The sequence below is a fragment of the Bacteroides acidifaciens genome, assembly GCF_024623065.1.
Taxonomy (GTDB): domain Bacteria; phylum Bacteroidota; class Bacteroidia; order Bacteroidales; family Bacteroidaceae; genus Bacteroides; species Bacteroides acidifaciens.
This window is the reverse complement of sequence record NZ_JANJZR010000020.1, coordinates 1-57,671: the sequence shown is the minus strand read 5'-3', so window position 1 is coordinate 57,671 and position 57,671 is coordinate 1. Positions and strand designations below refer to the sequence as shown.

At 44.3% G+C, this 57,671-nt stretch carries 37 protein-coding genes and 1 pseudogene; 15 read left to right on the top strand and 23 right to left on the bottom strand.

Translation table 11 applies throughout. From position 1 onward, the window contains the following. Positions 1–712: 712 nt before the first annotated feature. The 4 genes from NSB03_RS08325 to NSB03_RS08310 all read left to right on the top strand — a co-directional run bounded on the left by NSB03_RS08325 (position 713) and on the right by NSB03_RS08310 (position 6,919). On the top strand, positions 713–967 hold the full coding sequence (locus NSB03_RS08325; RefSeq protein WP_004300906.1) for a type B 50S ribosomal protein L31: 255 nt from the start codon (positions 713–715) through the stop codon (positions 965–967). A gap of 395 nt (positions 968–1,362) precedes the next feature. Then, entirely contained in the window at positions 1,363–2,427 is a 1,065-nt protein-coding gene (locus NSB03_RS08320; protein WP_024986737.1) for an efflux RND transporter periplasmic adaptor subunit, read from the top strand. Between the two features lie 86 nt (positions 2,428–2,513). Next, entirely contained in the window at positions 2,514–5,546 is a 3,033-nt protein-coding gene (locus NSB03_RS08315; RefSeq protein WP_257466325.1) for an efflux RND transporter permease subunit, read from the top strand. Between the two features lie 101 nt (positions 5,547–5,647). After that, on the top strand, positions 5,648–6,919 hold the full coding sequence (locus tag NSB03_RS08310) for a TolC family protein (protein WP_024986736.1): 1,272 nt from the start codon (positions 5,648–5,650) through the stop codon (positions 6,917–6,919). Between the two features lie 54 nt (positions 6,920–6,973). Here NSB03_RS08310 and NSB03_RS08305 read toward each other — a convergent pair whose 3' ends face one another. The 4 genes from NSB03_RS08305 to NSB03_RS08290 form a co-directional block, all read right to left on the bottom strand. Continuing rightward, complete coding sequence (locus NSB03_RS08305) at positions 6,974–8,209, bottom strand: sodium ion-translocating decarboxylase subunit beta (RefSeq protein WP_024986735.1); 1,236 nt, start codon at positions 8,207–8,209, stop codon at positions 6,974–6,976. Continuing rightward, on the bottom strand, positions 8,209–10,041 hold the full coding sequence (locus tag NSB03_RS08300) for a biotin/lipoyl-containing protein (protein ID WP_065539157.1): 1,833 nt from the start codon (positions 10,039–10,041) through the stop codon (positions 8,209–8,211). The genes NSB03_RS08305 and NSB03_RS08300 overlap by 1 nt, the downstream gene beginning before the upstream one ends. A gap of 26 nt (positions 10,042–10,067) precedes the next feature. Continuing rightward, positions 10,068–10,328: an OadG family protein gene (locus NSB03_RS08295; protein WP_024986734.1), complete on the bottom strand. Its 261-nt coding sequence runs from the start codon at positions 10,326–10,328 to the stop codon at positions 10,068–10,070. A 128-nt stretch (positions 10,329–10,456) separates the two neighbouring features. Then, on the bottom strand, positions 10,457–11,281 hold the full coding sequence (locus NSB03_RS08290; protein ID WP_121766468.1) for a helix-turn-helix transcriptional regulator: 825 nt from the start codon (positions 11,279–11,281) through the stop codon (positions 10,457–10,459). A gap of 135 nt (positions 11,282–11,416) precedes the next feature. On the opposite strand from NSB03_RS08290, the pseudogene NSB03_RS20875 reads away from it, so the two are divergent. After that, positions 11,417–12,604: pseudogene (locus NSB03_RS20875) on the top strand (MATE family efflux transporter); the annotation flags it as partial. Here NSB03_RS20875 and NSB03_RS08275 read toward each other — a convergent pair. The 5 genes from NSB03_RS08275 to NSB03_RS08255 form a co-directional block, all read right to left on the bottom strand. After that, a complete protein-coding gene (locus NSB03_RS08275) occupies positions 12,589–12,750 on the bottom strand; it encodes a hypothetical protein (RefSeq protein ID WP_159102122.1) in 162 nt (53 codons plus the stop codon). The pseudogene NSB03_RS20875 and the gene NSB03_RS08275 sit on opposite strands and share 16 nt — an antisense overlap. Positions 12,751–12,820: 70 nt before the next feature. Further along, the gene (locus tag NSB03_RS08270; RefSeq protein ID WP_024986730.1) at positions 12,821–14,395 is read right to left on the bottom strand and encodes a peptide chain release factor 3; all 1,575 of its coding nucleotides are present in this window, start codon (positions 14,393–14,395) and stop codon (positions 12,821–12,823) included. 70 nt (positions 14,396–14,465) lie between these two features. Further along, a complete protein-coding gene (gene rfbD, locus NSB03_RS08265) occupies positions 14,466–15,326 on the bottom strand; it encodes a dTDP-4-dehydrorhamnose reductase (RefSeq protein ID WP_024986729.1) in 861 nt (286 codons plus the stop codon). Then, positions 15,327–15,872, bottom strand: coding sequence for a DUF4924 family protein (locus NSB03_RS08260; protein WP_024986728.1), 546 nt, complete (start codon positions 15,870–15,872; stop codon positions 15,327–15,329). Between the two features lie 11 nt (positions 15,873–15,883). Further along, positions 15,884–16,537 (bottom strand): LysE family translocator, encoded by a 654-nt coding sequence (locus tag NSB03_RS08255; RefSeq protein WP_024986727.1) that lies wholly within the window; start codon positions 16,535–16,537, stop codon positions 15,884–15,886. Between the two features lie 508 nt (positions 16,538–17,045). On the opposite strand from NSB03_RS08255, the gene purL reads away from it, so the two are divergent. The 3 genes from purL to NSB03_RS08240 all read left to right on the top strand — a co-directional run bounded on the left by purL (position 17,046) and on the right by NSB03_RS08240 (position 22,195). Continuing rightward, entirely contained in the window at positions 17,046–20,750 is a 3,705-nt protein-coding gene (purL, locus tag NSB03_RS08250; RefSeq protein WP_257466324.1) for a phosphoribosylformylglycinamidine synthase, read from the top strand. A 189-nt stretch (positions 20,751–20,939) separates the two neighbouring features. Then, entirely contained in the window at positions 20,940–21,482 is a 543-nt protein-coding gene (locus tag NSB03_RS08245) for a chromate transporter (protein ID WP_065539168.1), read from the top strand. 164 nt (positions 21,483–21,646) lie between these two features. Beyond that, on the top strand, positions 21,647–22,195 hold the full coding sequence (locus tag NSB03_RS08240) for a chromate transporter (RefSeq protein ID WP_024986726.1): 549 nt from the start codon (positions 21,647–21,649) through the stop codon (positions 22,193–22,195). Positions 22,196–22,422: 227 nt separating this feature from the next. Here the strand turns inward: NSB03_RS08240 and NSB03_RS08235 are convergent, their stop codons facing one another. Then, entirely contained in the window at positions 22,423–24,009 is a 1,587-nt protein-coding gene (locus NSB03_RS08235; protein WP_257466323.1) for a glycoside hydrolase family 10-like protein, read from the bottom strand. Between the two features lie 17 nt (positions 24,010–24,026). Between NSB03_RS08235 and uvrA the strand changes: the two genes are divergently transcribed. Continuing rightward, on the top strand, positions 24,027–26,798 hold the full coding sequence (uvrA, locus tag NSB03_RS08230; RefSeq protein ID WP_024986725.1) for an excinuclease ABC subunit UvrA: 2,772 nt from the start codon (positions 24,027–24,029) through the stop codon (positions 26,796–26,798). Between the two features lie 254 nt (positions 26,799–27,052). Here uvrA and NSB03_RS08225 read toward each other — a convergent pair whose 3' ends face one another. The 6 genes from NSB03_RS08225 to NSB03_RS08200 all read right to left on the bottom strand — a co-directional run bounded on the left by NSB03_RS08225 (position 27,053) and on the right by NSB03_RS08200 (position 33,267). Then, complete coding sequence (locus tag NSB03_RS08225; RefSeq protein ID WP_024986724.1) at positions 27,053–27,553, bottom strand: hypothetical protein; 501 nt, start codon at positions 27,551–27,553, stop codon at positions 27,053–27,055. A 1,089-nt stretch (positions 27,554–28,642) separates the two neighbouring features. Next, on the bottom strand, positions 28,643–29,203 hold the full coding sequence (locus tag NSB03_RS08220) for a DUF6705 family protein (protein WP_024986722.1): 561 nt from the start codon (positions 29,201–29,203) through the stop codon (positions 28,643–28,645). A gap of 13 nt (positions 29,204–29,216) precedes the next feature. Continuing rightward, the gene (locus NSB03_RS08215) at positions 29,217–30,818 is read right to left on the bottom strand and encodes an MPN domain-containing protein (RefSeq protein WP_135039304.1); all 1,602 of its coding nucleotides are present in this window, start codon (positions 30,816–30,818) and stop codon (positions 29,217–29,219) included. Between the two features lie 275 nt (positions 30,819–31,093). Further along, the gene (locus NSB03_RS08210) at positions 31,094–31,579 is read right to left on the bottom strand and encodes an outer membrane beta-barrel protein (protein WP_024986719.1); all 486 of its coding nucleotides are present in this window, start codon (positions 31,577–31,579) and stop codon (positions 31,094–31,096) included. Positions 31,580–31,583: 4 nt separating this feature from the next. Then, positions 31,584–31,814: a hypothetical protein gene (locus NSB03_RS08205; protein ID WP_024986718.1), complete on the bottom strand. Its 231-nt coding sequence runs from the start codon at positions 31,812–31,814 to the stop codon at positions 31,584–31,586. 22 nt (positions 31,815–31,836) lie between these two features. Next, positions 31,837–33,267, bottom strand: a complete 1,431-nt coding sequence (locus tag NSB03_RS08200; RefSeq protein WP_162223528.1) for a carbon starvation CstA family protein — start codon at positions 33,265–33,267, stop codon at positions 31,837–31,839. A gap of 109 nt (positions 33,268–33,376) precedes the next feature. Between NSB03_RS08200 and NSB03_RS08195 the strand changes: the two genes are divergently transcribed. Together NSB03_RS08195 and NSB03_RS08190 are read left to right on the top strand one after the other, a co-directional pair. Next, positions 33,377–34,834 (top strand): glycoside hydrolase family 10-like protein, encoded by a 1,458-nt coding sequence (locus NSB03_RS08195; protein WP_024986717.1) that lies wholly within the window; start codon positions 33,377–33,379, stop codon positions 34,832–34,834. A gap of 355 nt (positions 34,835–35,189) precedes the next feature. Beyond that, positions 35,190–36,746 (top strand): PD-(D/E)XK nuclease domain-containing ATP-binding protein, encoded by a 1,557-nt coding sequence (locus NSB03_RS08190; RefSeq protein ID WP_024986716.1) that lies wholly within the window; start codon positions 35,190–35,192, stop codon positions 36,744–36,746. A 10-nt stretch (positions 36,747–36,756) separates the two neighbouring features. On the opposite strand, the gene NSB03_RS08185 is transcribed toward NSB03_RS08190, so the two are convergent. Next, positions 36,757–37,959: a hypothetical protein gene (locus tag NSB03_RS08185; RefSeq protein ID WP_257466326.1), complete on the bottom strand. Its 1,203-nt coding sequence runs from the start codon at positions 37,957–37,959 to the stop codon at positions 36,757–36,759. Between the two features lie 162 nt (positions 37,960–38,121). Between NSB03_RS08185 and NSB03_RS08180 the strand changes: the two genes are divergently transcribed. The 4 genes from NSB03_RS08180 (at position 38,122) to NSB03_RS08165 (ending at position 44,577) form a co-directional block, all read left to right on the top strand. Next, positions 38,122–39,300, top strand: a complete 1,179-nt coding sequence (locus tag NSB03_RS08180) for an ATP-binding protein (protein WP_257466322.1) — start codon at positions 38,122–38,124, stop codon at positions 39,298–39,300. Positions 39,301–39,332: 32 nt separating this feature from the next. Continuing rightward, positions 39,333–42,884 (top strand): pyruvate:ferredoxin (flavodoxin) oxidoreductase, encoded by a 3,552-nt coding sequence (gene nifJ, locus NSB03_RS08175; RefSeq protein ID WP_024986715.1) that lies wholly within the window; start codon positions 39,333–39,335, stop codon positions 42,882–42,884. Between the two features lie 419 nt (positions 42,885–43,303). Then, entirely contained in the window at positions 43,304–43,825 is a 522-nt protein-coding gene (locus tag NSB03_RS08170) for a hypothetical protein (protein WP_257466321.1), read from the top strand. A 2-nt stretch (positions 43,826–43,827) separates the two neighbouring features. Further along, the gene (locus NSB03_RS08165) at positions 43,828–44,577 is read left to right on the top strand and encodes a hypothetical protein (RefSeq protein WP_128824271.1); all 750 of its coding nucleotides are present in this window, start codon (positions 43,828–43,830) and stop codon (positions 44,575–44,577) included. A 96-nt stretch (positions 44,578–44,673) separates the two neighbouring features. On the opposite strand, the gene NSB03_RS08160 is transcribed toward NSB03_RS08165, so the two are convergent. From NSB03_RS08160 to NSB03_RS08135, 6 genes are all read right to left on the bottom strand, one after another. Continuing rightward, a complete protein-coding gene (locus NSB03_RS08160; protein WP_024986712.1) occupies positions 44,674–47,469 on the bottom strand; it encodes a hybrid sensor histidine kinase/response regulator transcription factor in 2,796 nt (931 codons plus the stop codon). 614 nt (positions 47,470–48,083) lie between these two features. Continuing rightward, on the bottom strand, positions 48,084–48,971 hold the full coding sequence (locus tag NSB03_RS08155; RefSeq protein WP_024986711.1) for a carbohydrate kinase family protein: 888 nt from the start codon (positions 48,969–48,971) through the stop codon (positions 48,084–48,086). 35 nt (positions 48,972–49,006) lie between these two features. After that, positions 49,007–50,176: an MFS transporter gene (locus tag NSB03_RS08150; RefSeq protein ID WP_024986710.1), complete on the bottom strand. Its 1,170-nt coding sequence runs from the start codon at positions 50,174–50,176 to the stop codon at positions 49,007–49,009. 392 nt (positions 50,177–50,568) lie between these two features. After that, positions 50,569–52,401, bottom strand: a complete 1,833-nt coding sequence (locus tag NSB03_RS08145; protein ID WP_024986709.1) for a glycoside hydrolase family 32 protein — start codon at positions 52,399–52,401, stop codon at positions 50,569–50,571. A 126-nt stretch (positions 52,402–52,527) separates the two neighbouring features. Beyond that, complete coding sequence (locus NSB03_RS08140; RefSeq protein ID WP_024986708.1) at positions 52,528–54,270, bottom strand: RagB/SusD family nutrient uptake outer membrane protein; 1,743 nt, start codon at positions 54,268–54,270, stop codon at positions 52,528–52,530. Positions 54,271–54,291: 21 nt separating this feature from the next. Continuing rightward, complete coding sequence (locus NSB03_RS08135) at positions 54,292–57,414, bottom strand: SusC/RagA family TonB-linked outer membrane protein (RefSeq protein WP_024986707.1); 3,123 nt, start codon at positions 57,412–57,414, stop codon at positions 54,292–54,294. Positions 57,415–57,671: the final 257 nt, after the last annotated feature.

Below are 57,671 nucleotides of genomic sequence, written 5' to 3'. Positions count from 1 at the left end.
GTTGATGCCTTCTGATTTATGCTTCCTTATTTATAGTGTGCCGGAAGCCGGCATTGCATCAATAGAACCATGCATTCCTTTTGCTTGTTTCCATATACAGTATATTAGTCCCATATATTGTGGGAAAGTATTCCCTCATATTAAGGGAAAAGATTCCCAACTGCTTGGGAAAGTATTCCCACAATATATGGGACAATCGGAACCAATGGGTATCTTCAAGCAATAAGCCATTATTTTATCTAAATAGTAGGACTTTATTTTCTGATAAGAATAAGGTAAGTAGAAAGACAAAAGGAAGGACGAATGGCTTTTGGCTATGAGAAATACCCCGAAACACTATGAGAATAAGGTCTGTTTTGAGCTAAAACAGGAGAAAACTTATGAGAAATGCCATTTAAAAAAAGTATTTCTCATAATGTAATCATTTGATTATCTTTTGTTTATTGAAAAATCATGAGAATATGAGAAATGAAATAAAAAAATCTTTTTCAGTAAGGGGATGCTTTTGAAATTTATAAAGCTAACAACAGTCGACAATCAATGCTTTACGAATATGTCCAAATGAAAAAGCCGTGCATTAGAAATGCATAAATTTTAGAAAATCTTTTTCTATTTCACAGAAAAGCATTATCTTTGCGCTCTGAAAAATGACCATTACACTATTTCTTACCAAAATAGTAACAGAATATAAATTAAAAAAACAGATACTGAAATGAAAAAAGGTCTTCATCCAGAATCATACCGTCCGGTAGTATTTAAAGATATGTCAAATGGTGACATGTTTTTGTCTAGATCAACTGTAGCAACTAAAGAAACCATCGAATTCGAAGGTGAAACTTATCCGTTGCTGAAGATTGAAATCTCAAACACTTCTCACCCGTTCTATACAGGTAAATCTACATTAGTAGATACTGCTGGTCGTGTTGATAAGTTCATGAGCCGTTACGGTGACCGTAAGAAGAAATAATTCGATCTTTCGTAAAAGATGAAAAAGAGGAGATTCTCGCAGAGAATTTCCTCTTTTTCGTTTTCTATATTCCTTAGCGCCAAGCATCATCCAATAAGGAATCGACTATATGACGATGCCTGACACTCTTCACATTATCCTACCACAAGCTGTCCATGCTAACTTCCCCTTGCACTAGAACCCCCGTTTCCTGGATGGAAAGAGAGTTCCCACGTAGGGAAATCGACAATTTCACCACAGAGGACCCGTAAAGTTCCCGTTTTTTTTGTGTTCCATATAAAGGTTAACAGGCAGGATATGAAAAGACAGGAATATTGAACATAAATAAACAGGAGTTGTTTTAGTATATTATTCGCTATTTATCAACGCAAAACCTCTAAACATCAACGTGGTATATGAAAAAGGAATTTGGATTCGTCTTGGCAGCCGCAATCTTGCTGGCCGGCTGCGGACAGAAAAAAGAAACGACAACAACAACTGCACGTCCCGTAAAGACTACGATTGTCGAGTCAAGATCGATTATCAGAAAAGATTTCTCGGGAATCGTGGAAGCGGTGGAATATGTGAAGCTGGCTTTCCGGGTCAACGGGCAAATCATCCAGCTTCCTGTCATCGAAGGACAGAAAGTGAAAAAAGGACAACTCATCGCGGCTATCGACCCCAGAGACATCGCGTTGCAATATGCCGCTACGAAATCGGCATACGAAACGGCTTCGGCACAAGTGGAACGCAACAAACGGCTCCTCTCCCGGCAAGCGATCTCCGTACAGGAATATGAAATCAGCCTCGCCAACTTCCAGAAGGCGAAGTCTGAATACGAACTGTCTGCCAACAATATGCGCGACACCAAGCTGACAGCTCCTTTCGACGGTTCTATCGAAAAACGACTGGTGGAAAACTATCAGCGTGTCAACTCCGGTGAGGGTATCGTGCAGCTTGTCAATACGCACAATCTACGTATCAAATTCACCATTCCGGATGCATATCTTTATTTGTTGCGTGCCAAAGAGCCGCGTTTCCTGGTAGAGTTCGACACATTTAAAGGACACGTGTTTCAAGCGAAACTGGAAGAATATCTTGATATTTCTACAGATGGCACAGGAATTCCGGTCAGCATCACGATTGACGATCCGTCATTCGACCGCGACCTGTATGCTGTGAAACCCGGTTTCACGTGCAGCATCCGTTTCACGGCAGATGTAGGTCCGTTGGTGCAAGATAGCTGGACGATCGTACCGCTTAGTGCCGTATTCGGCGAAAGCGAAGGGAATAAAATGTATGTCTGGGTGGTAGAAGACAATAAAGTCCACAAACGGGAAGTAACCGTCAACGCCCCGACCGGAGAAGCACAGGCGCTCATCTCGGAAGGTTTGAAACCCGGTGAAGAAATCGTCATAGCAGGCGTATACCAACTAGTAGAAGGAGAATCTATCACAACTGTTGACAGGGAGGCTATCTGAAAAGTCGTTAGTAACTCCAACTCCCCTACGGGGACTCACAGCCTCTTTATCCACTTTCATTCATCAATTATCAACGATCATTTATTATGAGTTTAGCCAAATATTCATTAGATAATACGAAAATCATCTATTTCTTTCTTGCTGTATTGCTGATTGGGGGAATCACTTCCTTCGGCAAGCTGGGTAAGAAAGAGGATGCTCCTTTCGTCATAAAGTCAGCGGTTATTATGACCCGCTATCCGGGCGCCGAGCCGGCAGAAGTGGAGCGGTTGATTACCGAGCCTATCTCTCGCGAGATCCAAAGTATGAGCGGTGCGTACAAGATTAAATCAGAATCGATGTACGGGCTCTCGAAAATCACATTCGAGTTGCAACCTTCCTTGTCGGCAAGCTCCATTCCGCAAAAGTGGGATGAGTTGCGACGGAAGGTACTTAATATACAGCCACAATTGCCGAGCGGTGCTTCTGCACCGACGGTTTCCGATGATTTCGGCGACGTGTTCGGTATCTATTACGGTCTGACGGCGGACGACGGTTACACATACGAAGAGATGCGCAACTGGGCGGAACGGATCAAAACGCAGGTAGTGACGGCGGACGGAGTGATGAAAGTCGCCCTGTTCGGGACGCAGACGGAGGTGGTCAATATTTTTATTTCCACCAATAAACTCGTAGGTATGGGCATCGACCCGAAACAGCTTGCCAGTCTGTTGCAATCGCAGAACCAGATTATCAATACCGGAGAAATCCGCGCCGGCGAGCAACAACTCCGGGTGACTGCCAACGGCATGTATACCACCGTAGACGATATCCGCAACCAGGTGATTACCACCAAAGCCGGACAAGTGAAACTGGGCGATATCGCCGTCATCGAAAAAGGGTACATGGACCCTCCATCCAACATCATGCACGTGAACGGCAAACGTGCCATCGGCATCGGCGTCTCCACCGACCCGCAACGGGACGTGGTGCAGACGGGCAAGAATGTGAAAGCCAAACTGGACGAATTGTTGCCACTGATGCCTGTGGGACTGGAACTGCAAAGCCTGTATCTGGAGAACGAAATTGCCAACGAAGCCAACAACGGATTTATCATCAACCTGATCGAATCGATTCTGATTGTTATTGTAATCATCATGTTGGTGATGGGTTTGCGCGCAGGTATGCTGATCGGCTCGTCACTGATTTTCTCTATTGGCGGCACATTGCTTATCATGTCTTTCTTCGGTGTCGGGCTGAACCGTACTTCGTTGGCGGGATTTATCATTGCCATGGGGATGCTGGTGGATAACGCCATCGTGGTAACGGACAATGCACAGATTGCCATCGCCCGCGGAGTAGACCGACGGAAAGCGCTGATAGACGGAGCAACCGGTCCGCAATGGGGATTGCTTGGGGCTACGTTCATCGCTATCTGTTCGTTCCTCCCGCTCTACCTTGCTCCTTCTGCCGTGGCGGAAATCGTGAAACCGCTTTTTGTGGTGCTTGCCATCTCGCTGGGATTGAGCTGGATACTCGCGCTGACGCAGACCACTGTTTTCGGTAACTTCATCCTGAAAGCGAAAGCAAAAGATGGCACGAAAGACCCGTATGACAAACCGTTCTACCATAAATTCGCCTCCATCCTCCACACGCTGATTCGCAGGAAAACATTGACACTGGGTTCGATGGCAGTGCTCTTTGTTGCTTCGCTGGTTATTATGGGAATGATGCCGCAAAACTTCTTTCCTTCTCTCGATAAGCCTTATTTCCGGGCGGACGTGTTTTATCCCGACGGGTATAGCATCAATGATGTAGTGAAAGAGATGAAATCTGTAGAAGAGCATCTGGCAAAGCAGCCGGAAGTGAAGAAAGTGTCGATCACCTTCGGCAGCACGCCGCTAAGGTATTACCTGGCTTCTACTTCGGTGGGTCCGAAACCGAATTTTGCCAATGTATTGGTTGAGTTGACGGACAGTAAATATTCGAAAGAGTATGAGGAAGATTTCGACGCGTATATGAAGGCAAATTATCCGAATGCGATTACCCGTACCAGTCTGTTCAAACTGTCGCCTGCGGTGGATGCCGCTATCGAAATCGGGTTTATCGGTCCGAATGTGGACACGCTTGTGGCGCTCACCAACCAGGCTTTGGAAATTATGCACCGGAATCCGGATTTAATCAATATACGCAATTCGTGGGGAAATAAAGTTCCTGTATGGAAGCCTGTATATAGTCCCGAACGGGCGCAACCGTTAGGGGTATCGCGTCAGGGAATGGCACAAAGTATCCAGATCGGAACCACAGGCATGACGCTTGGAGAGTATCGACAGGGCGATCAGGTACTTCCTATCTTATTGAAGGATAACACGGTGGATTCGTTCCGCATCAATGACCTGCGCACGTTGCCCGTGTTCGGCACAGGCAATGAAACGACCAGTCTGGAACAGGTGGTATCGGAATTTGATTTCCAATATCGTTTCTCGAATGTGAAGGATTACAACCGGCAAATGGTGATGATGGCGCAATGCGATCCGCGTCGCGGAGTAAATACGATTGCTGCTTTCAATGAGGTTTGGCCGCTGATGCAGAAAGAGATTAAAGTGCCGGAGGGGTATACGATGAAGTATTTCGGGGAGCAGGAAAGTCAGGTGGAGTCTAACGAGGCGTTGGCCAAGAATTTACCGTTGACGTTCTTCCTGATGTTCGTCACCCTATTGTTCCTCTTCCGCACCTATCGCAAACCTATCGTGATTCTGTTGATGTTGCCGTTGATTTTTATCGGCATCGTGCTGGGGCTAGTGGTGTTGGGCAAATCGTTCGACTTCTTCTCCATCCTCGGACTGTTGGGGTTGATAGGAATGAATATCAAGAACGCAATTGTATTAGTGGATCAAATTGATACTGAGACGACTATGGGCAAAAAGCCGTTGGATGCAGTGGTCAGTGCCACCACCAGTCGTATTGTCCCCGTAGCAATGGCGTCCGGCACTACCATTTTGGGGATGTTGCCCCTGTTGTTCGACGCAATGTTCGGTGGTATGGCGGCAACGATTATGGGAGGTTTGTTAGTGGCTTCGGCACTGACATTGTTTGTGCTGCCTGTGGCTTATTGTGCCATTCTGAGAATCAAAGGATAAATGGCATTTTTCAGACACGGATTTCACGATGCGGATGCGCCCGGTCAGCAATTACATTGCATTCATTCTAAAACTCGAATTTATTATTTACAATTAGCGAAATGAAAACTCAACTTATCACTCTGTCTCTGCTGCTCCTCGGCCTCACAGCCGAGGCACAGCAACCATCTCTCAGCCGGGAAACTTACCGGAATAAAGTGGAAGCTTACAGTCAAATCCTGAAGCAACAGAAACTAAAGACGATGGCAAGTACGGAAGCACGGAAGATTGCTCACACGGGATTCTTGCCTAAAATTGATATCAATGCGGACGGAACCCTCAACATGAGCGACCTTAATGCCTGGAACGAACCGGTAGGCGAATACCGCAACCACACCTATCAAGGTGTATTTATCGTCTCGCAACCGTTGTACATGGGCGGGGCACTCAACGCGCAGCACAAGATTGCCCAAGCGGATGAAAGGCTAAATCAACTAAATGAAGAGCTCACTATCGACCAGATTCATTATCAGAGTGATGCGGTCTACTGGAATGCTTCCGCTTCACAGGCTATGTTGCAGGCGGCGGACAAGTATCAAAATATCGTGAAGCAACAGTATGACATCATTCAGGATCGTTTTAACGACGGTATGATTAGCCGAACGGACTTATTAATGATTTCCACCCGGCTGAAAGAAGCGGAATTGCAATACATCAAGGCGCGTCAGAATTATAGGCTGGCGCTGCAAAAGCTGAATATCCTGATGGGAGAAGAGCCGAACAATCCCGTAGACAGTCTGTACACAATTGACGCAGCTTCCGCTCCGGTGCAGATCCTTTCTCTGGAGAATGTACTGCAACGTCGTGCGGATTACGAAAGTACGGAGGTGAATATCATGAAAAGTCAGGCGCAACGCAAAGCGGCTCTTAGCCAGTTCAATCCGCAATTGAATATGTATTTCAGCGGCGGATGGGCTACAGCAACACCTAACCTCGGTTATGATGTTTCTTTCAATCCCATCGTCGGCATTAACCTGAATATACCGATCTTCCGTTGGGGAGCCAGGTTCAAAACCAACCGTCAGCAGAAAGCGTATATCAGCATACAGAAACTGCAACAAAGTTATGTGGCGGATAATATCAACGAGGAACTTTCTGCCGCCCTGACCAAACTGACGGAAACGGAATATCAAGTGAAAACCGCCAAAGAGACTATGAATCTGGCCAATGAGAATCTCGACTTGGTTTCTTTCTCTTATAATGAGGGAAAGGCAAATATGGTGGATGTACTCTCCGCACAATTGTCATGGACACAAGCGTACACCAATCTGATTAATGCGTATCTGTCGGAAAAGATGGCGGTAGCGGAATACAGAAAGGTGATTAGTGAATAAAAAAAAGAGGCTTTGAAAAGCCTCTTTTTTTTATAATATCAGTTACATTCAGCGTTACGCAAGGAAGGAGATCAACACACCCGCAGCTACGGCAGAACCGATTACTCCGGAGATGTTGCTTGCCATGCAATATTGCAATACGTGATTCTTCGGATCATACTTCAAAGCAATCTCATTGGCTACACGGCTCGCCATCGGAACGGCACTCAAACCAGTGGCGCCGATAAGCGGATTGATTTTCTTCTTCGAGAAGAGATTTACCAGTTTCACAAAGAAAATGCCACCGGTTATAGAAAGTGCAAATGCAAGGAATCCACCGATTACAATACCGATTGTTGTCCAATTGAGGAATGCTTCGGCTGTCATCGTTGCTCCTACGGACAGCCCGAGGAAGATGGTAGCAGCATTCATGATGCTATTGGAAGCAGCATCGAACAAACGGAATGTATTGGTTCCGATTTCTTTCACCAGGTTACCAAACATCAACATACCCACCAAAGGCACTGCACTTGGCACGAAGAGGGCAACAACGGTAGTTACCACAATCGGGAAGATAATCTTCAATACACGCAGATTCTTGATTTCAGTCTTCGAAGGATACATCTTTTCCTGTTCTTTCATGTTGATGCACAACTCTTTCTTCGTGCAGAACAGTTTCACTACCAGCGGAATAATCACCGGAACGAGCGCCATATACGAATAAGCGGCAATAGCAATCGGTCCCAGCAAATGCGGCGCCAATTTGATAGTGGTAAAGATGGCTGTCGGACCATCCGCCCCACCGATAATACCTAGAGACGCGGCTTCTTGTGGAGTGAATCCCATCAGGATAGCCACCAGCAATACGGTAAAGATACCCAACTGTGCGGCTGCACCGAATATAGAAAGATGCAAGTTACGCAACATCGGCCCGAAGTCCGTCAACGCACCAACCCCCATAAAGATGATCGGTGGCAGAAAACCTGTTTTAATCAACATATAGTAGATGAAGTTCATCAGCCCCAACTCGTGGGCAATGTCATGCAAAGGCATTTCCCAGATGTTCTTCAGCACTCCGTTTACCATCACCATACCATTTTCGTCCGCCTGAATCACGCCCATATCTCCTCCGGGGAAGTTGGCTAACAACACACCGAAAGCAATAGGAATAAGCAACAGCGGCTCGTACTGTTTCTTAATACCCAGATAGAGCAGAACGAACGCAATAGCATACATTATCAGGAACTGCGGTTCGGCAATGATATTGCTGAACGCAGTCATGTCATACAAATTCTCAAATATTTCGTTCATTATCCTATCTTCATTAATATGTCATCTTCTGATACAGCATCTCCCGGGTTGACACAAATAGCAGTCACCGTACCGCCAAACTCCGCACGAATAGCATTGTAGGTTTTCATCGCTTCTACATAGCAGATTACATCACCCTCTTTCACCGCATCGCCTACTTTCAAAGCGGTTTCCTGCGCATTCTTCACCAAGAAGAACTTGCCTTCCAGTGGTGAAAGCACCTCTTTGCCCTCTCCTGCCGGAGCAGCAGCACCCGCAGGCGCAACAGGCAGTTCGGCATCACCGTATGCCACCGTCACGCGATAAGCCTGTCCGTCCACTTGTACAGTCAGCGTCTTCGGTTTGGCATCTTCTGTCGGCGACTTATCTTTCTCGGCACGGCGTTTGGCCACGTCTGCCAAGAAATCTTCTTTCGCCTTGCCGCTCTTATAAGCCTCATATTGAGCCGGGTGCATCGCATATTCAAAGAGTTCTTCGTCGTCCTGTCCCACTTCCCATTTGTTCTCTTTCATCAGTTTGCGATATTTGTCGAGAGCATCGGGATAGTTATTCTGCGGATCACCTTCGAAGAACTTACGACCTTCACGTTCAGCCTTTTCAACGATTTCGGGAGCAAGTTTGCCCGGCAGACGTCCGGCTTTACCCAGAATCATATCCCAGATATCATCGGCAATCATTCCCCAACGTTCCTTGCCTTTCTCCATAGCCATCACGTTCATCATAGCGAGGTTCTTCACATACTGACTGAACGGAGTCACCAACGGAGGATAACCGACACGAGGCCATACGTATGCCACTTCGTCAAAGAGCTTAATGAGCAACTGGTCCTGCGTCATAAACGGCAAATTGCGTTTTGCCTTATATTTATTGATTGATTCCAGATTGGATTCGAGATCGGCCATCAAACTACCCATCATACCGCCGGGAAGTCCGGGAGCAATCAGCAAAGAGTTCATCAGACGGTTTTTCGGGCTGATATACAAGCCGAGGAAGTCGTCCATAAATTCCTGAATCATGCCACGTACTTTCATGTAGGCTTCCATATTGATTTCGGGCACTTGATATCCGGCGTCTTTCAGCATCGCCTGCACGCTAAGCAAGTCTGCGTGACCTGTTCCCCATGATAGTGGTTCCATACCTACGTCGATGTAGTCGCAACCGGCTTCGCATACTTCGAGGATGCTTGCCATATTGAATCCGGGACCTGCATGGCTGTGATACTGGATAGGGATTTCGGGATGCGCCGCCTTGATATTTGCTACGATCTTACCTAACGATACAGGGCGGCCGATTCCTGCCATGTCTTTGATACAGATTTCGTCTGCTCCCAGTTTGATAAGTTCCAGCGCCATATTGGTGTAGTACTCCACGGTATGAATAGGCGAATGAGTGATGCAAAGCGAGCATTGCGAAATCATGCCGGCTTCCTTTGCGTATGTGATGGAAGGAGCAATGTTACGCACGTCGTTCAATCCGCAGAACGTACGGGTAATGTCTGTTCCTTGCGCTTTCTTTACTTTGTAGAATAATTTGCGGACGTCTGCCGGAACGGGGCTCATACGGAGTCCGTTCAGTGCGCGGTCGAGCATGTGGGTTTGAATACCGGCTTCGTGGAACGGTTTCGTCCATTCGCGTACCGCTTTATTCGGGTTTTCACCAAACAATAAATTTACCTGTTCAAAACCTCCGCCGTTTGTTTCTACGCGGGCAAAACAGCCCATTTCAATGATGGCAGGAGCTACCTTTACGAGTTGGTCTACACGAGGTACGTATTTTCCGGCAGATTGCCACATATCTCGGAAAACCAAACTAAACTTTACTTCTCTTTTCATGTCTTTCAGTGATATGCTTTATAGATTTATAATTTTTCTACTTTAGTGATTTTTCCTTTACCGTGTGTCACCACATTTACAGCAGCTGTAATGGCGGCTAAGATGTTTCCCGGAATAGGAGCAGGACCTTGCGATGCTTCCCGCTTCACAGAAACCACTTCTTCAGGGGCATACTTGTTGACTAATGTAATCAGCAACTTACCTAAACAAATCACAATCAGCAGAATAACAAATACAGTAGCCATTCCGACCACCATCAGCAGGATCGCTGTTTCGATATTTTCCATATAAATAAATTATTAGTAATTGAAGCCGTTTATTCAAAAAGCGTCCGAATTTACCATTTTTTTATAAGAAAATTCATCAGAAAAGAGATAATAAAGATTAAATGATAGGTTTTACAAAACCGGATTTTTCATCTTCCGTTGCGAAACTCCAACGGTGAAACCCCGGTCATGCGCCGAAAGAAACGGCACATGTAAGAAACGTCCTTGAAGTTCAGCCGCTCTGCTATTTCGGTCACAGAGAGATGAGTGTCGGAAAGAAAAACCTTCATTTCGACAAGCAGTTGTTGGTCTATCAATGCCTTGGGCGACACCCCATAAGCCCGACGACATACTTTATTCAAATAGTCAGGAGTAATGTGCAAAGCATCTGCATAAAATTTTACGGCACGCTCACGCGCGGAATACTTTGTCAGCAACGACCAAAAACGGCAAGTTATAGCCCAAGCCTGGTCTTTACGCTCCGCCGGCATTTGGTCTGCACTGTCCGAAAGTTCAACATCGATAGCTACAAAGAGATTATAGACATTGTTGTTGAGCATGGTAGCGCGATTGAAACCTGCGATGTGACCCAATATCCATCGCGTCTGCCGCAACCAGTCCGACAGGAGTATCTGTTGCTCTGACGACAGACGTAATATGGGGACATTATGAAGATAATCCCACAAAAACATACTGGGCACTTTATAATAAGCTGTCTTGACAATCTCTTCCGACAAAGACACGTAATGTACGGAAAAGCATGCGGAAACGGAAGAAACAAACAAATATACATCAGAGGTAAGAATCAGCAAATCGCCTTTCCGGAAAACCATTTTCTGACGATTTGTCAACACAACCGCCCATCCGGCAGTGCAGTAGAAAAGCATACACCCTTCTGTCTGAATAACCCGCCCGAGGCTTTCGCACCAATTAGTCACACCTACCGATTCATTTGCATACATGAGAACTGCCATATATGCAAATGTAGGAAATTCTTTGTATGAATCAACAAAATGTATTGAAAAGTTCCATTACCAACCGGAAAATCACCACAAATCTTCTGTTAAAGCTCCTTACATTTGCAACCGATTTTTTAAAAGTATTCAAATATGAAAAAGAGAAACTTTGACAGAGACAAACTTAATTTTGCAGACGGAAAGATCGGTGTGCTGTTTCGCGCTTTGTTCTTCCCTACACTTATTGGGATGATATTCAATTCGGCTTTGACCATGATAGACGGCATTTTTGTGGGTAAAGGCGTAGGGGCAGACGGAATAGCGGCAGTCAACATTGTGGCACCACTCTTCATGATCTGCACAGGCATCGGTCTGATGTTCGGCATTGGCGCTTCGGTAGTGGCAAGCATTCGTTTATCGGAAAATAATATCAAAGCTGCCCGTATCATTATGACTCAAGCCCTTGCAGTGGGTGTACTGTTCGTCGGAATGATTTGCGCCGGATGTCTGCTATTCTCCCGGCAGTTTGTCTATGTATTGGGATGCAGTCCGCTGCTTGAAGGGAAAGCCATCAGCTATTTGATTTGGTTACTGCCCGGAATGATTTTTCTGTTCATCCAGTGTGTAGGTATGATGCTTATCCGGCTGGACGGTTCGCCGAAATATGCCATGACGATACAAATCGTGGCGGCCATTGTCAATATCGGGCTCGACTGGTATATGATATTCCCTATGGGTTGGGGAGTGATGGGAGCGGCACTTGCCACCTCCATAGCATGTGTGATAGCTGGCATGATGGCATTGATCTACTTCCTCCGCTTCTCCTCCCGGTTAAAGTTTTATCGGTTGAAGCTATCGGCTACTTCGTTACTACTCACTTTGCGCAATGCAGGATATATGATAAAAATAGGATTCGCTACTTTCTTGACCGAAGTGGCAATGGGAGTCATGATGATTACCGGCAACTATATGTTCATCTCCCTGCTCGGAGAAGAAGGGGTAGCAGCTTTTGCCATCGCCTGCTATCTCTTTCCGGTGGTGTTCTCCATCAGCAATGCCGTAGCACAGTCGGCACAGCCCATCATCAGTTACAATTATGGAGCACACCGCCCCGAACGAGTGAACAGTACGTTGCATCTTTCTCTCTTTACAGCCATCGCATGCGGTCTGTCAATCACCGCCTGTCTGTGCTTAGGAGCTACAGAGATTGCCCGCCTGTTTCTCCACCCGCAAGAGAACGCATACGGCTTGGCAGTGAAAGGACTACCGCTTTTCTCGCTTTGTGCCATGTTCTTTGCTGTCAATATTGTCTTTATCGGATATTATCAAAGCATTGAGAAAGCCAAAGCCTCCACTGCATATACCCTGCTGAGGGGTGTTTTGTTTCTTGTGCCATGTTTCCTGCTTCTGCCACGCACAATAGGTATCCCCGGACTATGGCTTGCCATTCCGGCTGCCGAACCGTGTGCTTGCACTGTTATTTGCATCCGTTATATTCGGAGCAACTCTACCCAAAAGAAAAAAGACGGTTTGAAACCGTCTTTTTCTTTTTATCTCTTAAAACTCGCTCGTAAAGTGGAAGCGGATATTCTTGAAATCCATCTGCGCCATTTGCAGCACATACCCGGAGTCGGCAAGGAACACATCACGTCCTTCCCTATCCTTCGCCATATACTGATATTTGCGTTTCTTGAAGGCTTCCAATTCAGCCGGGTCGTCACTCTCTACCCAACACGCTTTGTAAAGGCTGACCGGCTCCCAGCGACACGATGCATTGTACTCGTTCAGCAAACGGTATTGGATGACCTCAAACTGCAACTGCCCCACCGTACCGATAATCTTGCGGCCGTTGAACTGGTTGACAAACAGCTGTGCCACCCCTTCGTCCATCAACTGATCGATACCTTTTGCCAACTGTTTCTGCTTCATCGGGTCGGCATTCTCGATATACTTGAACATCTCCGGCGAGAAACTGGGCAAACCACGGAAATGAAGCATCTCGCCTTCGGTCAGCGTATCGCCGATTTTGAACGTGCCGTTATCAGGCAAACCGATAATATCTCCTGCGTATGCTTCGTCAATCGTTGTCTTGCGTTGTGCCATAAACTGCGTGGGCGAGGAGAAACGCATTGTCTTGCCGTGGCGCACGTGCATATACGGAGCGTTACGGACAAACTTACCGGAGCAAATCTTGCAAAACGCCACACACGAACGATGGTTCGGGTCGATATTGGCGGTAATCTTAAAGATAAACCCAGTGAATTTCGGTTCGTCAGGTTTCACTTCACGCTCTTCTGCCTGTACAGGACGAGGACTGGGAGCTATCTCTACAAAACAGTTCAGCAACTCTTGCACACCGAAGTTGTTCAACGCCGATCCGAAGAATACAGGCGCACAGTCCCCCGCCAAATAGGATTCCGAATCAAATTCCGGATAAACACCCTCAATCAGTTCCAAATCGCCACGCAACTTGTCTGCCAACGACTTGCCAATCTGTTGGTCCAGTTCTTCCGAATGAATATCGACTGCCACTTTCTCTGTTACCACCTGTTTGGATGGCTGATACAAGTCCAGTTTCTGTTCGTAGATATTGTATACTCCTTTAAAACGTGCTCCCTGCTCAATCGGCCATGACAACGGACGGACCTGAATCATCAGTTCCTCTTCAAGTTCGTCGAGCAAGTCGAACGGATCTTTTCCTTCACGGTCCATTTTGTTGACGAAGATAATTACCGGTGTCTTTCTCATACGGCACACCTCCATCAGTTTACGCGTCTGCGTTTCCACACCTTTCGCACCGTCTACCACGATGATAACACTGTCTACAGCTGTCAATGTGCGATATGTATCTTCGGCAAAGTCCTGGTGACCGGGAGTATCGAGAATGTTAATCTTATAGTCCCGATAGTCGAATTCCATCACGGAAGTCGTTACCGAAATACCGCGTTGTTTCTCAATCTCCATCCAGTCGGACGTAGCCGTTTTTTTAATTTTATTACTTTTTACCGCACCTGCCACCTGTATCTGACCTCCGAAAAGCAACAGCTTTTCCGTCAGCGATGTCTTACCAGCATCCGGATGCGCAATAATGGCGAACGTCCGCCGTCTCAAAATTTCTGTATTATCTGCCATAGTTTTTTAGTTAGAATGATGAATTATAAAACATGAATAAGCTATGCTGGAATAACATAGCCTACATCCATTATTCATCTTTCATAATTTTATCAATGCATTGTTTGAGGCTCTCCTCCCAATGAGGAATCTCTATATCGAACGTTGTTTTTATTTTTGTTTTATCAAGCACGGAATATGCCGGACGGTTTGCTTTCGCTGGATATTCGGCTGTATGCAAAGGTTTCACTTTGCAGGTGGTTATCCCTGCCAGGCGATGAATAGCTACTGTGAAATCATACCAGGAACAAACTCCCTCATTGCTGAAATGGTAAATACCGCGAACTATACCTTTATTTATAATAGTATAGATAGCACGTGCCAAGTCATTGGCATACGTCGGAGTCCCTATTTGGTCGAAAACAACTCCCAGGCTGTCACGCTCTTTTCCGAGACGAATCATCGTCTTTACGAAATTATTACCGAAAGTGGAATAGAGCCATGCAGTACGAATAACGGCTGTTTTCTCACAGCAATTCATTACCTCCTTTTCTCCTTCCAGTTTAGTGGTACCATATACTGAATCCGGGCTGGGATTGCACTCTTCCGTGTATGGAGAATGCGCAGTACCGTCAAATACATAGTCAGTAGATACTTGTATCATGGCAGCACCATTGGCTTGTGCCGCACTTGCCAATTGTTTCGGTGCTTCACAATTCAATTTGTATGCTAATTCTTGATTATCTTCTGCTTTATCTACAGCTGTATAAGCAGCACAATTCACAACAAGCTCAATCTGCTTCTCTGCCATATAAGCCCAAACAGCTTGCTTGTCGCAGATATCGAGTTCCTGCACATCTGTGAAATAATACGTATGTTGCGGATTCTCTTTTGCAAGCACCTGCATCTCATTGCCAAGCTGACCGTTGGCACCTGTTACTAAAATTCTCATTTATTCATCCAGTTTTAATTCACCTTTACGGTCTTTATCATAATAATTTGCCAACATCGAAAGGAAATTAGTGATAGCTTCCACTGCCTTGGCTGTTCCTTCGCTGATAGGCTTCTTTTGAAGGCGAAGCAGGAGTATTCCATACAACGCTTCAAAACAGGTTTCCAGTTCGGGTTCGTCTTTCTTACCGTTGTTATTCCGTAATTCTACAATAAACGGTAATGCTTTGAAATAAGCAGCACTGTAAAAAGGAAATTTAGGAGAAGAGGACAATGCATTATGCAATTCTGTCAGATTGATAATCACGTTCTTATTAATCTGCAGATGCCCTTTTTCCCGTACTCCTTCCTCACCCATCATCGTAATCAAATTGACGTACCATTCTCGCATGGCAGGCTGCTGTTCTTCCGGATAGCGTGCAATCACATTTGCCTCCATCTCTTCCGGTTCACAATGATTGGCGCGGATCAAGTCTTCCTCTTGCCACATATATATAAGGTATTCGGCAATATTTTTCTCTTTCAGTTGTTGTGCTATCTGATTCATTATGTTATCCCTTAATAAAGTGACTCTCCCAACAAAGTATAAACCAGCCCTACCATAGATACCAGCATTACAATACTTCCAATGATACGGTTCAGCATCCAAATACCACGCAGATTGAACTTGGTACGCACTTTATTCACAAAATAAGTGATGCCCAACCACCAAGTCAACGCCCCGGCAGCAATCGCAAAATATCCCGTTATCTCTTCAAAAAACAAAACGCCCTGCTGCACAAAGGCAAAACGGGCGAAAAGTCCGATAAACAGGAAGATTATCAACGGATTGGATAGAGTAACAAAAAAAGCGGTAATAAAATTATGGAAATAAGAACCTTTGTTGGACGAAGCCGGACGAATGGATTGCACCGGATTGCTACGGAAAGTATATATACCGAAAAGTAGCAACATGATGCTTCCCAACAGTTGCAAATAGAAAATGTTTTTATTGATATAATCGAAAACGAAACTCATCCCATAACCGGTGAGCAAAGCGTAGGCTATATCGCTCAACGAGGCTCCCAGTCCCGTTACAAAGCCATACCAACGCCCTTTGTTCAGTGTCCGCTGTATGCACAATACGCCCACCGGCCCCAAAGGTGCGGACACTACAACGCCAATAATAAAGCCTTTAACTAATATATCGAATATTGTCTCTATCTGAATCATTCTGCAAATATCGCACTTTTTTATGATATAAGGATAGGATATTAACGTTTTTTCCAACGAATCGCCCCTATTTCATGGAGTAAAGGACACTTAAAATGACACTTGGAAAACACAGGCAATACGAATGATTCCTTTTGTTTCATTTTCCATGCAGTCAGGAAGTAGTCACCTTATAACGTGATAATAGTCATCTTACAAGGTAATATTTGTCCGATTATAAGGTGATATTTATCATTATCCAAGGTGCCCACTTGTCAGGGAAACGGGAAACAATAAAGATACGAGATTAAATTGGTAAAAAGCAAGAGAAGGATAGAAACTAATCGTGCATTTATCGTACGGAAATAAACCAATCCATAAAAAGGGAAGACGGAAAAAAGATTTATTTCTGTTTTATTTCTCACCACCAATGAAATTACTTATCTTTGCACCACAGAAAAAGAGAAGAGTTTCTCCTGTAGGAACTTCAATCGTAAAATCGTAAATCGTAAAATCGTAAATATACAACATGATTCTTTTTTTCAGAACCCCTTCCAAGAGCGTGATTGCCGTAGAGAGCAACCATCAGCTCACCACTGACGAAAGTAATAAACTCTGCTGGCTTTTTGGCGAAGCCGTGATGGAAAGTGAAGAAAACCTGAAAGGCTGTTTCGTTGGTCCACGCCGCGAGATGATCACTCCTTGGAGTACAAACGCAGTAGAAATCACCCAAAACATGGGGCTCGAAGGCATCAGCCGCATCGAGGAGTACTTCCCTGTTAAGGACGAAAACGCTGACTACGACCCGATGCTCCAACGCATGTACAAAGGACTCGACCAAAACATATTCACGACCAACCGCCAGCCGGATCCGATTGTCTACATCGAAGATCTCGAAGCGTACAACGAAAAAGAAGGTCTGGCACTTTCTAAAGAAGAAATGGACTATCTGAAGAAAGTGGAAAATGACCTCGGTCGTAAACTGACTGACTCCGAAGTTTTCGGTTTCGCACAAATCAACTCCGAACACTGCCGCCACAAAATCTTCGGCGGAACATTCATCATCGACGGTGTAGAACAGGAGTCTTCCCTGTTCCAGATGATTAAAAAGACGACACAGGAAAATCCGAATAAAATCATCTCTGCTTATAAAGATAATGTAGCCTTCGCCGAAGGTCCGGTGGTGGAACAGTTTGCTCCGGCAGACCACTCCAAGCCCGATTACTTCCAGGTGAAAGACATCAAGAGCGTTATCTCACTGAAAGCAGAAACACATAATTTCCCTACTACGGTAGAACCGTTCAACGGTGCTTCTACCGGCACAGGCGGTGAAATCCGCGACCGTATGGGCGGTGGTAAAGGTTCATGGCCTATTGCAGGTACTGCTGTCTACATGACTTCTTACCCCCGCACGGATGAAGGACGCGAGTGGGAAGAAATACTTCCGGTACGCAAATGGTTGTACCAGACTCCGGAGCAGATACTTATCAAAGCATCCAACGGTGCTTCCGACTTCGGTAACAAGTTCGGTCAACCGCTGATCTGCGGTTCGGTACTGACTTTCGAACACACGGAAAACAAAGAAGTTTATGGTTACGATAAAGTAATCATGCTTGCCGGCGGTGTAGGTTACGGCACACAACGCGACTGCCTGAAAGGTGCACCGGAAGCAGGAAACAAAGTGGTAGTAATCGGTGGTGACAACTACCGTATCGGACTAGGTGGTGGTTCCGTATCTTCTGTAGATACCGGTCGTTACAGCAGCGGTATCGAACTGAACGCAGTTCAACGTGCTAATGCTGAAATGCAGAAACGTGCCAACAACGTAGTACGTGCTCTTTGCGAAGAAGAGGTGAACCCCGTTGTTTCTATCCACGACCACGGCTCTGCCGGACACGTCAACTGTCTGTCCGAGTTAGTGGAAGAATGTGGCGGTTTAATCGATATGAGCAAATTGCCTATCGGCGACAAGACCTTGTCGGCAAAAGAAATCATCGCCAACGAGAGTCAGGAACGTATGGGGCTATTGATTAAAGAAGAAGCCATCGAGCATGTACGTAAGATTGCCGAACGCGAACGCGCTCCAATGTATGTAGTTGGCGAAACAACCGGCGATCATCGTTTCGCCTTCCAACAGGCTGACGGGGTACGTCCGTTTGATCTTGCCGTAGAACAGATGTTCGGTTCTTCTCCCAAGACATATATGGTAGACAAAACCGTGGAACGTCATTACGAAATGCCGAAATATGAATTGTCGAAACTCCATGAATATCTGACGAATGTATTGCAGCTTGAAGCAGTAGCCTGCAAGGATTGGTTGACAAATAAGGTAGACCGCTCCGTGACAGGTAAAGTAGCACGCCAGCAATGCCAGGGCGAACTTCAGTTGCCGTTGAGCGACTGCGGTGTCGTAGCGCTCGACTACCGTGGAGAAAAAGGAATCGCTACTTCTATCGGACATGCTCCTCAAGCAGCATTGGCTGATCCGGCTGCCGGTTCCATCCTCGCCGTATCCGAAGCGCTGACCAATCTTGTTTGGGCTCCGATGGCGGAAGGCATGGACAGCATTTCTCTGTCTGCCAACTGGATGTGGCCTTGCCGCTCTCAAGAAGGTGAAGATGCCCGCCTTTACACAGCCGTTAAAGCATTGAGCGACTTCTGCTGCGCACTGCAAATCAATGTTCCTACCGGAAAAGACTCTCTGTCTATGACACAGAAGTATCCGAACGGTGAAAAAGTGATTTCTCCGGGAACTGTGATTGTTTCTGCCGGCGGTGAAGTTTCCGACGTGAAGAAAGTGGTATCTCCGGTATTGGTTAACAATGAAAAGACTACGCTTTATCATATTGACTTCAGCTTCGACGAACTGAAACTAGGTGGTTCGGCTTTCGCACAATCTTTGGGTAAAGTGGGTGACGAGGTACCTTGCGTACAGGACGCCGAATATTTCCGTGACGCTTTCCTTGCCGTACAGGAACTTGTAAACAAAGGATTGATTCTTGCAGGACACGATATATCTGCCGGTGGTCTGATCACTACATTGCTCGAAATGTGCTTCTCTAATGTAGAAGGCGGTTTGGAAATCAGCCTCGACAAGATGAAGGAAGAGGACATCGTCAAGATTCTGTTTGCAGAAAACCCGGGTATCGTTATCCAGATCAGCGACAAGCACAAGGATGAAGTGAAGAAGATTTTGGAAGACGCCGGCGTAGGCTACATAAAGCTGGGTAAACCGACTGACGAACGCCACATTTTGGTATCTAAAGACGGTGCAACTTACCAATTCGGCATTGATTATATGCGTGATGTATGGTATTCTTCTTCTTACCTGCTCGACCGCAAACAGTCTATGAACGGCTGCGCCAAGAAACGTTTTGAAAACTACAAGATGCAACCCGTAGAATTCGCTTTCATGCCGGAATTCAAAGGTAAGCTTTCTCAATACGGTATCACTCCGGACCGTCGCACTCCAAGTGGTATCCGTGCGGCTATCATCCGCGAAAAGGGAACGAACGGCGAGCGCGAAATGGCATACTCACTCTATCTGGCAGGCTTTGACGTAAAAGACGTTACGATGACCGACCTTATCAGCGGACGCGAGACACTGGAAGACGTAAACATGATTGTTTACTGCGGTGGTTTCTCCAACTCCGACGTATTGGGTTCTGCCAAAGGATGGGCAGGCGGATTCCTGTTCAACCCGAAAGCGAAAGAGGCACTCGACAAGTTCTATGCTCGTGAAGATACGCTCTCACTGGGTATTTGCAACGGTTGCCAGTTGATGATGGAACTTGGTCTTATCAATCCGGAACATAAGAAAAAAGGCAAGATGCTACACAATGACTCCCATAAATTCGAGTCAACTTTCGTCGGCCTGACTATCCCGACAAACCGCAGTGTGATGTTCGGTTCACTAAGCGGAAGCAAACTGGGTATCTGGGTAGCACACGGAGAAGGTAAATTCTCACTGCCGTACGATGAAGACAAATACAATGTAGTGGCGAAATACAGCTACGATGAGTACCCGGGCAACCCGAACGGCTCAGACTACTCCATTGCAGGACTTGCCAGTGCAGACGGACGTCATTTGGCGATGATGCCTCACTTGGAACGTGCCATCTTTCCATGGCAAAACGGTTGTTATCCGACAGACCGCAAGAACAGCGATCAGGTTACTCCATGGATAGAAGCGTTTGTCAACGCTCGCAAATGGGTGGAAGCTAAAATGAAATAAATCATTCCTATATTTACAGAGGCTGGTACATTTTAAAGTGCCGGCCTCTTATTTTACACAACATTTCGTTCTACCATTAACATGACAGATAACATTGACAACCCGGCTCTCACAGTAGATGTAATGTAAATCCCAGTCAATATGGCAAAGAGAAAAAACAGTTAGTCAGGAAGGAGGAGAAAAGAAAGAATGAACATTTATCTCGAAGCATTTGGAATCTTTTTTAAAATTGGCGCTTTCACCATTGGAGGAGGGTATGCAATGGTGCCACTGATTGAAAATGAAATTGTCACCAAACGGAAGTGGATTGCGCAGGACGATTTTATCGATCTGCTGGCTATCTCCCAATCCGCTCCGGGAATTTTGGCAGTCAATATTTCTATCTTTATAGGATATAAGCTGCGCGGCATCCGGGGAAGTATTGTCACGGCATTGGGAACAATCTTGCCCTCTTTCCTTATCATATTGGCTATTGCCCTGTTCTTTCATAGTTTCAAAGACAATCCGATAGTGGAACGCATCTTCAGAGGAATCCGACCGGCAGTAGTGGCACTTATCGCCGCACCGACCTTTACCATGGGGCGATCTGCCAAAATCAACCGCTACAATCTGTGGATTCCGGTTGTTTCAGCACTGCTTATCTGGTTGTTGGGCTTCTCTCCTATTTGGATTATCATCGCTGCGGGTGTAGGCGGTTTTCTTTGGGGAAAGGTTAAAAAAGTAGAGAGTTGAGAGCAGAGAGTTGAGGCGGCATAGATTACACGGATTAACGTTGTTGTTTTACAGATTCCTAATTCTAAACAGCCATGAAAGCCATGAAAGCCATGAAATCCGTGTAATCCATGCAATCCACGTGATCCGTGCCTAAAATTATTATATAATAAACTATTAATCATATGATTTACCTACAGTTATTCTATACATTTTTCAAGATCGGGCTCTTTGGCTTCGGCGGCGGTTATGCCATGCTTTCCATGATTCAAGGCGAAGTGGTGACCCGCTATGGATGGGTAAGTTCGCAGGAGTTCACGGATATTGTCGCAATCAGCCAGATGACACCAGGACCTATTGGTATTAATGCAGCTACTTATGTAGGGTTTACTTCGACAGGTAGCGTATGGGGTTCCATCATTGCGACTTTCGCTGTAGTTCTCCCCTCTTTTATCTTGATGCTGACTATCAGCAAATTCTTCCTGAAATACCAGAAACACCCCGTAGTGGAATCTATTTTCAGTGGATTACGCCCGGCAGTAGTCGGATTACTCGCCTCTGCTGCGTTGGTATTAATGAATGTAGAAAACTTCGGTTCGCCTATTGAAGATACCTATTCATTCGTTATCAGCGTCATTATATTCCTGATTGCTTTCATCGGAACAAGAAAATATAAAGCCAATCCGATTCTGATGATTATTGCCTGCGGCATTGCAGGGTTGCTGCTTTATTAATAGCAAGCGACTGAATAACGACAAACAAAAAAACAGTGAACAAAAAACGATATATCCAAAACGGTGAACAAAAAACGATATATCCAAAACAGTGAACAAAAAACGATATATCCAAAACGGTGAACAAAAAACGATATACCCAAAACGGTGAACAAAAAAAACGGTGAACAAACTGCGTTATCATTCTGCAGAGTGTCCACCGTTTTATCGTTGTTTATTCTATACCTTTACAGTTTCAACTTCTTACTTACGGATTTCGATTCATTATGAAGACGGTCCAAAGCAGTCACTACATAACGGTATTTTGTTTTTCCTGTTTCGTATGGGAGTTTGTAGAACGGATTGCGGGTGATAGCTACAATATGTGAAGGATCGTCAAGGTTCACTTTTTCTTTTCCGCTAAAGCGATAGACTACATATTGAACTGCCTTATCCATTTCTGTTTCTGCTTTCGGAGCAGTCCAGAAAAGGATATAGCCGTCTTCTGTCCATACCTTTTTCATCTTGCGCACTTTGCCCGGAGCCTTGTTATCCATAAAGTCAAAGACAGGAATCAATGCAGGATATTTATGATATTCACTCACTAAAGCATCGCGGTATCTTCCCTGATTTTCGACAACCGCTGCCGCATACCATTGGCAACTGCCTCCGATTGTTTGATAAGCACGCTGCAAAGCCATCTTTCGTGGAAGCTGGTTGATGGAAGGATTCTGCGGGTCGGCATGCTGGATAGTGTTCGGCACAGACTGACCGATAAACAACGGACGGTTTCCCGAATGGGTAGCCCACCATTTCACCAATGTCTCATAGTCGGCAGCCTTATGGCCGATTTGCCAGTAAATCTGCGGAATATTATAATCAATCCATCCCTCACGTGCCCAATGCAGGACATCGGCATACAAGTCATCGTAATTCTGCAAACCATTCGTATTACTTCCCAACGGGTCGCTCTTCTGATTACGATAGATACCAAACGGACTGATACCGAACTTCACCCATGGCTTGATGCCACGGATAGTCTCGTGAAGTTTCTTTATCAACACATTGACATTACTACGACGCCAGTCTGCCTTACTTGTAAAACCTCCACCATAACGGGCAAAGCTCGCATCATCCGGGAAGTCCAGTCCTTTCACCGGATAAGGATAGAAATAATCATCCATGTGGATAGCGTCCACATCATAGCGGGACACGATATCGGTCACGATCTTACAGATGTATTCCCGGCTTTCGGGAAGTGCCGGGTCGAAGTATAGCTGATCGCCATAAGTAATGAACCATTCCGGATGCTGGTGGTAAATATGTTCCGGAGCCAATTCATTTTTTAATGAAGTCTTCACACGGTAAGGATTGATCCAGGCATGAAATTCCATATTCCGTTTCTTACACTCTTCAATCATAAACTGCATCGGGTCCCACATAGGAGAAGGCGTCTGTCCTTGCGTACCGGTCAGGAAGCGGCTCCACGGTTCATATTGGGAAGCGTATAATGCATCCGCTTCGGGACGTACTTGAAAGATAATCGCATTAATGCCGGCTCCTTGAAGAGAATTCAACTGGCTAATCAATATTTGCTTCAGTCGCTCTGTGGGAATGCCACGAAACTGGCTATTGACAGCCTGTATCCATGCTCCACGGAATTCACGTTTGGGATATTTATTGCCTGATGGCACCTGTGCCCTTACTCCCACCGCAAGAAGAAGAGCCAAAAGTAAAAGATAGTTTTTCAGCTTCATAATATTCTTAAATCGTAATAATGTGACGCAAAGATAATACAAACTCCCGATAAATTCGCTAACTTTGCCGACTACCATAAAACAAGGAGTATTTTATGTCAGAAAACAACTATATTTCGATAAAAGGTGCACGAGTAAACAACCTGAAAAACATCGATGTAGATATACCACGCAACAAACTTGTTGTAATCACCGGATTGTCGGGTTCCGGCAAATCATCACTTGCTTTTGATACCCTTTATGCAGAGGGACAACGCCGCTACGTAGAAAGCTTGAGCAGCTATGCGCGTCAGTTTCTGGGGAGAATGAGCAAGCCGGAATGTGACTTTATCAAAGGGATTCCGCCCGCCATTGCCATCGAACAGAAAGTGAATAGCCGCAATCCGCGTTCTACGGTGGGCACCTCGACCGAGATTTACGAATATCTCCGCCTGCTGTACTCCCGGGTGGGAAAAACGTATAGTCCCATCAGCGGGCAGGAAGTGAAGAAACACTCCACGGAAGACATCGTCAACTGCATGCTCTCCTATCCGGAAGGTACGAGATATACGGTGCTGACCCCCATCCGCCTGCGTGAAGGCCGCACCTTGCAACAGCAATTGGAAATAGACCTGAAACAAGGATTCAACCGTATCGAAGTGAACGGTGAAATGAAACGAATCGATGAATACACGCCCGTGGCAGGTGATGAAGTCTACCTGTTGGTCGACCGTATGGCGGTAACCACCAGCAAGGACGCCATCAGCCGGCTCACCGACTCTGCCGAAACAGCCATGTACGAAGGTGACGGAACCTGCATGCTGCGTTTTTATCTATCGGATGGCACCACCAAACTTCATACTTTCAGCACGAAATTCGAAGCGGACGGCATCGTCTTTGAAGAACCGAACGACCAGATGTTCTCGTTCAATTCGCCTATCGGTGCTTGTCCGGAGTGCGAAGGATTCGGTAAAGTGGTCGGTATTGACGAGCACTTAGTCGTTCCGGATCGTTCATTATCGGTGTATGAAGGAGCTATCGTATGCTGGCGCGGCGAAAAGATGGGTGAATGGAAAGACGAATTGATTCACAATGCGGAAAAATTCGACTTCCCCATTTTCACTCCTTATTATGAGTTGACAGACGCTCAACGCCGGTTGCTTTGGGAAGGCAACCCATATTTCCACGGCATCAATGATTTCTTCAAGATGCTGGAAGAGAATCAATATAAGATACAATACCGGGTGATGCTGGCACGCTACCGTGGAAAGACGCTTTGCCCGAAATGCCACGGCACCCGCCTGAAACCGGAAGCCGGATATGTACGGGTGGGCGGTAAGAATATCTCCGAACTGGTAGATTTACCTATTACGGAATTAAAGCAGTTCTTTGACCATCTGGAGCTGGACGAGCACGACAGCAATGTGTCCCGACGTATTCTGGTTGAAATCAATAGCCGGATTCGCTTTCTGATTGATGTAGGTTTGGGCTATCTGACGCTGAACCGGCTCAGCAATTCCTTATCGGGCGGAGAAAGCCAGCGTATCAATCTGGCAACCTCGCTGGGAAGTAGTCTTGTTGGCAGCCTTTATATTCTCGACGAGCCAAGTATCGGACTGCATAGCCGTGATACAGACCGCCTGCTTCATGTGTTGCGCCAACTGCAACAATTAGGTAATACGGTAGTGGTGGTAGAGCACGACGAAGAGATTATCCGTGCCGCGGATTACATTATCGACATAGGTCCTAATGCCGGACGTCTGGGCGGAGAGGTTGTCTACCAAGGCGATATGAAGGATTTGAAGAAGGGAAGCAACAGCTATACGGTACGTTATCTTTTGGGAGAAGATGAAATACCCGTTCCGGAGCATCGCCGGCCGTGGAATAACTATATCGAATTGAAAGGCGCACGTGAGAATAATCTGAAAGGAGTAAACGTACGCTTCCCGCTCAATGTAATGACAGTCGTTACGGGTGTTTCCGGTTCCGGAAAGAGTACACTGGTGAGAGACATTTTCTTCCGGGCATTGAAACGTGAATTAGACGAATGCAGTGACCGGCCGGGAGAATTCTCTTCAATCGGAGGAAGTTTGCGCGACCTTCGGAATGTAGAATTTGTAGACCAGAACCCGATTGGCAAATCATCGCGCTCAAATCCGGTGACTTACATCAAGGCTTACGATGAAATCCGCAAACTATGGTCTGAACAACCTTTGGCGAAGCAAATGGGATATACTCCCGGATTCTTCAGTTTCAATAGCGAAGGCGGCCGTTGCGAAGAGTGTAAAGGAGAAGGAACCATTACTGTAGAGATGCAATTTATGGCAGATTTGGTATTGGAGTGTGAATCTTGTCGCGGGAAACGCTTCAAATCCGACACGCTGGAAGTGAAATTCAACGATAAAAGCATCTACGATGTATTGGAGATGACCGTGAACCAAGCGATTGAGTTCTTCAACGAACATGGACAGAAGAAAATTGTGAAGAAACTGCTTCCTCTGCAGGACGTGGGACTGGGATACATTAAATTAGGACAGGCTTCTTCTACCCTTTCCGGTGGTGAAAACCAGCGTGTCAAACTCGCATTTTATTTAAGTCAGGAGAAAGCCGACCCAACGATGTTTATCTTTGACGAGCCGACTACGGGATTGCATTTCCATGACATCCGCAAACTTCTGGATGCTTTCGACGCACTCATCCGCCGGGGACACAGCATCGTTATCATCGAGCATAACATGGACGTTATCAAATGTGCCGATTATGTAATCGACCTCGGACCGGAAGGCGGAGATAAGGGTGGAAACATCGTAGCAGCGGGTACTCCGGAAGAAGTTGCCGCCTGCGGAGCAAGCTATACGGGACGGTTTTTGAAAGAAAAGCTGGGATAAGCACAATAAAACAGCCTATACAAATTGAGAAAATAGAATTCAGATACCTCTTCCTAGGTCTGGATTCTATTTTCTCACTCATATAAAATCAGAACAGCCCCCTGAGATAAGTTTAATCATTCACTACAGTTTATAAAGCCTTTTAAAATACTCACTAGAGATATTATTACGGATGCATTTCTCATCCTACCGCCTTTGTCGATCGTGTACTGAAACAATATCGTATCCGCATAGCACTTCAAGACTGACGAAATCTAAATCTTGCCATGTATCCACTGCGCCAGCTTATCTCTGCTATCGAAAGGACCTGAAGTTATATCCGCCAGTCGCAGCGAAGTATGCAGAGTAATCCCGTGAAACCGTACTAACGAATCTCCCAGAATATACTGGCAGAAATCAATCAACATATATTTATTATTGCTGTCCGATAAAACTTGAAAAAGTAGAAAACATATGTCTCGACCGTTGATTCCACGGTGGTCGATTCTGTTTTTGCGTTTTCCAAGCCCCTCATTCAAACAGCGAAGGTTCAGGTGGTGCACCGGATGCCTCCAGTAGCAGGCTTTCCCAGTCTTTTTCGGGGTTATTGAACAGACTGTAGAAGTCAACGTATAACTCCGTAACCAACCAGATGCCTGCGGACATGAAATGGAAGCAGGGCGGATGGACAGGAAGGGAAAAGATAAAATCAATCTATAGCAAAACAGATTTTTATCTTTCAATCTTTCACCTTCTTCTTGAAACTCTTTATTCATAGGTGTTTCATGACGATGAAAGATGAAAATGCAAACAATCGGCATCTGTCATCTTTCACCGTATGCGGCGTTCATCTAAGTCATTCTTTTCCCGGCTTGATTCGTACTCGTCCGGTCGTGTAAATCGCATTCATATCTTTACGGAATGTCCTCCGGAACCCATAGGGTCTTGGAACATACTACTTTCCCCGCAGTCTATTAATAGATAACTTCCTTTCTATTAAATGTAAAGTTGCTTTTGATTAATAGCAAAGTTGTTCTTTACTGATTAGAAACTATAAATGAAGGCTTTGATTATAAAATTGCAAGCTTTATTTTTATAATCAAAGCTTGCGTTTATAAAAACGGAACTTGCATTTAAAGTTTGTGATTAATAGAAAGAAAGTTTATAATTAATGAAAAGGAACTTATCTATTAATACTTTGGGCGGAAAGTAGCAGTAGTTTTGAGTGTGGCAAGTGGTGAAAGATGAATGATGTGGTGAAAGATGAAAGTGTATTCATAGTCAATGTAGACACGGTCCCTCGCCACGATGTTTCCTTTGCCGAGGGTCGATGATTTGAAGCCTTCTCATCTATTTCGGTGTCTTGCCGCCGCGGCTGTCCGCTAAAATGATAACCATAAAGGGGTGACACCTTCAATAGGTGTCACCCCTAATTTTTCAAGCTTCAAAAAGCTTTATCGGACAGCAATATATATTTATATACATCTTTAGCCTGTTTTCCTGCATACATCTCGGGGCTTTTCCATTCCACGATACACTAACACACAACTGTTCAATCCCTACTATACCATATTTATATGCCTTTTGAGGAAATTGAATACTTTTCAATTTCCAATCCGGTATTTCATCAAACATCCTCATCGAATCCTCCGCATTCCTGTTATCATAAGAAACAGCCTGACTATAGGTATATACTCCTAAAACAAAATCATAAAAGAAATAATAATCTTTTTCATCACACTATTCATTAGATTTCATATAAAAGAGTAATATAAAAATAGTACAAATTAGTCTTCCGACAAACGAATATTTACAGGATGACAAACAAATATCACCATACAAAATCTTTTGTGTTTATAAAAGATTTATTCATCAACTTTAGTCATTATAACATCAGTTGGAACTGAAAATCCAATAGGCTTTACTTCTACCCAATCCTCGAGTCCTTCCGTCTCCCACCATATACCTTCTTTTTCATTTAAAGTCCAATGTAATTTGTTGGGTCCTATTGGTTCTAAAGTACCTCCCCAAATTCCCTCTCCGTTAAAATGCTTCATTCGCTGGTCATAAAATTTGAATCCAATACCTTTTTTACCTTTATATCTCGTATTACATGCACCATAAATATAAATATGTTGCTCACCTCCATTTATATTTTCATAAACCCATTTGGTATTAATATCAGTAATATAATTTTCTACCATTTTATTTTTAACGGATAAAGAATATCCGCCAAATATAAGTTCTTCATCTATTTCTGCTTTCGGTTTTCCTTTATAAAAGGCTTCTCCTTTTATTAATCTAATAGTGAATACCGTATCCTCTTTTTCATATTTCCATGTGCCAATATAATCTTTTGCTGTTTGTTGGGCATAAACAGCAAAACTGTACATGGCAACTAATAAAATAAATAATATACGTTTCATAATAATAACTTTTTTATTTGTTACAATCTAAATTTTCTAACTGACCATTCGTATTTACAAATTTTGGTTTCCAACCGTCCCATCCCTGATTTAGTTCATTATATAAATTAAAAATAAACTGTAAGCCAGCCCCTTCTTTTTGTAAGAAACTTACACAATGAGCTATTCTATCTTCTATGCTGGCTCCTATTGCGCTATTAAGTGCGCGTGAATATTCTTGTTTCATCGTTTCTTTATCGTTCTGTAACTTTGTAGCAAAATCTCGAAATGCGTCTTCAGAGACTATCACCAAGCTATTGCATCCAAAATCTGAAATTATCCCATAAGAAAAGTTTTCCACATCAATATACCCTTGAAGATATTTCTGTGTTAACAAGTTTAAATCAGCAAATGAAGGGATCATGCTACCTCCTGGGTGTGAATGATACCATTCAGTAACACTATTCGGTTTCACGGCACTCCAATCATATCGAATACTTCCTTGTCCTTGTTTGTTGGGATTATGAATTGATGCACCACTGGCAATCCAACCATTTTCTTTTGAATTCGGTTGATAATAGACTCCCGCAAATATCTTTTTCACTCTGGCTATCAAGCTATCGTTTACATTCATTTCATTTGCCTTTTCACATGGATCCACATCAGGATCTTTCTCCTCTTTTTCTTCCACTGTACCATTCCCTGTACTTTCGTCCGGATTACCAGTTGACATCTCACTTGGATCCGGGAAAGGATCAGGATCAGGAGGTGGTATAGGAGTTAACCAATCGTCTGGAGTAATGGTCACCTCAGGGAACTGCCCTCCATTTATGTCTCCCGGCTCTGGAGTAATGATCACTTCTGGAAGGTTTCCACCATCAATATCCCAAGACCAGTCTTCTCCATCCCATAAATCATCCTCCCCACTTCTAGTGGAAATCTTCTTCTTTCTACCAAAAGCAAGTCCGGAAAGTTGAAAATTAGCAATCTGACGTTTTTCTTCTAATTCTGCTTGAGTAGATGCATTTAACAAAAAAACACCTTTCACTTTTATACCATTTTTATATGTATTAATACGAGCTATCATACTTGAATGAACCATAGAATAAATTGCAATTCCTGTAAACGTTCCTTTATCTACACAATTAATAAAGTCATTACATACCTGACTGTTATGGACAGCATCATATTCCTTAGCTGGAATAAGTGTCAGAATATATTGGCCAACATTATTCTCCTTTACATCTTTTACAATAACTAACTTTTGATACACATTTGTGTGTTTAGCAATTCCTTTATCATTTTTATATTCTACATATAAAGCTTTGTATTGAAAAGTTGATATTATAGGGATATCATAACACTCCAAATTATGCTTAGAAGAAGGTATAGCTCCCGTCCATTGAGGAGAGAAATCTCCTGGACGTATAGAATTATCAGCCTTTTCTTTTTCAGAACGAGTAGTTACACTTTCCATTGACTTCTCAAAAAAAGCTTTCGCTTCTTGCAAACTAAAATTTTTATTTTCGGTTCGTGAATCCATGTTTATTAATTCATCATCCATACAACTCCAAACAAGAAATAATATAAGAAGTATAGATAAGCAACCAATATAAAGATAGATATTTTTCCTCATAATCAAATATATTTTCTAACTTTCGCCATTATAACATTCGTTGGAATAAAAAAAACATCCACATATACATAACGCAATCACTTATCGTTTACAAAAATGAGCAAAACAGACAAATCTCCATTCCCAATTAGTACACAAATTAGACAAAATAATACATAAAAACACATCTCCTAAATACAAGAATCCCCCTTGTTACACATATCTGTAGCAAGGGGGACTTATATGAACGAAGGCATTCATTCCACTCCGTCCTTCATGCCTAATTTTCAACTTATTTAAAGGTAGAATCCGAACCCTATCTTCACACCGAAACGTGACATATCTCCATCATTGAAACGCCATTTATAATAAACGGCAGGTTCAATGGTTACCGTACGCGAAAGGAAGTAAGCGTATCCGGCTTCGAGCCCCAGTCCCCAGTCCGTCTGATGTTTTCCACCACTCCTGCGGAAACGGTTCCAGTCGAGTCCGCCACCCAGATAAACACCTGTTTTATTGAAGTAGAAACGTACTCCGGTGCCCAATGTATACTCATCTATCGGTTTCGACCAGTCGGCTCCGGCGTTTACCATCAAGGCAATACCCTCGGCCAAGAATGTGCCGACTTGTGCGCCAACTCCAAATTTTGCTTTATCGTTTTCACTATACGAAAAGTCCAATCCCGACAATGAAGGATTAATAATCGTAATTCCTTTCTCAAATTGCGCCTGTGCAGTGAAAGAGACTGCCAATAAGCAAAGAGCCAAAGCTAATTTCTTCATAAACTTACTTTTTTAAGTGAATAGATTGTTCGTCTTTTTTGCGGCGTTCGCGCATTTGTTCCTTTTTCCGAAGCACCAGCCAAAGAAGGAGGACGATGACATAAGAAACTGCCACCGTAATTATTTTCTCTGTCGGGCCGACTTCCGTATTACGAGGCAACAAATAAGCCGCCGTTACGGATACATAAATAAGGAATGCAAGCGCCACTCCTGTTGATTTTCTTATTTTCTTCATTCTGTTGATTTTCTTGTTTTCTTCATTCTGACAATTTTCTTGTTTTCTGCTTGCCCAGCCAGACATAGAACCAAGCTGCCGCAATCACCACACACGCTATGCCGATGCCATAGGAGACTGCATGCGAAAGTCCCAATCCTTCGGGAGCAATGCATATATAAGTTGAACATACACATGTCATAAACAGTGCCGGTATCAAAGTAATGATATAAGGTTTCTTGGATACCGCCAGAAAAACCGTTATAGCCCACAAGGTAAACACAGCCAATGTCTGATTTGCCCAGGCAAAATAACGCCATATCATATTAAATCCGTTTGCATCACGCAAACTATACAAAAGCAAACCAATAGCTACTACAAACATCGGAATACAAATGTACAAACGACGGCGCATACTTTTTTGCTCCATGCCCAAGAAATCCGCCACAATCAGACGTGCCGAACGGAAGGCGGTATCTCCCGAAGTAATCGGAGCGGCAATCACTCCCAAAATAGCAAGTACTCCGCCGATTGCTCCCAACCATTCTTTTGTGATGGCATCAACGATAACAGAAGCATTGCTTTCTTCCATTCCGTTCTCATGGAAAAAATAAGTAGCGGCAGCAGCCCAAATAAGAGCAACAATGCCCTCGGTAATCATTGCACCGTAAAACACCGGGCGACCGTGACGTTCCGAGGTCATGCAACGTGCCATCAATGGGCTCTGCGTAGCATGAAAACCGGAAATTGCACCACAGGCAATGCTCACAAACATAATCGGGAAGATAGGAAGTTCGTTCGCTTCCGGGTTCGTATTTTGCAATCCGTCCCACAACTCCGGCAAAGCCGGATGGTTAACGTAGAGCATCACCAGAATGCCTACTGCCATAAACAACAAGGCAATCGCAAACAATGGATAGATTTTACCTATTATTTTATCAACAGGCAACAAAGTAGCCAGCATATAATATGCAAATACAACGATAATCCAAAACGTAGCATCCAAACTTTCCGGAGTGAGTTTTGCCAACAATCCGGCAGGTCCCGCAACGAAAACCGCCCCTACCAGAATCATTAAAATGACAGTGAATCCTCTCATCACCTGCTTGGCGGTCAGTCCTAAATAACGGCCTATTATTTCCGGCAAGCTTTCGCCTCCATTACGCAAAGAAAGCATTCCGGCAAAATAATCATGCATTGCCCCCGCAAAAATACTTCCCAGCACAATCCACAAGTATGCAGAGCTACCGAATTTCGCTCCCATGATTGCTCCGAAAATAGGACCTAATCCGGCAATATTGAGAAACTGAATCATGAAAATCTTCCAGGTGGGCAATGGAATATAGTCCACTCCGTCAGCCTTGGTTAGTGCCGGCGTCTTACGGTCATCCGGACCAAAAACGCGCTCCATCAGGCGTCCGTACGTAAAATAGCCTACTATCAGTGCCAGCAGACATAGAGTAAATGTAATCATAGCGTGTCGTTTTTTTAACTTGGCAAATGTAACATAATCTCTCGAAACAGCCCAACATTACCGACACTTTTACTAACTTTGCGGGGATTTAAAACGAAAAACAAAGAATATGCGTCGATATATTTTCATTCTTTCACTTTTGTTTCCTTTCCTCTCCGTAGCCGCACAGCCCAAGCATGAGGTTCGTGCCGCCTGGCTCACTGCTCTGTATGGTCTTGACTGGCCTCGTACACGTGCTTTAAGCCCTCAAAGTATCTGCAAGCAAAAGGAAGAATTGGTGGATATTCTCGACAAGCTGAAAGCTGCCAACTTCAATACCGTCCTGTTTCAAACACGTACACGCGGGGACGTGTTATATCCCTCGTCTATCGAACCTTTCAACGCTATCCTGACTGGGAAACCCGGTGAAAATCCCGGATATGACCCGCTCGCCTTTGCCATCGAAGAATGTCATAAGCGGGGAATGGAGTGCCACGCCTGGATGGTGACTATTCCGCTGGGAAACAGGAAACACGTTGCCTCTCTCGGCAACCGTTCCGTCACCAAACGGATGAAAGACATTTGTGTACCGTATAAGAATGAATATTTCCTCAATCCGGGACATCCGGCAACGAAGGAGTATCTGATGAAACTGGTGCGGGAAGTCGTAAGCCGTTATGATATAGACGGAGTGCATTTCGATTATCTGCGTTATCCGGAGAATGCCCCTCTCTTTCCCGACAAGTACGACTTCCGCCGATATGGCAAAGGGCGTACCATAGAGCAATGGCGGCGGGATAATATTTCAGAAATCGTACGCTATATATATAAGGGTGTAAAAGCGATGAAGCCGTGGGTGAAGCTAAGTGCCAGTCCGGTAGGAAAATACCGGGACACCTCGCGTTACTCTTCCCGTGGGTGGAATGCTTTCTTTACCGTTTATCAAGACCCGCAAGGATGGCTCGGCGAAGGCATCATAGACCAGATATATCCGATGATGTATTTCCAGGGAAACAGTTTCTATCCTTTTGCCCTCGACTGGCAGGAACAGAGCAACGGACGTCAGGTGATTCCGGGACTCGGCATCTATTTCCTTCATCCCGATGAAGGAAAATGGACACGCGACGAAATAGATCGTCAGATAAACTTCATCCGCAATCATAAAATGGCTGGTGAAGGGCACTACCGTGTGAAATATCTCATGGAAAACACACAAGGCATTTATGATGAACTGACCGAAAACTTCTACGCATATCCGGCTTTACAGCCTCCTATGCCTTGGTTGGATAATGTGCCGCCCACAGCTCCGTCCGAACTGAAAATAACTAATATCGACCATGGATATACGGAATTAACCTGGCAGGCTGCTACTGATAACGATCAGCGTAACAAGCCCATGTATGTTATTTACGCTTCTAATGAGTATCCGGTAGACATCGGCCGACCGGAAAATATCGTTGCACAGAATATCAGGGAGACAAGCTATATCTATGCCCCTATCCTGCCTTGGAATGCGAAAAAGCATTTCGCTGTTACGGCTATTGACCGTTATGGAAATGAAAGCGTAGCGATACAAGAAGGAAACTAGAAGTACAAACCCTATTTGAAACAATTTTTGAAACTAACCGTATACAACAGGTGATGTTGTTGCTCTTTAGTCGCAAACCCTTTATTCATCGGATGAAATCGGATAAACAAGAAAAAAGTAGAGAGGAAGATTGAGAATAAATATCCAGAGGGAAGATATGTCGGTGTATGTGAATATTTAGCACCATACAAGAATGAGTCAAACTTAAATTATCACTTGGTTCATTTCTGTGCCAGAATAAACTAAATGATCATTTTCCAGTTAAACAAAATTATAACGCCCGTTCTTTGAGATATTGAAAACGAAATATTACGAAAATAATGATTATCTTTGAACCACTAAAAAGAGATTAACAATGAATGACCTGCTTCGTAAACTCCCTATCGGGATACAGACCTTTGAGAAACTTCGTAAGGGTGATTATCTATACGTAGATAAGACAGAGCTTGTATGGAAAATAGCTTATACATCTACTCCATACTTTCTGAGCCGTCCACGCCGTTTCGGTAAAAGTCTTCTCCTCTCTACCTTTGAAGCCTACTTTGAAGGAAAGAAAGAACTCTTCGAAGGGCTTGCCATTGAAAAGCTGGAAACGAAATGGGAAAAGCATCCTGTGCTACATCTGGATTTGAATGCCGAAAAGTACGATTCTCCGGAAAGACTTTATGACATCCTCAGCCGTCAACTCACCTTATGGGAGATTCAGTATGGCAAAGGAATAGACGAGAACACTCTTTCCGGTCGTTTCTCCGGTGTCATCCGCCGTGCCTACGAACAAACCGGTAGCAGCGTTGTAGTCCTGGTAGACGAATACGACAAGCCTCTATTGCAAGCTTTAGGCAATGACGCCTTGCTGGATGAATACCGTAAAACCCTGAAAGCCTTTTACGGAGTATTGAAAAGCACCGACCGCTACCTGCGTTTCGTCTTCCTCACAGGAGTGACGAAATTCTCGCAAGTAAGTGTATTCAGTGACCTCAACCAGTTGCAGGACATCACTTTATGGCCCGATTACGGAACCCTTTGCGGCATCACTCTCCAAGAATTAGTGGATACCTTCCAACCGGAAATAAAGATACTTGCAGCCAATAATTCCATTTCTTATGATGAGGCGGTGCAGCGAATGACACGTCTTTACGATGGCTATCATTTTTGCATCAACTCGGTAGGCATTTTCAACCCGTTCAGCATACTGAATGTCCTGAAATCAAAAGTGTTCGACAATTACTGGTTCCAAACCGGTACTCCGACTTTCCTCGTCGAGATGCTGCAAGAAACCGAATATGACCTGCGTACTCTGCTTGACGGAATCGAAGCACCGTCTTCCATGTTCTCCGAGTATCGGGTAGATTCCAACAATCCGATTCCGCTGATTTACCAAAGCGGCTATCTGACGATAAAGGCTTATGATGAACGTTTTCGCAACTACCTGTTGGAATTTCCGAACGATGAGGTGCGTTACGGTTTCATGGATTTCCTCGTACCGTTCTACACTGGAGTGAAGAATAACGATCAAGGCTTTTACATCGGCAAGTTCGTCAATGAGTTAGAGAGTGGAGACTACGATGCCTTTCTCACCCGCCTGCAAGCCTTCTTTGCCGATTTCAATTACGAACTGAACGAGCAGACAGAACGCCACTACCAAGTAGTTTTCTATATTGTCTTCAAACTTATGGGACAGTTCACTGATGCCGAAGTGCGCAGCGCCCGCGGTCGTGCAGATGCCGTAGTGAAAACACCTAAATATATCTATGTCTTCGAATTCAAACTGCATGACACGGCAGAAGCGGCATTGAAGCAGATTGACGATAAAGGCTACTTGATACCGTATCAGGCAGACGAACGTGAAGTGATAAAAATTGGAGTAGAGTTCAGTGCGGAAAAACGCAATATCAATCGTTGGCTAGTGTGAACAGATAAAGTTAAATATTATCAGGAGTTACCCATATCCATGCCCGATAACAGCTTCTCCTATGAACAGGAACCAAAGGTAAATAACCGGAGTATACTCTACCTTCCCTGCTTTCCAACGGATAAGTTGCGGACATTCGTTCATGTTCCTGCAAAGCTTCACCTTCTGAAGGATGATAATCAATCACAAAACGTCCTGTTGAACCTGGACGTACATAACGGTCATGTAAAAAACGCACAATGACTCCCATATTCATGCGCAGATTGATTTCCACACAGGGATGAATCCGAAAAACCGGCTTTTCATTTTCCGGAAATCGACAAATCATCATATCAACTCCAAGATAACCTTTATAAACGGTTCCCACCAACGCAGAAAGTCTGTATTTCAAACAGTTCTCCAAATCCATCAGAGCCTCTAAAGGGATATATTGCGCAAGTTGTTTCCGGATCGTCTCATTAGAAAGCAGACAGTTCCCTTCATACATTCCACTCTTTCCGGTATGGAAGAGGGAATATCCCACAAACGTCAATTCACCTGCACCATCGGAATAAAACTCCATGGCAAAATCTTCTACCTTATTATATATAGGCTCCGCAATGACTCCACCCTGCGAAGCAGCCACACGAGTACACCAGCCGGAGATGAAAGGAGTAAATATGCCTTTACACCAGTTCAGACCTTTACCGCTTCCCGAAAGCGGAGCTTTCAACAAACATTCCTTCCGCCCTTCCACAAAACGCTTCCATTCCTCCGGGGTCTTTAAATAATAAGATTCGCCGCAGAAATATTCATTCAGTTGTAATTCAGGAAGTAACGCGACGGCTTTAGAACGATGAGAGTATTCCCGCAGATCGTTTAATTGCCCCATAGAAGGCAGCAGGACTTCATCCACACCCAACACAGAAAGCCGCTTCCGTAAAGCCACATCCCATCCCCAGGGACGAATATCCAAATCCTGTTCAATAGCAAGTTCCGGCTCCGTTATCAAATCAACCGAAAGTCCTAATAATTCCTGTATCTTCTTCACATAGTCGAGATTATAGGCGGAAGGAGCCAATACCGCACTCCCCTCTTCCGCATACCACATCGGAAGCAAAGCCAATTCGGAAGCCATACGTCTTGCCGAAGCCGGAGCCATATAATTCGCTTCACCGCTGGCAAGCGCCAAATCATGTTCCGGATTGAATATATAAAGAGCCTTTTTTGTCATTTCAAATGAATTCAAAACTTTATTCTGCAAATATATACAGGAAATAGCCAGGAAGGACTACAATAAACAGAAAGTTGGAATTAAACACACAATTTTGCCATCTCTACTTTGCAAATCCTAAAAAAAGCAGTATATTTGCCACTCGAAAAACAAAGAACTGAAATGGAATCATTCTACCGCACACACGCCTACCTCGTTGAGCACACCAATGCCCCCGTTCGCCGCGATCTCATGGACGAGATCGACTGGAGCGACCGCCTGATTGGTATCAAAGGGACACGTGGCGTAGGAAAAACCACTTTCCTTCTCCAATATGCCAAAGAGAAATTCGGGAACGACCGTTCCTGTCTGTTCATCAACATGAACAACTTCTATTTCTCGGGTCACAGCATTATAGAGTTCGCCAACGAATTTCAAAAACGTGGCGGAAAAGTATTGTTGATCGACCAGGTGTTCAAACATCCGGAATGGAGCAAAGAGTTACGCATGTGTTACGACCGTTTTCCTAATCTGAAAATAGTCTTCACCGGCTCGTCCGTGATGCGACTGAAAGAAGAAAATCTCGAACTGCGTGATATCGCAAAGAGCTATAACCTGCGTGGATTCTCTTTCCGTGAATTCCTGAACTTGCAGACAGGTATGAAATTCAGGGCATACAGCCTCGAAGAAATTCTTAGCACTCACGAACAGATTGCCAAAGGAGTACTCTCCAAAGTTCGTCCGCTTGACTATTTTCAGGATTACCTGCACCACGGATTCTATCCGTTCTTCCTCGAAAAACGTAACTTTTCGGAGAATCTGCTGAAAACGATGAACATGATGGTGGAAGTAGATATCCTGCTCATCAAACAAATTGAACTGAAATATCTTTCAAAGATAAAAAAATTGCTATATTTGCTCGCTGTCGACGGACCGAAAGCTCCAAATGTGAGCCAACTGGCAAGCGACATACAGACATCTCGCGCCACGGTGATGAACTATATCAAATATCTGGCAGATGCGCGACTCATTAATCTGGTTTATCCGAAAGGGGAAGAATTCCCTAAAAAACCTTCGAAAATAATGATGCACAACTCCAACCTGATGTATTCCATCTATCCGGTGAAAGTGGAAGAGCAGGATGTGCTCGACACATTTTTTGCAAATTCTTTATGGAAAGACCATAAGATACATAAAGGGGATAAAAACGTCTCTTTTATGGTAGACGAAGTAATGCCATTCAAAATTTGCCAGGAAGGCGCAAAGATCAAGAACAATCCGAATGTAACGTACGCGTTGCATAAGGCTGAAATAGGTCGAGGCAACCAGATACCTCTCTGGATGTTCGGCTTTTTATATTAAAAGATTTATTTACTTAAATATTTAATTTAGTTATGACTAAACAGAAGAAATTCATCACTTGTGATGGTAACCAAGCTGCAGCACATATCTCGTATATGTTCTCTGAAGTAGCAGCTATCTACCCCATCACTCCTTCTTCGACTATGGCTGAGTACGTAGACGAATGGTCTGCCGCAGGACGTAAGAACATCTTCGGCGAAACAGTATTGGTACAGGAAATGCAATCTGAAGGTGGTGCTGCCGGTGCAGTTCACGGTTCTCTTCAGGCTGGTGCGTTGACTACTACTTACACTGCTTCTCAGGGTCTTCTCCTGATGATCCCTAACATGTACAAAATTGCCGGTGAGTTCTTGCCTTGCGTATTCCATGTATCTGCTCGTACATTGGCTTCTCACGCATTGTGTATCTTCGGTGACCACCAAGACGTAATGTCAGCTCGTCAGACTGGTTTTGCGATGTTGGCTGAAGGCTCTGTACAGGAAGTTATGGATTTGGCTGGTGTTGCTCACTTGGCTACCATCAAATCTCGCGTTCCGTTCATGAACTTCTTCGATGGTTTCCGTACATCTCACGAAATCCAGAAGATTGAAATGTTGGAAAATGATGATCTTGCTCCGCTGATCGACCAGGAAGCTTTGGCTGAATTCCGTGCCCGCGCACTGAACCCGATGAAACCGGTAGCTCGTGGTATGGCTGAAAATCCTGACCATTTCTTCCAACATCGTGAATCATGCAACAACTACTATGAAGCAGTTCCTGCTATCGTAGAAGAATACATGAATGAAATTTCTAAGATCACAGGTCGTAAATACGGTTTGTTCGATTACTATGGTGCAGAAGATGCAGAACGCGTAATTATCGCTATGGGTTCTGTAACAGAAGCTGCCCGCGAAGCTATCGACTACCTGGTAGCAAACGGCGAAAAAGTGGGTATGGTTGCCGTACACCTGTATCGTCCGTTCTCTGCTAAACACTTCCTGGCTGCTGTACCTAAGACTGCTAAGGCTATCGCAGTTCTTGACCGTACTAAAGAACCGGGTGCTAACGGCGAACCTCTTTACCTTGACGTTAAAGACTGCTTCTACGGTGCAGAAAATGCTCCAGTTATCGTTGGCGGTCGCTACGGTTTGGGTTCAAAAGATACTACTCCTGCTCAAATCCTTTCAGTATTCGAAAACTTGGCTATGCCAATGCCGAAGAACCACTTCACTATCGGTATCGTAGACGACGTTACTTTCACTTCTCTTCCTCAAAAAGAAGAAATCGCTTTAGGCGGCGAAGGTATGTTCGAAGCTAAATTCTACGGTTTAGGTGCTGACGGTACAGTAGGTGCTAACAAGAACTCTGTAAAGATTATCGGTGACAACACTGACAAACACTGCCAGGCTTACTTCTCTTACGACTCTAAGAAGTCAGGTGGTTTCACTTGTTCTCACTTGCGTTTCGGTGATACTCCGATCCGTTCTACTTACTTGGTAAATACTCCGAATTTCGTTGCTTGTCACGTTCAGGCTTACCTGCACATGTACGATGTAACTCGCGGTTTGCGTAAGAACGGTTCTTTCTTGCTGAACACAATCTGGGAAGGTGAAGAACTGGCTAAGAACCTGCCTAACAAGGTTAAGAAATATTTTGCACAGAACAACATTTCCGTATATTATATCAACGCAACTCAGATTGCACAGGAAATCGGTTTGGGCAACCGTACCAACACGATCCTTCAATCTGCATTCTTCCGTATCACAGGCGTTATTCCTGTAGAACAAGCTGTTGAGCAGATGAAGAAATTCATCGTTAAGTCTTACGGCAAGAAGGGTGAAGACGTTGTCAACAAGAACTATGCTGCCGTTGACCGTGGTGGTGAATACAAGACTTTGGCTGTTGATCCTGCTTGGGCTAACCTGCCAGATGACACAAAAGCTGAAAACAACGATCCTGCATTCATCAACGAAGTAGTTCGTCCTATCAATGCACAGGATGGTGACCTGCTGCCTGTATCTGCATTCAAAGGTATCGAAGACGGTACTTGGCATCAAGGAACTGCTAAATATGAAAAACGTGGTGTAGCAGCATTTGTTCCCGAATGGAATCCGGAAAACTGTATCCAGTGTAACAAGTGTGCGTACGTTTGTCCTCACGCTGCTATCCGTCCGTTCGTGCTTGATGCAGAAGAACAGAAGGGTGCTCAGTTCACACAATTGAAAGCAGTAGGTAAAGCATTCGACGGCATGACTTTCCGTATGCAAGTAGACGTGCTTGACTGCTTGGGTTGCGGTAACTGTGCCGACATCTGTCCGGGTAATCCGAAGAAGGGTGGCAAGGCATTGACCATGAAACACCTCGAAAGCCAATTGGCTGAAGCTGCCAACTGGACTTACTGCGTAGACAACGTGAAGACTAAACAACATCTTGTTGACATCAAGGCTAACGTGAAGAACTCACAGTTCGCGACTCCATTGTTTGAGTTCTCAGGTGCTTGCTCAGGTTGTGGTGAAACTCCGTACGTGAAACTGATTTCTCAGTTGTTCGGTGACCGTGAAATGGTTGCTAACGCTACCGGATGTTCTTCTATCTACTCCGGCTCTGTTCCTTCTACTCCTTACACTAAGAACGAAAACGGTCATGGTCCTGCTTGGGCTAACTCACTGTTCGAGGACTTCTGTGAATTCGGTTTGGGTATGGAATTGGCTAACGAGAAGATGCGTGCCCGTATCGTGAAAGTGATGAACGAGGCTATTGCTGCCGAGTGTACTCCTGCTGAAGTGAAAGAATTGTTCACCGAATGGATGAACAATATGCTGGATGCAGAAAAGACTAAGGAATTGGCAGCTAAAATTATTCCGGTTGTTGAAGCTAACAAGGATAAATGTAACCACTGCAAACAAATCGCTGAACTGCAACAATATCTTGTTAAACGCAGCCAGTGGATTATCGGTGGTGACGGTGCTTCTTACGATATCGGTTACGGTGGCCTTGACCATGTAATCGCTTCCGGTAAGGACGTTAATATCCTTGTTCTGGATACTGAAGTTTACTCTAACACAGGTGGTCAGTCTTCTAAGGCTACTCCGGTAGGTGCTATCGCCAAGTTCGCTGCTGCCGGTAAGCGCGTACGTAAGAAAGACCTCGGTCTGATGGCTACTACTTACGGTTATGTATATGTTGCACAAATCGCTATGGGTGCCGACCATGCTCAAACGCTGAAAGCTCTCCGCGAAGCAGAAGCATATCCCGGACCATCTTTGATTATCGCTTACGCTCCGTGTATCAACCACGGTCTGAAAGCTGGTATGGGTAAGAGCCAAGAAGAAGAAGAAAAGGCTGTAGCATGCGGTTACTGGCACTTGTGGCGTTACAACCCGGCTTTGGAAGCCGAAGGCAAGAATCCGTTCCAGTTGGATAGCAAAGAACCGAACTGGGCTGATTTCCAAGGTTTCTTGAAGGGTGAAGTTCGTTACGCTTCTGTAATGAAACAATATCCTGCTGAAGCTGAAGAGTTGTTCAAAGCTGCTGAAGAGAACGCTAAATGGCGTTACAACAGCTACAAACGTCTGGCTAAAGAAAACTGGGGTGCTGCCGAATAATCGGTTGCCACACTGTTGACAGATAAATAATCAAGTAGGAGGAAAACGAAGTTTTTGTTTTCCTCCTACTTTTGTTTTTTACCCACCAAACTACTGAATATCAAAAAAACAAAAGTATCTTTTCATTCATTTATCTTTTTTTTGTAACTTTGTCCTCGGATATGAGTTACCATATCCGGACATATTAGAAATATCAAGAAGCGTTATGCTTATCTTGTGAATTGAGAACCTGAGAAATTTTCATATTTAGCACAAGAGATTGGCATAGTGGTTCTCACGCTATAGCGTGAGCTGCTATTACCATATTCGTGCTATAGGTTTTCTCAGGACCTTCAATTCAGATGTGGGCATTGCAGTCTCACGCTTCTCTGTTTAATACATAAAGGTCTTGAGAGATTGGAAGACACCTTCTATTTATTATGAAAAAAATATTCTATTCAGATTCTTCCAGACTTATCCTCCGATTGCTCAGCCTCGTGTTGTTTTTCTGCGCCGCTGGCCTGTCTGCGTGCGATGACGAAAATGAGGCCAATGAAGAAAAAGCCATATTCGAAAAACTGCAAGGCACATGGAAAAGTACCTACATCGTAATGCACGACAACTTTACCAGCATCAACGGAGAAACCTACAATGAATCAATCGATGAAGCCATCACAAGCAAGGAAAACGAATGGTATATCCGATGGAAATTTGACCGCAACCGGAAAGTAACCATACTGGAATCAGGCAGTTCTGATGATATCCAACTGCCGGCAACCTTTGGCTTTACACTAAGCGGAAATAGGATTAGCGGAATACCCTTTTCCGGAGACTTTACAAGCTATTCAACGATTACCGAAATCTCCGACACTCAATTCATCATCGAAATGGAAGACAAAGGAAGAGACAAAGACGGTAAATCGGACTATTATCATCGGATAACATTCGAAAAAGTGCAATGAGTATGAAGAAGTATTTAATCACACTGTGCCTTATCATAAGCATGACATTCTACGGTCATCTTCTTTATGCACAGAATATATCCTATCAAGACAGTGTACAACACAGGCTTGATTCGTTGGAAAACGTAGTGAAAGCATTATCCTCCAGCGTGCAAAAGACACAAAAGAAAGAAAAAGACCACTCCGTATGGAGCCGAAAGAGATTCACAGCCATAGGATATGCAACGCAAACACTTACGCCTGCATATGGAAATGAGTTAAAAAGTGACTTTGGAGTAGCCCTCACCAGTGGACGTGCTGTCTATTTGCACAAAAAGCCATTATTCGGTAAACTCAAGTTTGCATTTAATTGGGGCTCGGATATCAGCTATACCAAGTATAAGAACTACAAAGAAGAGTATAACTACAGTGCTGCTGACGAAATGGAAATCCAAGACTACGGTTTGCATCAATGTGACATTGGCATATTAGTGGGTCCCTCCATCACTTTCAATCCTGTGGGTCATCTTATGATATCCGGCTATTTTAGATTTGTCCCGTCCTATTCAATGCTGATACTCAACGATGACATAAACAGCAACTACGCCTCATTTTTTACTTATGGCGGGGAAATTTCGTGGAAAGCCATTGGTATTGGAGTAGAAGGAAGACAAGGCAGTGCCAAATACAGCAGCCTAATGTCCGAAGGTGACGATATCAAAATGAAATACACCACTCACTCGCTACGAGCGTACATCAGCCTGCATTTCTAACCAAATCCGCTTTTTCATAAAACGGAATGCATATCATACACAATCAAATTTCAGCCTGCCATTGCCGGAATACCCGTTCAATGGCGGGCTGAAGTTTTATCCTTTTCTTTTCAACAAATCCGTCGGGCTCTCGCCAAACTGTTCCTTATAGCATTTGGCAAAATAAGAAGGTGAACTGAAACCGACTTCATAACCAATTTCGGCTACCGTCATATCCGACGAAGCGAGCAGAGACGCAGCTCTCTTCAGACGGGCAATACGGAGCAATTCATTAGGAGAATAATTAGTCAAGGATTTTATCTTCCGATAAAGCTGCACACGGCTCAAGCCCATTTCTTTGCCCAAATCTTCTACATTCAAACCGGAATCTCCCATCTTTGCGTCAATCAAGGCTTTGAACTTTTCTACAAAATCCTTGTCCATATCGCAGACATCTTCTTTGGCCAATGCCTGTCCGCCACCAAAGAATTGTTTCAGGCGACGATGCGAATCTATGAGATTGCGGACACGCGCCAGCAACAATTGCGAACTGAAAGGCTTGGAAATGTAAGAGTCCGCACCACCATCATAACCTTGAATCTTCTGTTCATCCAAAGAACAGGCAGTCAAGAGGATAACGGGAATATGGCATGTTTGCAGTTCGCTTTTCAGACGACGGCAACATTCAATACCATCAATGCCCGGCATCATCACGTCAGAGATGATCAAATCCGGAACATATTTCATAGCCTTGCGGATACCTTCCGAACCGTCCGCCGCTTCAATGACAGTATAGTCTGTATGAAGTAGTCCATGAACATATGAACGAATATCCACATTATCATCAATGATAAGTACGGAAGGTTTGGAAGAATCATAGTTCTTTTCCAGTTCCTCTTCCTCAATGGGCAAAGCATCGTTCAAGGAAGAAGCTTCGGAAACAGAAGATACCGGAGATTCTTCCAAAGAAGAGGTCTCGCAAGCACAAGTCCGTACCGGCAAATCGACGGTGAAGACGGTGCCTTGCTTTTCGTCACTTTCCACTGATATAGTCCCGCCATGCATCTCGACGAAAGCCTTTACCAAAGCCAGCCCTATCCCCGAACCGGCATGGTGCATATCAATTTTATAGAAACGGTCAAAAATATTACGGATATGTTCGGCTGAAATCATCGAACCGGTGTTGGATACGGTAAAACGAATCCATCGGTCATCCTCTTTTGTCAAGGCAGACAAACGGACGGTAACTTTACCATTCTCCGGCGTAAACTTGAAGGCATTGGAGAGAAGATTAAAATAAATGCGTTCCAACTTCTCTACATCTGCCAAGGTATGGTAGTTCGTATCCGGCATATTGTCAAAAGAAAAATGAATATGCTTTTTGCGGGCTGCCGCCAGGAAAGATTCGTTCCAACCTTTGAAAGAGGAAAGAATATCAACCGGAACGGGGGTATATTCCATCTTCCCGTTTTCGTATTTACGGAAATCCAATATCTGATTGACCAAACGCAAGAGGATATTCACGTTTCGTTGCACCAACAGTAGCATCCGGTGTTGGTCGTCACTCAACGTCTTATCAGCCAACAGATGCTCCACAGGGTCGGCCACCAAAGTTAAGGGAGTTCGGAAATCATGAGAGATGTTCGTAAAGAAAACAAGTTTGGCGTGGGTGGCCTCTTCCAGCTGATGAGAAAGCTGTATTAACTGGTCACGCTGTTCTGCCAGTTTGTCGCGCTGTTGTTCCAATTGGTCGCGCTGCTCTTCCAACTTATCCCGTTGCTCTTCCAACTGCCTTTTCTGTTCGGAGAGCTCTCTATTCAAACGATTTTTAGAACGCAGCGAGTTGTAGACAACTACCAATAATCCTGCCACCAGCAAGAGAATAACCAAACCGCCATACATCACCACTTGTTGTGTAGCCACACGTGACAAATATCCATCGATACGTCCGTTCAGTGTTTCTATCTTTTCGTCCAGTTCCGAGATGTGAGCAGTCTGAAGTTGCATGACATGTGCGTTAGTCCGGTCTACTACCGCTGTATTCATTATGGTTTCACGCGGGTAAGGTTTTGCTTCGAGAATATTCATTGCCAGTTGCAGTACTTTATCACCGTTAGTCGGATAAATAAAGGTAGCGTTCAATACACTGTCAAGCACAAGCTCCAGTCCGTTTCCTTTGCCCGGCAAGGCATCGATACCGACAAATATCATTTCTTTCTCCCGCCCCGCCTTCCTGGCAGCCTGATAAGCTCCGGGAGCTATGCGGTCATTATGCGCATATACGGCATCAATCTTCGGATGGCGACGGAGTATGCTATCCATTGCCACTTCCGCCGGTTCGCGCTCCCAGGCTGCATCCGCTTTATCAATCAGCTTTATATCAGGAAAGTTACTGATAGCCGCCATAAATCCCTGATGACGTTCCATTGCAGGAGTCGATCCACTCAGTCCGGTAAGCTCCACCACATTCCCTTTTCCTTTCAGAGTGGATGCCATGTAATTTCCTACTGCGCGGCCTATTTCATAATTATCAGCACTGATATATGCAGTATATTTATCGGAAAGAATCTTCCGGTCGACCAAGATAACAGGGATTCCCTTTTGGTAAGCCTCTTCCACAATCGGAGTCATCGGGGCCGCTTCATTGGCAGAGATAATCAGCAAATCGACACCTTTATCTATGAAATAACGGACATCTTCCGCCTGCTGACGGTTATCATCGCCCGCCGACCGTATCTCTACCGACACTCCGTCATAAAACATGGCTTCACGGAGAATCTCATCATTCATCTTATGCCGCCAGGAATCATCACTACACTGAGCCACCCCAATACGGAAACGGGGGGCATCCTGCCGACAGGCAGTCATGCCGATAAGACAAAACAATATCACTATCCACTGCGTGTATTTCATCGGTTTAATCGTTTTAAATACTTTCATCGTTTTCATAGTACTTAGCAGATTGATTCAGAACAAAAATAAAAATAAATCTGCAAGTTCGCTAACTATCCCCCGATTTTTCTACAAATTACTCTCTCTAAAGAAGATAAGATAACTAAAAATATTCACCGGGAAATTATTAACAAAAGTATAAGAGGTAAACAAAACACTTAATCAATGTTATAAAACATCTCTTTTTATTTGGATTATTTGCAGATTTCACAGAAGTCCGTATCTTTGCACTGTGTTTTTCATAGTATTAGATTTAAGGTTAACAAAGGTTGGAGCAAGGCGTTGCTCCTTTTTTTATGTCTATACGTCTCCTAATATAAATCTAATGTTGAACCAATAGAAAAGAAGTTTTTTCTATTAATAAACCAAGACTCATCTATTAATGCTTTACTCCCCCCAAAAATATATAGGTCTTGTTCCAATCTCTACAAGATATGAATCGGAACGGGTTCTCACGAGAACCGTAATAAGGTCAGAAAAAAGAAACCTCTCAAAGTATGTCATTTTAACTTTGAGAGGTTATACGCCGATAACAGATAATCATTCCATCTATTACCGATATATATTAAATAGGATTATAACAATCTGTCTTTCAATACCTGCGGAAGTTCCGGCATCGCCCCGCTCTGCGTGCAGACATAAGCAGAAACTTCCACCGCCAACTTATGAGCTTCGGGAACCGGCTTGCCATTCAATATGGAAGCACAGAAAGCTGCCGTGAAAGAATCGCCCGCTCCTACCGTATCGGCTACGGGAACTCTCGGCGTTTCCTGGAAAGAGACAACGCCCGGAGTAAATACATAGCTGCCATTGATGCCGCAAGTCAGAATCAACATTTTCAGATTGTACTTGGCCAACAGAATCCAGCACTTGTCCTGCAAGTCGATGCCCGGATAACCGAACATACGGCTGATGGTCACCAACTCTTCGTCGTTTATCTTCAAGACATTGCAGCGTTGGAAGGAATCGCGCAACACTTCTTTGGTGTAGAAGTCCTGACGGAGATTGATGTCGAATATCTTTAATTGTCCGTCTATATCGGGCATGGTGTCCAAGAAGCGGTTGATAGTGGCGCGACTTGCTTCATTGCGCTGCGCCAACGAACCGAAGCAAACGGCACGCGTGTTCAATGCCAGACGTTTCAGTTCGTCCGTGAAAGGAATGTTATCCCAGGCAACCCCCTCCTTGATTTCATAACAAGGCACACCTTCGGCGTCCAGTGTCACTTGCACCGTACCGGTAGGATAATCTACCCGTTCAATCTGAGTATTCAGTTTCTTGTCTTTAAAGACCGATATAATCTCATCCCCCAGTTCGTCATTGCCTACCGCACTGACTACACGGCTGTCAAAGCCAAATTGCGAAACATGATAAGCGAAGTTTGCCGGAGCACCGCCTATTTTCTTTCCTTCGGGCAGCACATCCCATAGTGCTTCACCCATTCCTACTATCGTATTATTCATGATAAACAGAGTTTAATTGATTCCCAAATATAAAATTATTTTCTGATACGGAGCGTATAGAACAGCAGATAAAGCACACCGATTGTCATTACTGCAATAGCGCCGTTCTGTCCCAGTGAAGTGTCCGAAGCCACTCCCATCGCCAACGGAAATACCGTTCCACCGAAAAGCCCCATAATCATCAGACCGGAGACTTCGTTTTTCTTACCCGGCAGATAAAGCAACGCTTGCGAGAAGATGACGGAGAATACGTTAGAGTTACCGAAACCAATCAGGGCGATGCAAGCATAGATAACCGCTTTCTCGTGGAAGATGAACAAACCAATCATGGCAACCAACATCATTACTACACTGATAGCAAAGAAAGATTTCGGAGACATCTTGCGCAGAATGAACGAACCCAGGAAGCAACCCGCCGTACGGAAGATAAAATAGAGGCTTGTCGCGAAAGCGGCATCATCCAGTCCCATTCCGATGCGTTCCATCAGAATCTTCGGAGCGGTAGTGTTCGTACCTACGTCGATGCCAACATGGCACATGATACCGATGAAGCAAAGCAGGATGAACGGTTTGCCGAGCAAAGCGAGACATTGTCCGAAAGTAGACGGTCTGCCTTCTTCTTTTTCTTCTTTAATCTGTGTGACATTGAGCAACAGAACAGCAATAACGGCTACAATCATGTAAATCGGGAACAGGATGCGCCAGCCCAAATCGAAAGTCGGGATGGCTTGTGTAGCTCCCCACATGGCAATATAAGGAGCAAGGAAAGAAGCGATGGCTTTTACAAACTGACCGAAAGTCAGGCTACTTGCCAGGCGGTCACCCCTCACGATGTTGGAGAGCAAGGGATTCAGAGAGGTCTGCATCAATGCGTTTCCGATACCCAAGAGGGAGAAAGAAATCAGCATCAGCATATAACTGTCACCGAAAACCGGCAATAACAAAGAAGCAAAAGTGACAATCAGACTGAGCAATACAGTCTTCTTCTGACCGATACGGCTCATCAGCATCCCTGTCGGTACGGAGAAAATCAGGAACCAGAAGAAGACAAGTGAGGGAAAAATGTTTGCTTGTGAGTCCGACAGACCAAGGTCTGCCTTTACATAATTGGAAGCAATGCCTACCAAGTCAACGAACCCCATGGCGAAAAAGCATAGCATCACCGGGATAAGTTTGGAGAGAGAAGAGTTTTTACTGTTTTCCATTGTTATATCTGTTACTTAAATTTCGCATACCTGTTTATCCGTATGCTACAAAGTGAATCTGTTATTGTATAATTTCTGTATCTTTAGGGCTTAATTTGTCCGCCCTTACGGGAGCAAACCTGTTTGCCCCTTATCCGATTCTTGCTTCACACCGCTATAATAGGATGAAAGCTACGATATTGTTGATTTGTCACGGCCGTGACAAATTCTCTTCATGGCTGTAGTAGCTTCTCTTCATGTCCGTGAGAAGAATCTACCACTGCCGTGGCAAGCTACTTATACCGTAGGCTTAACAGAAGTATACCGTTACCTTAAGTGTAGGAACCCGTAAGGGTGGATATACTCTGCCGTAAGGAACCGGGAAAAGAGCCTACAGATTACATAGAAGAGTCCTATGGCTTCAACCAGTAAACCACAAACGAATCTACCTTATAGGATCCGCCCTTGCTGTAAAAGCCGATATGGCAGTAAGGCTCCGACGGGAATACCTGATTGGTCATTGCGAAACGTCCACCGTCACCGAATGCTTCTACACTTGATTTATCTACAAACAGGCGAAGTTTCAGTTCATTCCTTCCGCTTTCGATAGCCGTCCACGTCAGCGTCGGGAAATTTTCGTTGAAGCTGACATCTCCGCTTTTACGGCGGTCCATAGAGAATTTGTTCTCTTTCATGTCATATTGCATGTCCACTTCCTCGCCCTTATCATTGTAGAGACGGAAGCCGATAATGTCTGCATGTTGGTTCTTGATGGTCAGTTCTATTTCGTAAGCACCTTCGTTACCCGGAATCATTTCTTTGACCGTGCGTGTTCCACTTACTTTGAACGAACGTTTCTTCGAAATGTCGCGCAGTTTCAGCAGTTCGGGAGAAGGGGCGGATTTGAGATAAATCTCACCGTCTGCGGCAAACAGGCTCAAATCGCGGGGAACGGAGTTCGGACTACGGTATTGGGAGGTAGGAACATCATTTGCATATTGCCAGTTGCTCATCCATGCGATGGCGATACGGCGGTTGTCGGGGGCATCACTCCAAGTAACAGTGGCGTAATGGTCTTTTCCCCAGTCCATCCATTTGGTTTTGGAGGGTGATTCGTTTACAAACTCTTTTCCGTTGAAGGAGCCTACAAAATATTGAGTAGCACTTCCTCCGAAAGGACCTCCTGGATTCAAATTACAAAGCAACACCCATTTCTTATCATTGGTACCTTCTACTGGAAGTTCAAACAAATCGGGACATTCCCACACGCCGCCATGTGCACCTTGTCCTTCACCGAAACGACTTTCAAAGGTCCAATCTTTCAGATTAGGAGAAGAGAAAATCTGCATTTCCTGCCCTACTGCCAATACCATAATCCACCGATGGGTTTCTGCATGCCAAAACACTTTCGGGTCGCGGAAGTCACAGACCTCAGACACCAGAACGGGATTGTTTTCGTATTTAGTAAAAGAACGTCCGTTGTCGGTGCTGTAAGCTATACTTTGCACTTGTCGGTCACTGCTTTGAGTGTAGATAGCAACAATAGCACCTGCACCAAATCCTGCTGTATTATCGTAATCCACCACAGCCGAGCCACTGAAAATTGTTCCTAATGCATCAGGAGCTATAGCAACAGGAAGATGTTTCCAGTTTACGAGGTCTTTGGTGATGGCATGTCCCCAGCTTAGATTTCCCCATTGAGAACCATAAGGGTTGTATTGATAAAACAGATGATATTCACCGTCTTTATATACCATTCCGTTCGGGTCGTTCATCCAACCATAAAGGGGCGAAAAATGATAAGTGGGACGGTACTTTTCCCGATTAGCTGTATCAAACGTATCGGATAATCTCATTTCCTTGCAGCAAACCGTATTTTCAGGAGAAAAGTTTGTATGAAGAGGATCATTCGTTTGTAGTTTAAATTTGCAGGAAATCGTCCGGCCTGAATAACTGGAAATGTCTACAGGAACAAAGTAATCCACTTTATGCATCGCCAGCCGTACATCCAGCCATTTCACCTCTTCATTATTTATAATCATACTGATACGTACATCGGGGGCAGTTTCTTCTACCGGTAGAAGGAGATACTTCTGATTGGTATTAATACGTACCATGTAATGTCCTTCTCCAAGATTCTTTATCAATAAAGGAGAATCTGCCGCACGGAGCGAAAAAGAAAAAGTTATAAGTAAAAAATAAATCAGAACAGCCTGAAATTGCTTAGATAAAAGAAATACATTCATGTTTCAATGGTATTAAAATATGATTAAAGTATGATTGATGTAGGCAAAGGTAGGCGCTTCGGGATGAAACGCCTATCAAATTTGTTTCAAACGCTGTAAAAAATGTTACTTCCGCATGATTCGAGCCTATTCATAATTCTTATTCTGGGTATATAATCCTGGAATATAGTACAGTTGGTTATAAGGTATCGGGAAGAACTCATTTTTTCCCGCTTCATAATGAGCATCCTTATAATATTGGGCATAGGTCTGTCCGTCATATACACTGTTTTGTTCGCTTGCAAAGTAAGCATTCAGCGTTTTAGAAGCAATCCCCCAACGGCGCAAATCAAAATAACGTCCGTTTTCCATCGCCATTTCCAAGCGACGCTCCCAACGCAGACACTTACGCGCAGTTTCCTTGTCTTGGAAGTAAGACTCCGGATAAAGCTCAATCTCACACTGTTCTTTTGCATAAGAAATGTGTTTTTCAATCGAATTGGCTGCACGCTGACGAATATCATTGATAATGACACGGGCTTTGTCCAGTTCGTCCAATTCAATCAATGCCTCAGCACGCATCAGCATCACATCCGTATAACGGAATACATAATCGTTCATTGCGAACGCCTGCCATGATCCGTTGTAAGTCTCTCCTTTCGAACGTTGGGGCACTTCTTTCAAGGAAGTATAATAGCCATACGTATTCGGTGTACGGGAGTTGTCTTTTGTCATCACATATTCTGCTTCATATTTATATGGATAGGTAGGCATGCCGACTGTATGAAAGAGTCTGGGGTCCCATTTCTGTTCGTTCACTTCTCCGTTGACCGGATAGCTGATTTGATGATTATAGTCATCAAACATCGGCAGACCATTCTCTGTCTTGAATGCATTCACCAGATTCTGCGAAGGCTTATGAAAGTCCCATCCGCAAGTCCATATTCCCCAACACCCATTCAACATATTCGACCAGTTGGCACGTCCGAAACTTGTGTTATCATCCTTATAGTCGGAACATTGTACAGCAAAGACCGATTCCTTGCTGTTCTTGTAATCCGGCAAAAAGATGTCGCCGAAATCTTCCAGATAATCATACTTGGAATCTTCAACGTCTTTCGTATATGTTACCACCTTGCTCATATATTCTTTATTTATATGAGATACGCCGGTAGTCGCTTCATAACCGTCTCCCCATGCCAAGTTCAAATAACACTTTGCCAGGTAAGCCGCAGCGGCAATCTTATTTACCCGTCCGCCATTAGCCTGTTCGTCCGGCAGCACATTATAGGCAGTTTCAAAATCAGCTATTATTTTACCAAAGAGTTCCTGATACGTAAACTGGTCATTTCTTATCTGCTCGATGGTATTGTTTGAATACGCCACTTCATCAATCCAAGGAACTTGGCGAAACACGGTCAACAATTTATAATAGAAGTGCGCGCGTAAGAATTTAACTTCCGCAATGCGCTGCTTACATAAATCCTCACCAAGTTTGTTCACTCCGTTTCTGTCCAAAGACACTAACGCACGATTGCAACGGGAAACGGCACAATAGAGACGATACCAAAGCTCGTCCATCTCACCCGGAGTAGTAGCCGTCAACGTAGACCAAATCTCAAAAGGATGATAGCCGGTGTCGGTCGTCCCGGAACCACCTTTCAAACAGTCGTCAGATGTTATATCACCATAAGGAAACAGATTGAACGGATAGGAAAACCAGCAGTCGCCCAACATGGCATAAGCGGCATTCACCATCTTCTCCGGTTCGGAGAACGCTTTATCTTCATCAATCACTGCTGTGGGATTATAGTCGAGAAAGTCATTACAGTTTGTAAAGGATACACCCATCAAACAGGCAAGTGCAAATGTATATATTTTCTTTTTCATTGTTTTTCTTCTTTTAGTATGTTAGAAACTAAGTTGCAGACCGAATGACACAGAGGTGGCCAACGGATAAGCCCAATCCGGATTTTCAGGGTCGGCACAAGTCAGACCTTTACTTTTGACTGTCAGCAAGTTCTGTCCCGACAGATATATACGTGCATTGCTCATTTTGAATTTAGACAAGAATGAGGCAGGCAAATTATATCCCAGTTGCAAATTGCGCAACTTCAAATAGGAACCGTTTTCTACAAAATAGGTTGAAGCGCGACCTTCATCGGCAGTATTGTTAGTGGTCAGTGCGGGAATAGTGGAACCGGTGTTTGCGGTAGTCCACGCACCCAACAAACGGTTTCCTTTGTTTGAGCCCGCATCTGTAATGCTCCAGAAGTCAGTCTGAAACTTTTGGTTGTTATACACGTCCTTATCATATACCCCTTGCCAAAACATGCTGAAATCAAATCCTTTATAATTCAATGCGATATTCAGACCATAAGAAAATGCCGGAACAGGATTGTAAATCCAAGTTTGGTCATCGGCTGTAATACCATTCTTACCATCCAAATCTGCATATTTCAGTCCACCTACACGTGCGTTCGGTTGACCGGAAGCATCCACTTCGGCCTGATGTTGGAATATACCCTCTACCACATAGCCTACAATAGAGCCGTATGGTTGACCGGACTGAACCAGATTCTCCGTTGTTGTGTGTGCATAAGACCCTGTGGAGGTTGCAGGAAGGTAAGTTACTTTATTGCGGAAAAAATCTAAGTTTCCGTTTATATCAATTCCAAGCCCGCAAGCCAGAGTCTTGCGATAACCCAAAGCAACCTCCATTCCCCAGTTGCGCAATGAAGGACCATTGGCCCAAGATGCCCCACCTTCTCCCAGTGCGCCCAAGTAAGAGGGATTAATCAACATATTGTCCACATCTTTCACATATCCATCTATTGAACCGTATAAACAGCCTTTGAGAAGTGTGAAGTCTGTACCGATATTGAACTGTTCGGCCGATTCCCATTTCAAATTAGGATTCGCAAGTTGAGTGGCACGATAACCGGAAGGGAACGTTCCCGAATATTGCAACAGTAAGTCGTAAGCGGTAGAAGTAACACGGTCTAATCCATAATCGGCTACATAAAGTCCAAACTGGGCATTATTGTCTATTGCCTGATTACCGGTCTGTCCCCATGAAAAGCGAAGTTTCCAGTCGTCCATCCAATCTTTCCGCAACAGTTTAGACAAACGCAATCCGAGAGTCGCTGCCGGGAAAGTACCCCAACGATTATCTTTACCGAATCTGGAAGAACCGTCTCTGCGAATGGTGAAAGACGCCAAAACGAAATCGTCGAAATTATAGTCTATCTTTCCAAAGAAAGAAGCCAACCGGAACCCTACCTTTGCGCCAGCGTTTCTCATTGTACCAGTTGCCGCATTGGGCCACATATAGTCTTTATCTTCCAAAGCGTACTCTTCGGAATAAGCAGAAAAATCAATCACGGATTGCTTGGTCATTTCGGTACCTGCCAATACGGTAATATCATGTTTATCGGCCAATCGGAAATTATAGTTGGCAGTATTCGACCATGTCCAGTTTGTTTCATTATTGTGAGAAAGCGTTGTTTTCGCTATGTCATTATTCACAATATCAGAATGAAAAGTGTTTGTCATCGCATTGATGAATGAAGAATAATGGTCGATACCGAAGTTTGAACGAAGCACCAGTCCTTTGAGCGGTTTCAACTCTACATAGCCGTTACCAAACAGGCGCCAGTAGTCCAGATGGTTGTCACGATTATTATATGATTCGCGCAACGGGTTCTGACGGTCGCTCATTCCACCTACAGGACCGGCAAACGTCACACCGTCTTCCTCATAAACCGGAACAGTAGGAGCCATCTTCAACGCATTCTCCATCGGAGCGCAATCTACTTGGCTGGTATATGTCACAGTGAAGTTCTCACCTATGGTGATATATTTGTTCACATTATAGGAGGAATTCATACGAGCGGATATATTCTCAAAATCAGTGTATTTCAAGATACCATTATTCTTCTTATACCCCAAAGAAAACATGGTGGAATGTTTGTCATTAGCGTGTGAAAGAGACAAATCATAATTTTGCAAGAACCCGGTACGCGATATTTCGTTCAGCCAATCGGTATCCGAATATTTCATTGTTTTCTTTTGATTGATGTAACCATCGTATAAGCCGTTTACCGTATAATTTACATAACTTCCCGTTGCCGGATTCCAAACCGTAATGGGCGTGCCGCTTGCGGCTTTCAGGTTCAATCCATAATTTCCGGCATAAGCAACCGGGTCTAATCCGTCATTCAAAGCAGCCTGAGCCATAGCTGTTGCGTATTCCGAAGTGTTCGAGAGCTTCATCAACGATTGGGAAGTGTAAAACTGCGCAGCCAGATTTGCCGAGAAGTCGACCTGCATTTTATCGGCTTTCTTTCCTTTCTTCGTTGTAATGATAATAACACCGTTCGATGCACGCGAACCGTAAATAGAAGCGGATGCCGCATCCTTCAGCACTTGCATACTTTCGATATCATTGGTATTAAGAGAGTTTAAAGCACGAGTAGTAGGCACTCCGTCAACCACATACAAGGGATCTTGTGATGAATTGAAAGAACCGATACCGCGAATGCGAATGGTTCCTGTACTACTGGGCGAACCGTTTGTAGTAATTGTCATACCCGGTACTTTACCTTGCAGACTTTTCATCGGATCGGCATCAGTCGAAGTTTTTAAAGATTTGGTCGAGACAACGGCAACCGATCCTGTCAAGTCTGCCTTCTTTTGGGTAGAATAGCCTGTCACTACCACTTCCTCCAACATTTCGGAGTCTTCCTCCAAAATAACGTTTAATAAAGCTTTCGCCTCCACTTTGACTGATTTAAAACCTACATAAGAAATGGTAAGTAATGAACCTTGCTTTACTGTCAACGTAAAGTTACCATCAAAGTCGGTAATAGTACCGTTGGCCGAAGCGGTTGATTCAATGACGGAAGCACCGATAATCGGCAACCCATCTGTTTTGGAAGTTACGTTTCCTTTTACCATTATGTTCTGTCCGCTGAGGACTGACAAGAACATAAACAGGAAACAAACGCTGCAAAGAAGTTTTTTGTTCTTCATAATACTGAGCATTAGTTTAATATTATTAATTTTAAAGTACGAATTTTCTTTTTATCGATGGTGCAAATTTCGGTTGATTTATATCAAACAGCTAAAAAAAATGTTTCAAAGGCTATAATATTTGTTGCATAGAACGCTATTTTATAGGGTTTTATACATTATTATCCGAGATAGAAGAATTAATAGTCCGTTAAAAATTCAACATATTGGCTAAGCGGCTTCTGTCACTATGCCAAAGAGTTCTTTGATAAGTTTAG

What these genes read in the sequence shown, in the direction of transcription:
- NSB03_RS08325 (WP_004300906.1), top strand. Translation starts at nt 713, where the DNA reads ATGAAAAAAGGTCTTCATCCAGAATCATACCGTCCGGTAGTATTTAAA.
- NSB03_RS08320 (WP_024986737.1), top strand. Translation starts at nt 1,363, where the DNA reads ATGAAAAAGGAATTTGGATTCGTCTTGGCAGCCGCAATCTTGCTGGCC.
- NSB03_RS08315 (WP_257466325.1), top strand. Translation starts at nt 2,514, where the DNA reads ATGAGTTTAGCCAAATATTCATTAGATAATACGAAAATCATCTATTTC.
- NSB03_RS08310 (WP_024986736.1), top strand. Translation starts at nt 5,648, where the DNA reads ATGAAAACTCAACTTATCACTCTGTCTCTGCTGCTCCTCGGCCTCACA.
- NSB03_RS08305 (WP_024986735.1), bottom strand. Translation starts at nt 8,209, where the DNA reads ATGAACGAAATATTTGAGAATTTGTATGACATGACTGCGTTCAGCAAT.
- NSB03_RS08300 (WP_065539157.1), bottom strand. Translation starts at nt 10,041, where the DNA reads ATGAAAAGAGAAGTAAAGTTTAGTTTGGTTTTCCGAGATATGTGGCAA.
- NSB03_RS08295 (WP_024986734.1), bottom strand. Translation starts at nt 10,328, where the DNA reads ATGGAAAATATCGAAACAGCGATCCTGCTGATGGTGGTCGGAATGGCT.
- NSB03_RS08290 (WP_121766468.1), bottom strand. Translation starts at nt 11,281, where the DNA reads ATGGCAGTTCTCATGTATGCAAATGAATCGGTAGGTGTGACTAATTGG.
- NSB03_RS08275 (WP_159102122.1), bottom strand. Translation starts at nt 12,750, where the DNA reads ATGCAAATAACAGTGCAAGCACACGGTTCGGCAGCCGGAATGGCAAGC.
- NSB03_RS08270 (WP_024986730.1), bottom strand. Translation starts at nt 14,395, where the DNA reads ATGGCAGATAATACAGAAATTTTGAGACGGCGGACGTTCGCCATTATT.
- rfbD (WP_024986729.1), bottom strand. Translation starts at nt 15,326, where the DNA reads ATGAGAATTTTAGTAACAGGTGCCAACGGTCAGCTTGGCAATGAGATG.
- NSB03_RS08260 (WP_024986728.1), bottom strand. Translation starts at nt 15,872, where the DNA reads ATGAATCAGATAGCACAACAACTGAAAGAGAAAAATATTGCCGAATAC.
- NSB03_RS08255 (WP_024986727.1), bottom strand. Translation starts at nt 16,537, where the DNA reads ATGATTCAGATAGAGACAATATTCGATATATTAGTTAAAGGCTTTATT.
- purL (WP_257466324.1), top strand. Translation starts at nt 17,046, where the DNA reads ATGATTCTTTTTTTCAGAACCCCTTCCAAGAGCGTGATTGCCGTAGAG.
- NSB03_RS08245 (WP_065539168.1), top strand. Translation starts at nt 20,940, where the DNA reads ATGAACATTTATCTCGAAGCATTTGGAATCTTTTTTAAAATTGGCGCT.
- NSB03_RS08240 (WP_024986726.1), top strand. Translation starts at nt 21,647, where the DNA reads ATGATTTACCTACAGTTATTCTATACATTTTTCAAGATCGGGCTCTTT.
- NSB03_RS08235 (WP_257466323.1), bottom strand. Translation starts at nt 24,009, where the DNA reads ATGGTAGTCGGCAAAGTTAGCGAATTTATCGGGAGTTTGTATTATCTT.
- uvrA (WP_024986725.1), top strand. Translation starts at nt 24,027, where the DNA reads ATGTCAGAAAACAACTATATTTCGATAAAAGGTGCACGAGTAAACAAC.
- NSB03_RS08225 (WP_024986724.1), bottom strand. Translation starts at nt 27,553, where the DNA reads ATGAATAAAGAGTTTCAAGAAGAAGGTGAAAGATTGAAAGATAAAAAT.
- NSB03_RS08220 (WP_024986722.1), bottom strand. Translation starts at nt 29,203, where the DNA reads ATGAAACGTATATTATTTATTTTATTAGTTGCCATGTACAGTTTTGCT.
- NSB03_RS08215 (WP_135039304.1), bottom strand. Translation starts at nt 30,818, where the DNA reads ATGAGGAAAAATATCTATCTTTATATTGGTTGCTTATCTATACTTCTT.
- NSB03_RS08210 (WP_024986719.1), bottom strand. Translation starts at nt 31,579, where the DNA reads ATGAAGAAATTAGCTTTGGCTCTTTGCTTATTGGCAGTCTCTTTCACT.
- NSB03_RS08205 (WP_024986718.1), bottom strand. Translation starts at nt 31,814, where the DNA reads ATGAAGAAAATAAGAAAATCAACAGGAGTGGCGCTTGCATTCCTTATT.
- NSB03_RS08200 (WP_162223528.1), bottom strand. Translation starts at nt 33,267, where the DNA reads ATGATTACATTTACTCTATGTCTGCTGGCACTGATAGTAGGCTATTTT.
- NSB03_RS08195 (WP_024986717.1), top strand. Translation starts at nt 33,377, where the DNA reads ATGCGTCGATATATTTTCATTCTTTCACTTTTGTTTCCTTTCCTCTCC.
- NSB03_RS08190 (WP_024986716.1), top strand. Translation starts at nt 35,190, where the DNA reads ATGAATGACCTGCTTCGTAAACTCCCTATCGGGATACAGACCTTTGAG.
- NSB03_RS08185 (WP_257466326.1), bottom strand. Translation starts at nt 37,959, where the DNA reads ATGACAAAAAAGGCTCTTTATATATTCAATCCGGAACATGATTTGGCG.
- NSB03_RS08180 (WP_257466322.1), top strand. Translation starts at nt 38,122, where the DNA reads ATGGAATCATTCTACCGCACACACGCCTACCTCGTTGAGCACACCAAT.
- nifJ (WP_024986715.1), top strand. Translation starts at nt 39,333, where the DNA reads ATGACTAAACAGAAGAAATTCATCACTTGTGATGGTAACCAAGCTGCA.
- NSB03_RS08170 (WP_257466321.1), top strand. Translation starts at nt 43,304, where the DNA reads ATGAAAAAAATATTCTATTCAGATTCTTCCAGACTTATCCTCCGATTG.
- NSB03_RS08165 (WP_128824271.1), top strand. Translation starts at nt 43,828, where the DNA reads ATGAAGAAGTATTTAATCACACTGTGCCTTATCATAAGCATGACATTC.
- NSB03_RS08160 (WP_024986712.1), bottom strand. Translation starts at nt 47,469, where the DNA reads ATGAAATACACGCAGTGGATAGTGATATTGTTTTGTCTTATCGGCATG.
- NSB03_RS08155 (WP_024986711.1), bottom strand. Translation starts at nt 48,971, where the DNA reads ATGAATAATACGATAGTAGGAATGGGTGAAGCACTATGGGATGTGCTG.
- NSB03_RS08150 (WP_024986710.1), bottom strand. Translation starts at nt 50,176, where the DNA reads ATGGAAAACAGTAAAAACTCTTCTCTCTCCAAACTTATCCCGGTGATG.
- NSB03_RS08145 (WP_024986709.1), bottom strand. Translation starts at nt 52,401, where the DNA reads ATGAATGTATTTCTTTTATCTAAGCAATTTCAGGCTGTTCTGATTTAT.
- NSB03_RS08140 (WP_024986708.1), bottom strand. Translation starts at nt 54,270, where the DNA reads ATGAAAAAGAAAATATATACATTTGCACTTGCCTGTTTGATGGGTGTA.
- NSB03_RS08135 (WP_024986707.1), bottom strand. Translation starts at nt 57,414, where the DNA reads ATGAAGAACAAAAAACTTCTTTGCAGCGTTTGTTTCCTGTTTATGTTC.